The 57,671-nt window shown below is 48.2% G+C and carries 50 protein-coding genes (2 of these 50 only partly in view); 18 read left to right on the top strand and 32 right to left on the bottom strand.

Translation table 11 applies throughout. The features are described 5' to 3' along the window. Positions 1-584: the 3' portion of a DUF434 domain-containing protein gene (locus METTU_RS18675; RefSeq protein WP_040581023.1), read on the top strand. 157 nt of this gene lie to the left of the window's left edge; the window shows 584 of its 741 coding nt (coding positions 158-741); the start codon falls outside the window, past its left edge; the stop codon is at positions 582-584. Between the two features lie 130 nt (positions 585-714). Here the strand turns inward: METTU_RS18675 and METTU_RS18670 are convergent, their stop codons facing one another. Continuing rightward, positions 715-1,281 (bottom strand): putative metalloprotease CJM1_0395 family protein, encoded by a 567-nt coding sequence (locus METTU_RS18670; RefSeq protein ID WP_006893516.1) that lies wholly within the window; start codon positions 1,279-1,281, stop codon positions 715-717. A 335-nt stretch (positions 1,282-1,616) separates the two neighbouring features. Between METTU_RS18670 and hrpA the strand changes: the two genes are divergently transcribed. After that, on the top strand, positions 1,617-5,564 hold the full coding sequence (gene hrpA / locus METTU_RS18665; RefSeq protein ID WP_006893515.1) for an ATP-dependent RNA helicase HrpA: 3,948 nt from the start codon (positions 1,617-1,619) through the stop codon (positions 5,562-5,564). Positions 5,565-5,671: 107 nt separating this feature from the next. Here the strand turns inward: hrpA and METTU_RS18660 are convergent, their stop codons facing one another. The 3 genes from METTU_RS18660 to METTU_RS18650 all read right to left on the bottom strand — a co-directional run bounded on the left by METTU_RS18660 (position 5,672) and on the right by METTU_RS18650 (position 7,684). After that, on the bottom strand, positions 5,672-6,235 hold the full coding sequence (locus METTU_RS18660; protein ID WP_040581504.1) for an REP-associated tyrosine transposase: 564 nt from the start codon (positions 6,233-6,235) through the stop codon (positions 5,672-5,674). A gap of 299 nt (positions 6,236-6,534) precedes the next feature. Then, positions 6,535-7,239: a hypothetical protein gene (locus tag METTU_RS18655; RefSeq protein WP_006893513.1), complete on the bottom strand. Its 705-nt coding sequence runs from the start codon at positions 7,237-7,239 to the stop codon at positions 6,535-6,537. A 208-nt stretch (positions 7,240-7,447) separates the two neighbouring features. Then, the gene (locus tag METTU_RS18650) at positions 7,448-7,684 is read right to left on the bottom strand and encodes a hypothetical protein (RefSeq protein ID WP_006893512.1); all 237 of its coding nucleotides are present in this window, start codon (positions 7,682-7,684) and stop codon (positions 7,448-7,450) included. A 769-nt stretch (positions 7,685-8,453) separates the two neighbouring features. Between METTU_RS18650 and METTU_RS18645 the strand changes: the two genes are divergently transcribed. Together METTU_RS18645 and METTU_RS18640 are read left to right on the top strand one after the other, a co-directional pair. Then, positions 8,454-9,986 carry a hypothetical protein gene (locus METTU_RS18645; protein ID WP_006893511.1) on the top strand — a complete coding sequence of 511 codons (1,533 nt, stop codon included), beginning with the start codon at positions 8,454-8,456 and terminating at the stop codon, positions 9,984-9,986. Between the two features lie 578 nt (positions 9,987-10,564). Further along, the gene (locus tag METTU_RS18640; RefSeq protein ID WP_006893510.1) at positions 10,565-10,843 is read left to right on the top strand and encodes an Lpp/OprI family alanine-zipper lipoprotein; all 279 of its coding nucleotides are present in this window, start codon (positions 10,565-10,567) and stop codon (positions 10,841-10,843) included. Positions 10,844-10,967: 124 nt separating this feature from the next. Here the strand turns inward: METTU_RS18640 and METTU_RS18635 are convergent, their stop codons facing one another. Next, positions 10,968-11,327 (bottom strand): hypothetical protein, encoded by a 360-nt coding sequence (locus METTU_RS18635; protein WP_006893509.1) that lies wholly within the window; start codon positions 11,325-11,327, stop codon positions 10,968-10,970. A gap of 348 nt (positions 11,328-11,675) precedes the next feature. On the opposite strand from METTU_RS18635, the gene METTU_RS18630 reads away from it, so the two are divergent. Together METTU_RS18630 and METTU_RS18625 are read left to right on the top strand one after the other, a co-directional pair. After that, the gene (locus METTU_RS18630) at positions 11,676-12,248 is read left to right on the top strand and encodes a CAP domain-containing protein (protein ID WP_006893508.1); all 573 of its coding nucleotides are present in this window, start codon (positions 11,676-11,678) and stop codon (positions 12,246-12,248) included. Between the two features lie 201 nt (positions 12,249-12,449). After that, entirely contained in the window at positions 12,450-12,932 is a 483-nt protein-coding gene (locus METTU_RS18625; RefSeq protein ID WP_006893507.1) for a cupin domain-containing protein, read from the top strand. 387 nt (positions 12,933-13,319) lie between these two features. Here the strand turns inward: METTU_RS18625 and METTU_RS18620 are convergent, their stop codons facing one another. The 5 genes from METTU_RS18620 to METTU_RS18600 form a co-directional block, all read right to left on the bottom strand. Beyond that, positions 13,320-13,706 (bottom strand): hypothetical protein, encoded by a 387-nt coding sequence (locus METTU_RS18620; protein WP_006893506.1) that lies wholly within the window; start codon positions 13,704-13,706, stop codon positions 13,320-13,322. 440 nt (positions 13,707-14,146) lie between these two features. After that, complete coding sequence (trhA, locus tag METTU_RS18615) at positions 14,147-14,821, bottom strand: PAQR family membrane homeostasis protein TrhA (RefSeq protein WP_006893505.1); 675 nt, start codon at positions 14,819-14,821, stop codon at positions 14,147-14,149. Between the two features lie 125 nt (positions 14,822-14,946). Further along, a complete protein-coding gene (locus METTU_RS18610) occupies positions 14,947-16,170 on the bottom strand; it encodes an aminotransferase class I/II-fold pyridoxal phosphate-dependent enzyme (protein ID WP_006893503.1) in 1,224 nt (407 codons plus the stop codon). 15 nt (positions 16,171-16,185) lie between these two features. Further along, a complete protein-coding gene (locus METTU_RS18605; protein ID WP_006893501.1) occupies positions 16,186-17,118 on the bottom strand; it encodes an NAD-dependent epimerase/dehydratase family protein in 933 nt (310 codons plus the stop codon). Between the two features lie 697 nt (positions 17,119-17,815). After that, positions 17,816-18,643 carry a transposase gene (locus tag METTU_RS18600; RefSeq protein WP_302050605.1) on the bottom strand — a complete coding sequence of 276 codons (828 nt, stop codon included), beginning with the start codon at positions 18,641-18,643 and terminating at the stop codon, positions 17,816-17,818. 26 nt (positions 18,644-18,669) lie between these two features. On the opposite strand from METTU_RS18600, the gene METTU_RS24690 reads away from it, so the two are divergent. The 3 genes from METTU_RS24690 (at position 18,670) to METTU_RS18585 (ending at position 21,480) form a co-directional block, all read left to right on the top strand. Further along, the gene (locus tag METTU_RS24690) at positions 18,670-19,143 is read left to right on the top strand and encodes a helix-turn-helix domain-containing protein (protein ID WP_254258050.1); all 474 of its coding nucleotides are present in this window, start codon (positions 18,670-18,672) and stop codon (positions 19,141-19,143) included. Continuing rightward, a complete protein-coding gene (locus METTU_RS24685; protein ID WP_050897802.1) occupies positions 19,140-19,739 on the top strand; it encodes an IS630 family transposase in 600 nt (199 codons plus the stop codon). The genes METTU_RS24690 and METTU_RS24685 overlap by 4 nt, the downstream gene beginning before the upstream one ends. 385 nt (positions 19,740-20,124) lie before the next feature. Then, the gene (locus tag METTU_RS18585; RefSeq protein ID WP_006893499.1) at positions 20,125-21,480 is read left to right on the top strand and encodes a cytochrome P450; all 1,356 of its coding nucleotides are present in this window, start codon (positions 20,125-20,127) and stop codon (positions 21,478-21,480) included. A gap of 225 nt (positions 21,481-21,705) precedes the next feature. On the opposite strand, the gene METTU_RS18580 is transcribed toward METTU_RS18585, so the two are convergent. The 12 genes from METTU_RS18580 to METTU_RS18535 all read right to left on the bottom strand — a co-directional run bounded on the left by METTU_RS18580 (position 21,706) and on the right by METTU_RS18535 (position 38,999). Beyond that, a complete protein-coding gene (locus METTU_RS18580) occupies positions 21,706-22,026 on the bottom strand; it encodes a type II toxin-antitoxin system PemK/MazF family toxin (protein WP_006893498.1) in 321 nt (106 codons plus the stop codon). Next, a complete protein-coding gene (locus METTU_RS18575; RefSeq protein WP_006893496.1) occupies positions 22,020-22,286 on the bottom strand; it encodes an AbrB/MazE/SpoVT family DNA-binding domain-containing protein in 267 nt (88 codons plus the stop codon). The genes METTU_RS18580 and METTU_RS18575 overlap by 7 nt, the downstream gene beginning before the upstream one ends. Before the next feature lie 339 nt (positions 22,287-22,625). Then, positions 22,626-23,438, bottom strand: coding sequence for a glycogen/starch/alpha-glucan phosphorylase (locus METTU_RS24680; RefSeq protein WP_254258041.1), 813 nt, complete (start codon positions 23,436-23,438; stop codon positions 22,626-22,628). Continuing rightward, positions 23,321-25,135 (bottom strand): glycogen/starch/alpha-glucan family phosphorylase, encoded by a 1,815-nt coding sequence (gene glgP / locus METTU_RS18570; RefSeq protein WP_254258039.1) that lies wholly within the window; start codon positions 25,133-25,135, stop codon positions 23,321-23,323. Before glgP ends, METTU_RS24680 begins: the two co-directional genes overlap by 118 nt. 75 nt (positions 25,136-25,210) lie before the next feature. After that, positions 25,211-26,332, bottom strand: a complete 1,122-nt coding sequence (locus METTU_RS18565; RefSeq protein ID WP_006893493.1) for a putative bifunctional diguanylate cyclase/phosphodiesterase — start codon at positions 26,330-26,332, stop codon at positions 25,211-25,213. A gap of 2 nt (positions 26,333-26,334) precedes the next feature. Further along, positions 26,335-28,758 carry a methyl-accepting chemotaxis protein gene (locus METTU_RS21940; protein ID WP_006893492.1) on the bottom strand — a complete coding sequence of 808 codons (2,424 nt, stop codon included), beginning with the start codon at positions 28,756-28,758 and terminating at the stop codon, positions 26,335-26,337. 295 nt (positions 28,759-29,053) lie between these two features. Next, the gene (locus METTU_RS18555; protein ID WP_006893490.1) at positions 29,054-30,865 is read right to left on the bottom strand and encodes a GGDEF domain-containing protein; all 1,812 of its coding nucleotides are present in this window, start codon (positions 30,863-30,865) and stop codon (positions 29,054-29,056) included. A 417-nt stretch (positions 30,866-31,282) separates the two neighbouring features. Continuing rightward, positions 31,283-33,613 (bottom strand): methyl-accepting chemotaxis protein, encoded by a 2,331-nt coding sequence (locus METTU_RS18550; protein WP_006893488.1) that lies wholly within the window; start codon positions 33,611-33,613, stop codon positions 31,283-31,285. A 220-nt stretch (positions 33,614-33,833) separates the two neighbouring features. After that, positions 33,834-34,025, bottom strand: a complete 192-nt coding sequence (locus tag METTU_RS22760; RefSeq protein WP_006893487.1) for a (2Fe-2S)-binding protein — start codon at positions 34,023-34,025, stop codon at positions 33,834-33,836. A 713-nt stretch (positions 34,026-34,738) separates the two neighbouring features. Further along, entirely contained in the window at positions 34,739-35,371 is a 633-nt protein-coding gene (locus METTU_RS18545; protein ID WP_006893486.1) for a response regulator, read from the bottom strand. Further along, positions 35,364-37,580 (bottom strand): PAS domain S-box protein, encoded by a 2,217-nt coding sequence (locus tag METTU_RS18540; protein ID WP_006893485.1) that lies wholly within the window; start codon positions 37,578-37,580, stop codon positions 35,364-35,366. Before METTU_RS18540 ends, METTU_RS18545 begins: the two co-directional genes overlap by 8 nt. 456 nt (positions 37,581-38,036) lie before the next feature. Then, a complete protein-coding gene (locus METTU_RS18535) occupies positions 38,037-38,999 on the bottom strand; it encodes a helix-turn-helix transcriptional regulator (protein ID WP_150107892.1) in 963 nt (320 codons plus the stop codon). A 358-nt stretch (positions 39,000-39,357) separates the two neighbouring features. On the opposite strand from METTU_RS18535, the gene METTU_RS18530 reads away from it, so the two are divergent. The 3 genes from METTU_RS18530 to smbP all read left to right on the top strand — a co-directional run bounded on the left by METTU_RS18530 (position 39,358) and on the right by smbP (position 43,539). Continuing rightward, positions 39,358-41,559 carry a TonB-dependent receptor family protein gene (locus METTU_RS18530; protein WP_006893481.1) on the top strand — a complete coding sequence of 734 codons (2,202 nt, stop codon included), beginning with the start codon at positions 39,358-39,360 and terminating at the stop codon, positions 41,557-41,559. Positions 41,560-41,855: 296 nt separating this feature from the next. Next, a complete protein-coding gene (locus METTU_RS18525) occupies positions 41,856-43,079 on the top strand; it encodes an amidohydrolase family protein (RefSeq protein ID WP_217182925.1) in 1,224 nt (407 codons plus the stop codon). 115 nt (positions 43,080-43,194) lie between these two features. Then, entirely contained in the window at positions 43,195-43,539 is a 345-nt protein-coding gene (gene smbP / locus METTU_RS18520; RefSeq protein WP_006893479.1) for a small metal-binding protein SmbP, read from the top strand. Between the two features lie 116 nt (positions 43,540-43,655). Here smbP and METTU_RS18515 read toward each other — a convergent pair whose 3' ends face one another. Then, entirely contained in the window at positions 43,656-43,967 is a 312-nt protein-coding gene (locus METTU_RS18515; protein ID WP_006893478.1) for an integration host factor subunit beta, read from the bottom strand. 678 nt (positions 43,968-44,645) lie between these two features. On the opposite strand from METTU_RS18515, the gene METTU_RS18510 reads away from it, so the two are divergent. Continuing rightward, the gene (locus METTU_RS18510) at positions 44,646-45,329 is read left to right on the top strand and encodes a hypothetical protein (protein WP_006893476.1); all 684 of its coding nucleotides are present in this window, start codon (positions 44,646-44,648) and stop codon (positions 45,327-45,329) included. 233 nt (positions 45,330-45,562) lie between these two features. On the opposite strand, the gene METTU_RS18505 is transcribed toward METTU_RS18510, so the two are convergent. From METTU_RS18505 to METTU_RS18495, 3 genes are all read right to left on the bottom strand, one after another. Further along, positions 45,563-46,531, bottom strand: coding sequence for an IS1595-like element ISMetu1 family transposase (locus tag METTU_RS18505; RefSeq protein WP_040581483.1), 969 nt, complete (start codon positions 46,529-46,531; stop codon positions 45,563-45,565). 133 nt (positions 46,532-46,664) lie between these two features. Further along, positions 46,665-47,705, bottom strand: coding sequence for an MJ1255/VC2487 family glycosyltransferase (locus METTU_RS18500; protein WP_006893474.1), 1,041 nt, complete (start codon positions 47,703-47,705; stop codon positions 46,665-46,667). Next, on the bottom strand, positions 47,702-48,226 hold the full coding sequence (locus tag METTU_RS18495; RefSeq protein ID WP_006893473.1) for a phosphatase PAP2 family protein: 525 nt from the start codon (positions 48,224-48,226) through the stop codon (positions 47,702-47,704). Before METTU_RS18495 ends, METTU_RS18500 begins: the two co-directional genes overlap by 4 nt. Before the next feature lie 425 nt (positions 48,227-48,651). Here METTU_RS18495 and METTU_RS18485 point away from each other — a divergent pair. Further along, positions 48,652-49,814, top strand: a protein-coding gene (locus METTU_RS18485) for an IS3 family transposase (RefSeq protein WP_085983743.1) whose coding sequence is annotated in 2 segments (ribosomal slippage) — positions 48,652-48,928 and positions 48,928-49,814 — 1,164 coding nt in all. Because the reading frame shifts where the segments join, the coding sequence is not laid out codon by codon here. Between the two features lie 202 nt (positions 49,815-50,016). Beyond that, on the top strand, positions 50,017-50,778 hold the full coding sequence (locus METTU_RS18480; protein WP_006893469.1) for an LCIB family protein: 762 nt from the start codon (positions 50,017-50,019) through the stop codon (positions 50,776-50,778). Positions 50,779-51,001: 223 nt separating this feature from the next. Here METTU_RS18480 and METTU_RS18475 read toward each other — a convergent pair whose 3' ends face one another. The 5 genes from METTU_RS18475 to METTU_RS18455 all read right to left on the bottom strand — a co-directional run bounded on the left by METTU_RS18475 (position 51,002) and on the right by METTU_RS18455 (position 55,110). Further along, complete coding sequence (locus tag METTU_RS18475; protein WP_006893468.1) at positions 51,002-51,805, bottom strand: alpha/beta fold hydrolase; 804 nt, start codon at positions 51,803-51,805, stop codon at positions 51,002-51,004. Then, the gene (locus METTU_RS18470; RefSeq protein WP_006893467.1) at positions 51,798-52,814 is read right to left on the bottom strand and encodes a M14 family zinc carboxypeptidase; all 1,017 of its coding nucleotides are present in this window, start codon (positions 52,812-52,814) and stop codon (positions 51,798-51,800) included. The genes METTU_RS18475 and METTU_RS18470 overlap by 8 nt, the downstream gene beginning before the upstream one ends. A 101-nt stretch (positions 52,815-52,915) precedes the next feature. Further along, positions 52,916-53,428, bottom strand: coding sequence for a CDP-diacylglycerol--serine O-phosphatidyltransferase (gene pssA, locus METTU_RS18465; RefSeq protein WP_006893466.1), 513 nt, complete (start codon positions 53,426-53,428; stop codon positions 52,916-52,918). A 67-nt stretch (positions 53,429-53,495) separates the two neighbouring features. Next, complete coding sequence (locus tag METTU_RS18460; protein WP_006893465.1) at positions 53,496-54,296, bottom strand: lysophospholipid acyltransferase family protein; 801 nt, start codon at positions 54,294-54,296, stop codon at positions 53,496-53,498. Beyond that, complete coding sequence (locus METTU_RS18455; protein ID WP_006893463.1) at positions 54,268-55,110, bottom strand: GNAT family N-acetyltransferase; 843 nt, start codon at positions 55,108-55,110, stop codon at positions 54,268-54,270. The genes METTU_RS18460 and METTU_RS18455 overlap by 29 nt, the downstream gene beginning before the upstream one ends. A gap of 704 nt (positions 55,111-55,814) precedes the next feature. Here METTU_RS18455 and METTU_RS18445 point away from each other — a divergent pair. Then, positions 55,815-56,123, top strand: coding sequence for a hypothetical protein (locus METTU_RS18445; RefSeq protein WP_006893461.1), 309 nt, complete (start codon positions 55,815-55,817; stop codon positions 56,121-56,123). Between the two features lie 207 nt (positions 56,124-56,330). On the opposite strand, the gene METTU_RS18440 is transcribed toward METTU_RS18445, so the two are convergent. Continuing rightward, positions 56,331-56,537: a hypothetical protein gene (locus tag METTU_RS18440; protein ID WP_040581014.1), complete on the bottom strand. Its 207-nt coding sequence runs from the start codon at positions 56,535-56,537 to the stop codon at positions 56,331-56,333. 26 nt (positions 56,538-56,563) lie between these two features. Between METTU_RS18440 and METTU_RS18435 the strand changes: the two genes are divergently transcribed. Then, positions 56,564-57,643, top strand: coding sequence for a hydrogenase small subunit (locus METTU_RS18435; RefSeq protein ID WP_006893460.1), 1,080 nt, complete (start codon positions 56,564-56,566; stop codon positions 57,641-57,643). Beyond that, positions 57,640-57,671, top strand: partial view of a nickel-dependent hydrogenase large subunit gene (locus METTU_RS18430; RefSeq protein ID WP_006893459.1) — the start only. 1,765 nt of this gene lie beyond the right edge of the window; only the first 32 of its 1,797 coding nucleotides appear in the window; the start codon lies at positions 57,640-57,642; the stop codon falls past the right edge of the window. The genes METTU_RS18435 and METTU_RS18430 overlap by 4 nt, the downstream gene beginning before the upstream one ends.

The raw sequence follows: 57,671 nt of genomic DNA, 5'->3' as shown, positions 1-57,671 counted from the left end.
ACCACCATCAGCTTGTAAAGCGTCAACGTCTGGCGATTTCCAGGGCAGCCTGCTCGAATACTAGCCGGGAGTTAAGAAAGACAACGTGCCTCCAAATTGAGCAAATCAAAGACCGGCAATTGGTTATTGACGGGTTTAACCTGATTATTTCCGTCGAAACGGCTATGGCGGGAGGATTATTGCTGCGTTGCTGCGATGGCTGTATACGGGATATTGCCGGCATTCATGGGACTTACCGGCTGGTACATGAAACCCGGCAGGCGATTGAACTCATTGGTAATGTGCTGCAAGCCTTTTCCCCTGCAAGCGTGTTGTGGTTGTTTGACAAACCCGTTTCCAACAGCGGACGGCTGGCCGAGATGGTGCGGGATATTGCCACGGTCCATCACTGGAACTGGCAGGCGGAGCTAATTGACAACCCGGATCAGGTCATTCGGAATAGCGGTAAAGTCGCCATCACCTCCGATTCGGCGATATTGGACGGCGGAGTGCAGTGGGTCAATCTGGGGGCTTATCTGACAACAAACCATTTTCATGAGTCCTGGTTGATTGATTTTTCAGATGTTTTGAATGAGCCCGAATAAAATCCGCTACTTAAGCCGCTCGCAGAAAATAAGCAGTGGGCAGGCATTAATGATTTTCGGAGTGCAGGCTTCGCCTGCTGTGCAAGCAAAGCTTGCACTCCTGCAATTTCTTCGGTCAGAAGAATTAGGCTTATGCTGACAGGTTGATTTTCGTTCCAAGATGGTCTTTGTTGCCGTTTTGGGTGTCTTGATTTTTCTGCAATAATTCGACCTGTGCCTGCGCGGCCATTGCCGTTGCCCCTGCTGCCGCTTGCATATCCGGGCCGGAGGGTTCGGCCGGAGCCAGGGCGGCTCTCCTGATCGTGTCGGCTTTTCGTAGTGTTGCGGCCGGGTCGCCGGGAACCGGAGAGGTGTCTATATTAACCTCACCGCCAATTGCGTACTGAATCCCGTCGGGGCCTTGCTGATAATCAAAACTGGCCCCGCCTGTGGCAATGCCCCCGGCAGCAGCCAGATGCGCGGCCTCATGCGCTTTAACTTCGGCGTCTCTTTGTTTAAGTTCGCTGACGACTTTCAGGTCAGACTCGGAAAGTTCCCCGGTTTTTTTATCGCCTGTTGATGCGGAAGTATCGGTTTTTAATGCGGGATCTTGTTGAACGTCCTGATCAGGATCGGTTGTAGAGAAGGCGGCCGATTGCCGCTGGGAATAATCAGTTTGCCAGACAGCGGAGCTATTATTGGATACGGAAGAAATCATGATGCACCTTTACATCAGATGAACAATTTCAAGTCTAATAAACAATCGGTTAATAGTCTATGGATAAAGTTAATGACTGATATGGTGCATTGTCCGCGAAAACCGCAAAAAAGGTGGTAGTGAGTCGGGCGTGCCGTGCGCGCCTTGGTTTATAAGGCGCGCACGGCACGCCCTACGACGGATATTTCAGCCAATCTTTCTGGACAGTGATAAGGGAAATCAAATCCGTGCCATCTGTGGTCTATCTTTTTCGCGGCTGTAATGGACAGTGCGTAACATCCGTTAATAACAGATAAATTAACGTATAATAGGCTTATTTTATCCGGCTGTATTCGATGTCCACCCCCGATCTTATCAAGCAACTCACCCATCAGTTAGCGCATTGTCTTAATCAGGACAGGCATGTATTGAAGCGGCAGTTAGACCGCTGCCGCAGCAAAAATTCAGTAGAGGAATTAAACGCGCTGGCGAGCCGCATTGAACGATCGGTCGCCGCCAGAAACAAACGCCTCGCCAGTATTCCCGTGCTGACATTCCCCGATTTGCCTGTCACCGGCAAAAAAGACGATATCGCCAAACTGATACAGGGGAATCAGGTGGTGATTGTTTGCGGCGAAACCGGTTCCGGTAAAACCACGCAGTTGCCGAAGATTTGCCTGTCGATAGGCCGAGGCGTAGCGGGATTTATCGGCCACACCCAACCCCGGCGAATTGCCGCGCGCACCGTCGCCGACCGTATCGCCGAAGAACTCGGCGAACCGATGGGCAAATCGGTCGGGTACAAAATCCGCTTTAACGATAAGACTCACTCCGAATCGTTGGTTAAGCTGATGACCGACGGTATTTTGCTGGCCGAGTCGCAAAACGATCCTTACCTGAATCAATACGACACCATCATTATCGATGAAGCGCACGAGCGCAGCTTGAACATCGATTTCCTGATCGGTTACATGAAATGGCTGTTACCAAAACGCCCTGATCTAAAGTTGATCATCACCTCGGCCACCATCGATACGCAACGCTTCTCCACGCATTTTAACAACGCGCCGATTATCGAGGTTTCAGGGCGGACTTACCCTGTCGAAATGCGTTATCGGCCGATTGAGCAACGAGAGGAAGAAGATGACCAATCCGCCGGGAGCGGATTGGCACGCAATGCGCCCGAAGGGGCAAGGGCAGGGACAGCCCTTGATGAAACTACCGACGACCTGCAAAACGCGATACTGGATGCGGTTGACGAGCTGTACCGGGATTTGCGCGGCGACATCCTGATTTTCCTTACCGGTGAGCGGGAAATCAGGGAAACGGCCGATTCGCTAAAAAAGCATCACCCGACCCAATATGAAATCCTGCCGCTGTATTCGAAACTCAGCGTCAGCGAGCAGGAACGGGTGTTCAAACCCAAAGGCGGCAAGCTGCGCATCGTGCTGGCGACCAACGTCGCGGAAACCTCGTTGACGGTGCCGGGCATCCGCTGCGTGATCGACACCGGCCACGCCCGGATTAGCCGCTACAGCCATCGCAGCAAAATCCAGCGTCTGCCGATTGAGCGCATCTCGCAATCCAGCGCCAACCAAAGGGCAGGGCGCTGCGGCCGTGTCGCCGAAGGTATTTGCATCCGGCTGTATTCGCACGATGATTATTTAGCCAGACCGGAATTCACCGAGCCAGAAATCATGCGCACCAATTTGTCTGCGGTTATTTTGCAGATGATCTCGTTAAATCTCGGCGACATTGAAGACTTCCCATTCCTGGAGCCGCCCGAAGACAAGATGATCCGGGACGGCAAGACCGTGTTGCACGAAGTCAACGCGCTGGATAAATCCGGAAAGCTGACCGAAGTGGGCAAACAGCTGGCCAAATTCCCGACCGATCCCAAGCTTGCCAGAATGCTGATCGCCGCCGCGCATGAGCATTGCCTGACCGAGGTTGCAATTATCGTTTCCGCGTTGAGCGTCCAAGACCCGCGCGAAAAACCCGCCGATAAAATGCAGCAGGCCGACGCCAAACACGCGGCGTTTCGTCATCCCGAGTCCGATTTTTTAACTATCTTAAATATCTGGAATACCTACGAGGAAAAGAAAAAGCACCTGTCCAACAGCAAGCTGCGCAAATACTGCACCGACAATTTCCTGTCTTATATGAGGATGCGCGAGTGGTTCGACATTCACGCGCAAATCATGCAGGTGGTTAAGGGCGACTTAAAAATGCATCCGAATACCGATGATCCGGGGTATGAAAAAATCCATCGCGCCTTGTTGCCGGGCTTGCTCTCCAATATCGGCTTTCGCCATGAGCAATACGAATACCTCGGCGCGCGCGGCTTGAAGTTTTTCATCTTTCCCGGTTCCGGCCTGCATAAGCTCAAGCCCAAATGGATCATGGCCGCGGAGCAGGTCGAAACCAGCAAGGTTTACGCGCGCAATGTCGCCCGGATCGAGCCGGAATGGATAGAGCAATGCGCCGAGCATCTGGTCAAGCACAACTATTACGACCCGCATTGGGAGAAGAAAAGTGCGCGTTGCATGGTGTCTGCTCGCACCTTGCTGTACGGCTTGACGCTGCAAGCCGGGCGCAAGATTCCCTATGACCATGTAGAGCCCAAAGCCGCGCGGGAGATTTTTATCCGCTCGGCGCTGGTCGATCATGATTATCACAGCAACGCGCCGTTTTATGTCGCCAACCAGAAACTGCTCGAAGAAGTGGGCATGATCCAGCATAAAGGCCGCCGGGTCGATCTGGTCGAGGATGAACAATGGCTTTATCAGTTCTACGACAGCAAACTGCCGCCCGAGGTAGTCAGCGGCGTTACTTTAGATACCTGGCGAAAAACGGCGGAACGCGCCGACCCGAAAATCCTGTTTCTAACCAAGGAAGATTTAACGCGGGAACAGGAGGAAGACTATGTCAACGAATGGGATTTCCCGGACAGCAAGAAGATCGGCAACCTGACCATCCCGCTGCAATACCGGTTCGAGCCGGGCCATGATGAAGACGGCGTAACCGCGATTATCCCTGTGCATCAATTGAATCAAGTCTCGCAAACGGCGTTCGACTGGCTGGTGCCGGGGCTGCTGGAAGAAAAATGCATCGCCCTAATTAAAGCCCTGCCCAAGAACATCAGGAAACATTTTGTGCCGGTGCCTGAAACCGTCAAACGGTGTCTCGAAATCGAGCCGGATTTTAAAGGCTCGTTGCAGGAATGGCTGGGCAACCGCTTAAGAAAACTGACCGGCGAGGCGATTCCGTTAAATGCCTGGAATACCGAGAGCTTGACCGATCACTTGAGGATGAATTTCAGGGTTGAAGACGATCAAGGCCAGTTGCTGGATTACGGCCGAGACCTGAAAAAATTACAGCTCAAGCATACTGCCAAAGCCGAAGACAGCTTCGACCAGATTGCCGCCGACGAGCTGAACTACACCGGCTGCATCGGCTGGGCATTCGACGACCTGCCGGAGACCTACCAGTTTATCCAGAAGGGCCAATCCTTTGTCGGATTCCCTGCGATTATCGATGAAGGCGATGCGGTCGGCGTACGTATTTTCGACACCGAGCAAAAGGCCGCGTTACAGCATCAGGCCGGATTAATGCGCTTGTTCCAGCTGCAACTACGCAAGGAATGCACCTATGTGAGCAAAAACATGCCGAAGTCGGCGGCGGCAGAACTGACCTATAACTGCTTGCCGAAGCATCCGCTTATCGGCAATGAAGCGGAGGTGTCGTATAAAGACGACCTGCTTTATTTAGTCCTGTACGGCGTATTTATTGAAGGCCGAACTATTCGCACTCAGCAGGCTTTTGAACAAACTTTGCAGCAAAACAAAGCGGGGCTAATCGGCGCCGCCAATGAAGCCGGGAAAATTGCGCTGGAAATCATGGAACTGTACGGCGCTATCAAAGCTCAACTGAACCGCCTGAATGCGAATGACCCGCTGGCTAAAGATATTAACGAACAGCTGGATTTGATGATCTATGCCGGGTTCATTCGCAACACGCCTTACCAGCAGCTTAAAGCCATTCCGCGTTATTTGAAGGCTGTGCAATACCGGCTGGAGAAGCGGGATAACACGCTGCAAAAAGTCCAGGAAGCCAGTCGTTATGCGACGCGGTATTGGAAAGACGTGGAGAAGAAAGCCAAAAAAGACAAGGTTATTCCGGAGCAAGACCTGTTCCGCTGGATGCTTGAGGAATTCAGGGTGTCGTTGTTTGCCCAGCAGCTTAAAACGGCTTATCCAGTTTCGGTAAGGCGGATGGATAAGGCGTGGGATGAGAGGGGTTGATGGTTTGTTTTAATTGCGGATTCGACCGCGAAGAAATGTAGGGTACGCTGTGCGTACCTTTTTTACGTACAAACGCATTTGGTACGCACAGCGTACCCTACACATTTTTATTCCATAGCAGAAGTATCCAAATCATCGAATTCCATGATTCCATGAGCTTTACTGCCCCAATCAGCAGGGTAAACACCTTGTTTGACCCAGCGGTGAAAAGTTGAATAAGGCCAATCCTGCACAGATTCCACATGCCCATGTTTAACCGGGTTATAGTGGATATAATCGAAATGCCGGGCATAATCCTCCTCGTCTCGCAGAGCATGTTCCCAGAACCGGCGTTGCAAAACTCCGCGCCGCCTTTGCCGAATCCGTGAACCGCTACGTGCTTGTTCGTTGCCGCCAGCAGCCAGATATGCTTTGGTGAATTCCTTTTTGATCCATCCCAAACGCGCCGAGTAGCGTGTGTCACCTTCCGGCATTGTCAAAATGGCATGAAGATGATTATCGAGCAAAACCATTGCATCAATCCGAAACGGCCAACGTTGGCGGCATTCGCGAATCGCAGTGCGCAGGAAAACACGGGAGGTACCAGTGCAAAGAATCGGTGCGCGTCGTTCCGTTACCACAGTAAAGAAGAAGGAACCGCCGGGAACATAAGCGCGCCGAAAGTGCGACATAAGCAGAACACCGAAAAGTATCAAAAAATGTAGGGTACGCTGCGCGTACCGCATTGTGGACGAGATTGATTTTAACACGGCATAGGTTTTAGATCTTGATATGATGCGTTAGGCTTTAAGGTACGCGTAGCGTACCCTACATGGCTTAAAACCGCTTATCCGGTTTCTGTGAAGCGGATGGATAAGGCTTGGGATGATAGAGGGTGATTTGTTTAATGTAGGGCTCTCTGGACGTACCAAATGCATTTGTACGTGAAAAAGGTATGCTTAGTCTGCCTTACCGGACTGCTTTTTACGGCCTATCTTATAAGTCTAGACTGAACCTCCCCACTACCGCCAAGATTTGAAGGAGCTAGAATTCGGTCCAACCGAAGAGTGATTTTGCCAAGTGGACTTTTGCCAGCATAAATGGGTCTGCGTAGTGCGGGAATGGCCTTTTCTTCAAGGGTGAAGTTTTCAGTTTCAAGAATGACAGGAGGTCCATATTGTTTCTTATGGGCTACTGGATCGGTTTTTATAAACCCCTTTTGAATAAGGTCATAATTAGTTCTATGGATTTTGTGCGGCAGTAAAGTTTCGTTGTTCATTCTTTTAAGAGCTACGCCATCTGGGTGGAATAATTCGAGAAAGGCTTTTTCCTCTAGAGAGAACTCCGCAATCATATCCTTGTATCGACGCGTGATAAGTTGATCGGCGTCGTAAGCAATCATCCATCTCCTATATTTTCTTCCGAGCGAGGTAAAAAAAGATTTTACTGCTCGGTAAGCGAGTGATGATGCCCAGCAGGTTGTGTTAACCGCAAGGATGCAAACAATAACTACGAATAAAAGCAACCCCAACTCCAAGTGTACATTTGTAAATTCAGCTTCATGAAGCCCATCTTTAAGTACCAAAATACCGCCGTTGCTGACAATGATGAAGAATAAAGCAGGAGCTAATAACAATGAGGTAAGGTGCTTGTTTTTGAAGGTGAAAACTTTTAAAAAATCAGAAAGTGTCATCATTTTTTTATTACCTATCTTAAAAATATGGAAGGGCTATATTAGCCTTGGATTGTGTTTACTTTGCTTGACGGGCTCCCCGCGAAGGAGCACCGCATCAATGTGCGGTGCTTTGATAAGTGAGCCTTATCAATAATTTTGAAGTATTTTGGCATAGCGATCGATCCTAATTGTTTAACGTGAAGTATGCGACATATCGGAGTTAGCGGATTTATGACTGTGACAAAATAGATGCTGCTAATTCCTTAGTTTCTGCGGCGTATTTAACACTTTTCAATACCTTAGATGCTTCACCTTCCATCTCCGGGCCTGTTTGTTTTGAACAGCTGCTTTGGGCTAGAGCAGAGCCTGCCAAGCGCCGCTTTATTTGTGATGCATTGGCGTTTTGAAGTGTTTTTGCGGCAAGGGTGGCGACACGTTTAGATGTCCGTTTTGTGTTATTTGGCATATTGGTTTTCCTCATAAAGGTGAGTTGGTATTGCAAAGTTATTTAGAACCTAACATAACTTGAAATTCTATATATAGTTTTTAAGTTCATAGCATAGCACAATATATAGTGGTTTTAGCGAGCATACAAGATTACAGGGCCGTAGGGTGCGGTGAGGAACGAACCGCATAATTCGCGTAGATAATTCCTCGCCTTTGAAGATAAACAATGACTAATTACCGTCGCATTTATATGCCAGGAGCTACATGGTTTTTCACCGTAAACTTGGCTGAACGAAAAGGAAATCGGCTTTTGGTGGAAAATATCGATTGTCTGCGTAACTCCCAAGCGGGACGGGGTTTGCAACCCCGTCCGTCCGTACGCTTGGTTCCCAAGCTCCAGCTTCCCGTACTGAATTCCCACGCGGAGCACTCATCGTTATACACAAGTGTCTACGGAACACCGTTATTCTGGCAGGGATGACGGACCCGTTAGAGCGCGTAGCGAATCCAGGCACAGGGATGTGAAAGATCGCAGACATCCCGAGAGCAATATGCGTGGCTCGAAAATTACCCTCCATGGCGCTAGATACCTACATCCCTGCCGGTAGACGAGTCTTGGGCTGAGTTGTGTATAACGATGAGCGCGGAGCGTGGGAACGATGAGTCCAAGTTTCGGAAAGTTATTACCGACCATACCCTAAGCGCGCTTATCACTTATAATCAGGCAGAACTTGAATATTTTCCCTAAATTCGAAACCTTGTGAAAAGTACGTAGGAGCAAACGCACCATGACTGTCGAACTCTTGATTAACTTTGCGGTACAGTTTCTTGGAACTGGCGCGGCATTCTTTCTCGCCTATCGATCCTTCCAAAAACGCCGGATTCAGTTAGGCGCTGAACCGACGCTCCCCCAATACTTTAGCCGCAGAAGCGCCTACTGGATAGGGATCGCATCGTACTGCTTGCTTATGGCCGCGCTTTATTGGCTGCTTACCTGGCAGTGGCTGCCCTTGGAGCCGCTGGTGACGCTCATTGTGGAGAACCTCCGTTCAGGGGAATGGGTAAATCTTCTGAATGGCTTGGACGGAAACACGATCATCCCTTTGATTGGCGCCGGGTTGTTTCTGTTTTTTATCGCCTGGGAAAGCAGATTCAATCCCTTGCTTATATTGAGGGACAGCATCCATGACGCTTTCGCAATTCCGACCAAGGCGGTAGAAGTTTATAACGCTCTCATTACATCGAGATTGTCGGCAGTCGATGATACATTAAAAGCACAAATCGCCAATCGCCTGCTGGTGTCGAGTATCGATCCCGGCGATTTCGAAAAATCCAGCGCCACAGTCGAGTATAAATGGGCTCATAATTGCCTTCTTTTTGACCAGATACACGACTACGCCAACCAATCGTCTTTTCGTCGGTTGTTCAACGAACCGTCTCTGAAATGGGGGGAAATCTGTATCTCCTACAATGCGATGTCGGAAAAAGTGGCCGTCTGGAAGGAAGCGGAACCGCACTATACCAAGACGGTCAAATTGCTAAAGGAACTGGACCACCTGACCGGTTTACTCTGTCGCTTACTTGCCTCACTGGTCGTGTTCGGGAGCGCAAGCGAGAATGAAATATGGGCAACCGTGAAGCAACTCGGCGGCAACGTCCACGAGGCCCGCCTCAAACACACCTATAAATATATCCTGTTATTCACTGCTGCCACCGCTATCGGGATCATGTTGGGCCGGGAGATTTCGGTCTCGTTACACAATGCTTTTCTGTTTCCCGATCAACCGCTGGCGCACTTTGATTACACGACGCTCCGCTGGGTCGCCTATGCCATCCTGATCTATGTCCTTCCGATAGCGCTGGTCTTTGTTTCCCGGACGCTCGCCTTCAGGCACCAACGGGAGCAATCCGATCGATACTACGGCTTCTATATGGCGATGATGATAATGGGGTTTATTGTCAGCACCTCCGCATCAGCGCTTATACTTGAGTTAACTTACTACAAAGATCACTTCAGGTTTCTGGAAAGCTTCATAGAACATATGCGCTGGGGTATTCTGCCAGCGCTGATGTGCGGTTTTGTCGCTTACCGAATGGACACGCCGGTCAGCGAATCGGAAGCGCTAGGTAAACTCATTATGGCCGCTGTGTTGCGTTTTATTGGCTGGGGATTGGTCGCCGTCATTATCATGCTTTATGCGACCGGCGACATGACCATCCAGGAGGCGAATCTGCGTTTCACTCTTGTCGGTACGGCTTTCTTCGTGGTCGGTCTGTTGGGGGCGTCTGCCAGTTTCAAAACGGCGAGGCTGGAGGATTAGCTATTCCATCTCGTGTCATTAAATTCGGAAAATAAATTCGCCGGTAGGCCCGTAGGATAATGGTATGGACTCCCATTTGAAAGCCATGTAGCCATGTAGCCATGTAGCCATGTAGGTCGGGTTAGGTGCTAGCCGTAACCCGACACATTCGCGCAAAATGTCGGGTTACGCTACGCTAACCCGACCTACGGGCCTACAAAATACAATGGTGGACAACCAATTTTTGGCTTTCGATTGCGGCGACCTGATGCTGGAATTAAACCACTCTGTGCGGCTGCGTCCGGAAAGGTGTTGATACATCAGTTGAATGATAAGAGCCGAGAGTATCATGTCCGGTTCTGTGTGAGCCTCAAGGGGCGGTTCCTTGTGCCATTCGATTTTTATTTCTGCCACAAACAGGCAACCCGTTTGTTTTTCCCTGTTCCTTAGGTTCGGATATGCAACATCCTAAAATCCATTGTATTAAGCTCGCGTTAAGTTATCGAGATGCAAAATATATTTGAATAGCTCCGATTAAACATAGAGTTATTTGATATGTGAAACTTTTATAGTCATCATCTTAAGTAAGGAAAAATAATATGAAAAAAGTAATAAAGCTATCAATGATTGTTCTAGCTTTTAGCCTGGTTACGGCTTGCGCAACTAATTCAGATGTTGAAGATTTACAGTCGCAAGTTAATGGCTTGGATGGTTCTGTTAAGCAAGCATCGGCCGACGCTGCCAGTGCGCAAACTACAGCTGCTGATGCGGCTGCAAAGGCGGGAGCCGCAGAAGTTGCAGCTAACCGGGCCGCTCAATTATCTCAAGATGCCAATAACAAATTGGATAGAAAATTCAAAAGATCAATGAGGAAATAAAGCATTGTTTCTTTAAACGCTATAAGGCGGATCATTTGTAGTGTGGATTCGCCATTAGCAAGCCACCGCAACTGCGATCCGCTGTCATCGGCATTATGTGCTGATTGGCGGTTTGCTTACAGGGCTACTCTGATTTAAGCGACTTATATAGCTCCAGCGTCTTATTCAACTCGTCCGTAGCACCTTTTATATCAAACTGGTTTGCTTTGATTTGCGCCTGAATGATGCTCGCGTTGGCATTTTTGACGATGTCCGGATTTCCCGTTACTTTCTCGGAGGCCGTACGCGCCGCTTTTAAATGCTCGCTGGGCGGCATGAAATCGCGATGGCTGATTTCGACTATAGCTTTTTCGATATGCATGATAGTTTCGTTTGGGCTGTTAACGGAACTTTTGTCGGCTCCTTCCGCATAAGCGATAACGCAGGTTGAACCTAAAGAGAAAGCCAGTAATAAACTTAGCGCTGTGTTTTTGGTAATATTCATAAAAAATAGCCTTTGTTGTGGTTATTGGATAACGTTGGTGAAAAATGATTGAATATCAATATCTTTCTATCTACATGATAATTAATGAACTCAGTTTAAAATGTATGCAATTTTTAGTTAGACTATCAGGTCGTAAACTAAGCACACAATACGTATAAACACTTGGTATGCACCAATCCTGCACCTGTGTATTGTCTCGGTCTCACGCGCCGCGCTCAGCGTTATTCTGGCAGGGGGCTGGAATCGAGGCACTTGAATGTGAAAGTTCGGCAACCCGATGCTTTTTTGCTTTTTTCCGAATATCCCGCTATTTTTTCTTTATCGACTCGCTATTCCTGAATCAAGATTATGAAACGAATTTTATCCATGCTCATTGTTTACCTCGGCCTTGCTCATTATCCGGTAGCAGCCGATATTGGCGCGCCGCCGGATATAAGGGCTGCTGAACTTGAACGCCAAATTCATCAACAGATAAACCGGGTGCGGCAAAATCACGGATTATCCCAATTGGATAGGGATGAGTTACTTGCCGCCATCGCCCGCAAGCATAGCAGCGACATGGCGAGCTTTCATTTTTTTAATCACACGAATTTGCAGGGGGAAGGTCCCGTCGAGCGAGCTAAAAATCTGGGATGGAACAAGAAAAAGCAACACGATTCTAATACCTGGATAATCGGTCCGGGTGAAAATATCTTTATGAATAATCTTTACGACAAGGTCGTTACGATTAAAGAAAACGGTGTCGCGGTAAAAAAAGAATACGTCTGGAAAACGCAGCAAGAAATTGCGCAATCGACCGTGCAAGGGTGGATGGACAGTCCGCCGCATCGAAAAAACATCCTGTCTCCGAACTACGACCAACAAGGCATTGGGGTGGCTATTTCAGGACACGAAATTTATGTTACGGAGGATATGTTTTAACTTTATCGCTGGACGCTTTAATCCGGCAAGGCGTAATCCGTAACGCTGTAAGGGGATTCGCCGCAACTGCAACCGGCTGTGTTACCGGGGAGGCTAGCGCTAAACTGCCCTACAGATTTAAGAGGAATATACGACGAATTAGATTTTTATATGATAATTGATGTTGTATATATCACGTTACCCTTCATCTGCGAGGTTTGCATGTCAGAAAAATCGAAGCCAATCGCCGTTACCGCAGCCGAGGTGCCGGTACGCATTAAGCCATCCGTCTATCCTGAGCCTTTCGCATCGCGCATGGCGGGCAGGGACAAACACCCCCTTGGCGATCTTTTTGGCCTCACAAACTTTGGCGTAAACCTAACCCGTCTGGCACCTAACGCAGTTTCGGCTCTTCGTCATGCTCACACCAAACAAGACGAGTTTGTCTATATCCTCCAAGGTCGGCCAACACTACACACCGACGAAGGCCGAACCCAGCTCTCTCCTGGAATGTGCGCAGGTTTCAAGGCGGACACTGGTAATGGACACCGCTTGGTCAATGAAACCACAGAGGAAGTTGTGTACCTCGAAGTCGGCGACAGAACGCCGGGAGACGAAGGCAGCTATCCCGATGACGACCTCAAAGCCTTGCTCGTTGAGGGGAAGTGGACGTTCGTCCACAGAGATGGCACGCCGTATGTGTGAGGTTAGGCGCTAAACATCAAATGAAGGCTCGCGGCGCCGGGAAGCGGGTCGACTGCATGGACAGATATTCGCTCCTCGGCAATTGCTCCTGCATTGCTCTACTACAGGCCATCCATGGCCTTATGCAATATCTGCATTCACCACATCCCTGTGGATTATGCAGGAGGCAGAGCACCAACAGTAGGCGCTTTTAGGCGACGCAGGAGCAGTTGCCGAATCCGGTGCCATGGATGGCGAGCTTAAATACGTCCATGTAATCCGGTCAAGATTCTGGCGGTTCATAAGCGGCGGTATTTTGCACCGGAGGATTTGTCGTGAGCTCTACATGACTGACAACTACGAATTGTGACGAAGGGATAATCCCTCGCCACTTTAAATTCGCTAAGACTACTTTTTAACAAAGTAATAATAGCCGCCGAATTTTCCTTTTAGGGTCATGCTCTTGTCGTCTTTTTCAACTAAAGAAAACACGTCAAACCTGTTACTGCCCACCAGCGCGACTTTTAATTTACCGTCTTCTATTTCGTAATTTACCGGCGGTTGATCATAGAATTTGCCTTCGCGCGGAATATGCAAGATCGTTACTTTGCCGCCTTTAAATATCCAGGTATCTTCCCTAGGGATGGCTTCTTTATCGGTTAAAGAGTTTTTGGTGGATTGCAGCTTCCAAGTACCCTCTACTTCTTCTTTGGATTGCAGGGTAATATCGGCATAAACAGCGCTGGTAAATACGGATAAAATCAATAATATTGCCGCTAGATTTATTCTTTTCATGTTCACTTTCCTATTTTAATTTAAGTAATCCTGGAAAATCGGTTGGTGTTGTACGAGTGTCTATAGGATAGGAAGTTCAACTTTTTCGATCAATAAGCGCGATTACCTATATCAGGTGAATCCGCTATTGAGCTGAATGCCTTACATTACCAAAGCTCCAAGTATTTTTTAATGCCAAATGATTTTTGAGGATAGGGGGCGGCTCGCGCGCTGTGAGGAACTAAAGCTTTTATATCGCGTATCAGAACTTGAAGGCGATCCAATCACTTCGGGGACGCGCCAAACGTGAAAGCGCTGTTCGATACTTCTGTATCGGAGTCAAGTATGCGCCGGAAATGGCTGAACCTACAGCGGTTTGTTATGTAGTGCTGGAAAAGGTTGTTTTTAATGGTCGTTATTCAGGCTGTCCGTGCCGGTATGGAGCTGATTTACTCATCACGTTATTCAAAAATCGGGACCCGATCCAGTGCCTTGACAATAAACCACCACTGAAAACCTATCCCCAAAAGCACGGCGATATGCAAAATCTCATGAGGGCCGATTATGCCGGGAAGTATTGTCAATCTTTGGTGGTATTCAATAATTGCCCCTACCGTATAGAAAATGCCGCCAAGCACCAGCGGCCGGATAAAAGCAAAGCCATATCTTCGCCAAAGATGAAACCCCATTAAGAGTCCCATCCAGCCAAGCCCCAAAAAGAAAGACAAACCTAACCACTCCGGTATTGATGTAAAAAAAATTGTTTTTACGATAAGACCGCTGACGGCCAGAACCCAAACGATAGCGAGAAATCCCCACCTTAAAAATCCGGTAAAAAGAATACAGTGTATGGGCGTAAATGTGCCTGCGATGACTAGAAAAATAGCCGCATGGTCGAGTCGTTGAAAAACCGTATGCGGTGCTCCGGTTGTCGTCAACAGATGATAAACACCACTGACCAGCAATAAAAAAATACAGGAACCGGAAAATACAGCCAGTGAGATGAGGCGAATGCTCGACCCTTTTCCCCTTCGAATCATGGGGATGGCCTGATAAGTAAAAAATATTGCGCCTAACAGGTGAGTTATTGAACTCAAGGGGTGAGTAAAACCAAGTAAGGGATAAATAGCTGACATAGTAAAAAAATACCTCCAACCTTATCTTGTAGCATTCATAAAATAATATTCTCAAATAGGATGATTTTGCAAGATCATGAATTACCTGGCGCATTGAGGTCAATCAACAGGTCGAGAGAGTTTGGCTATTGCCTGAAATCAGCCAGTTTTGCCAATAAACAGTCTAAATCTTTTTCGGTATGCTCGGCCGATACCTGTAACCTGATTTCCTGTTCGCCTTGAGGGACAACCGGGTAATTCAGGCCGGTAACCAGGATATTATTCGCCAGTAAATGCGCGACCAACGCGGTTGTTTTTTCGGTATTCCTGATCAGGATGGGGATGATAGGATGTTCGCCCGGTAAGGTTTCAAAGCCCAGATCTTCAAGTCCCGATCTAAGACGGAGGCTAAATACCCGCAGTTTATCCAGCAAGCGCAAGCCATCATTACTGGACACGACGTCTAAAGCAGCGCCGGCCGCAGCCGCCTCGGCAGGCGTAATCGGATTCGAATAAATATAAAACGGCGAGGTTTCCCGTAAATAAGCTATCACTGTCGAACTGGAAACGACATAGCCGCCATTTACGCCAAAGGTTTTACCGAGCGTAGCAATTAAAATATCCGCTTTGCCCTGGGTATATTCTTCGGTACCGCGGCCGGTTTGGCCAAAGGCGCCAACGCCGTGAGAATCATCGACAATGCTAATAATCCCTTGTTCATACGCATCTTCGTGCCGTTTACAGCAGGCGCTTATTTTGCCGAGATGGGCGTAATCGCCGCGCATACTGAAAATCCCGTCAGTAACCAAGCAAACGCGTTTGACCCGGCCTTTGTAGGCTTCAAGGATTTTGTCCAGGGCATCAATGTCGGCATGAGCATAAATTTCTTTACTTGCGGGATGGGATAACCGTATCGCATTGATAATGCAGTTGTGATTCAGCGCATCGCTGACAACTAAAGTGTCGGCGGAAATAAACTGAGGCAAGACGCCCGTCATCGTCGTATAAGCGGAACTGAACAGCATTGCCGATTCGCGTCCATGAAATTCCGCCAGCTGTTGTTCCAGTTCAATATGCGGCCGGTAAGTGCCGCTGATAAAACGAACCGCTCCGGGGCCGGTGCCGAATTTTTCAGCGGCTGCGGCTTCCGCTTTGATAACCAGCGGATGCATCGCCAGTCCGAGATAGGAATTGGAATTCATGCGCAAGAAAGCCTTGTCCCCGAATCCTTCAAGAAAATAGCGGGGGCCGAAACCATCAGCGGCGGCTTTCATGCCGGTAACGACTTTTTCATTACCCTTGCATAGACCCTGTTGCTGTAATTCGGCTAATTTGTCGGTTAACAGCGGTTCCAGTTTTTTCAGTGACATAAACGCCTCCGGTTATTAGTTGAGCGCAATTTTTTCCAGCATGTTCTTGACCATTGCCTGTAAACCGAATTGAGCCCGCCAACCCCATTCGGCTTTGGCGGCGCTATCGTTCATGTGTCTGGGCCAGGAATCGGCAATCGCCTGTCGTAATGGATCGACGCGGTAAGTGATGGTGAATTCAGGAATGTGTTCTTGTATTTCCGCCGCTAACTGCTGCGGGGTAAAACTCATGGCCGTCACATTAAACGCGTTTCTGTGCTTTAGCTGCGTACTGTCCGCGGTCATCAAGGTAATAGCGGCATCAATAGCGTCAGGCATATACATCATATCCAGTTGCGTATCGGCCCGAAGGAAACACTCATAATGTTGCGATTTAATCGCCGCATAAAAAATATCCACCGCATAATCGGTCGTGCCTCCGCCCGGCTTGGTTTTGCTGGAAATCAGCCCCGGATACCTTAAACCGCGGGCATCGACGCCAAAGTGACGATGATAATAATCGCACAGCAGCTCACCTGAAACTTTGGTGATGCCGTAAATGGTCGTCGGTCGTTGGATGGTATCCTGCGGCGTGTCCATAGACGGGGTTTCTGTGCCGAAGGCGGCTATGGAACTGGGGAAGAACAGCGCACAGTGGTGCATTCTGGAAATTTCCAGTACATTGATTAGACCGTTCATATTGATGTCCCAGGCCTGCTGCGGCTTTTGTTCCGCAACAGCGGAAAGCAATGCGGCGAGATGGAAGATCGTATCAATGTTATTGGATTCTACGACTTGATTGAGTGTCGACATATCGCGCACATCCAGACAGTAAAACGGTCCCGGTTCGCTCAAGGCCGGTTTTTTATCGGTGGCCAACACATTTTCGGCGCCGTATCGATTGCGCAAGGTTATCGTTAACTCCGAGCCGAGTTGCCCGGTTGCACCCGTTACCAGTATCTTTTTCATCTGTACCTTTGCTGTTTTACTAAGGGTGGATTGCTAAACCGGGTCTCCTTGCGTTAGCTCTCATCTTTATACGCAAGTATACAAATAACTCGTCATAGCCGCCGGGAAGCGGGTATCCAGTGCCATGGATGGTGAGTTGCGTACGTCCATGTAGTCTGGATTCGCTTCGCGCTCTAACGGGCCCGGCAATCCCTGCCGGAATGACGGTGTCTCTCAGGCACTTATTGACCAAGGTGTACAGTGTTTGGATTGGCAACCATGCAGACTGCGATAAATTGCTCGCTTAACATTTCATTCAATTAAGCCAAGGCCTAAACTTACGTCTTACAATGCCTGATCTTAATGACAACGCTAATCAACGCAAAACCTTTCGAACGGGGAAGCATAGCCGGTTCGGCTCTAAGTGTTTGTGTAGCAGCTTAAACCGCTTATCCGGTTGCTGTAAAGCGGATAGATAAAGTTCGGGATGAAAGAGGGGCGATACAACGTACCCTATCCTATAGGGCTAAAAAAAGGGAGCCTAATAGACGATTAAGCTCCCCCTTACCGAGTTTGAAGGTAAGTATGAGCGCATGTCGATATGCTATCAACGCGCCGGAAAAATGATAATGCGACATATTGTCACATATAATTGGTATGGTTTTTTTAGTACCGTAGATACTCTGTTTAAAGTCAAACTGATTTCATTGGTTTTTAGCTATCCGACAGATGCCGGAATTGCATAAAAACGGGTATTATCGAAAGGCACATCATGCTTCAACATACCGTGGATAGCATGGAGTAATTTACGCATGACCGCGCAGAGAGCCTGCATTTTTTCTTTGCCGTTAGTCACCACCAGATGCTGGAAATAAGCACTGACATGCGGATCATGCTGTTTAGCACTTAAGGCAGGCATATAAAGGGCTGCGCGAATATAACGGTTACCGGCTTTGGATACACGCGTCTTCTTGTGGACACTTTTCCCGGAGTCGAAAGCCTTGGGATCGAGTCCTGCAAACTTCACCCACTCCCGATGGGAAAGGTCTGGCGGCAACAATAACAGTTCGCCCATGAGCGCAATGGCGCTGGTATTGGCAATGCCTGTGATGCCGGTCAGTAACTCCAGCACCCGTTCGAGTTCGGGATATTTGCCGATCAAAACCAGCGCCTCAGCCGTTAAGCGGTCGATTCGTTTTTGCAATTGAATGATAGCCAGTTTAGCGTCGCGCAATACGGCTTTTGGGGTTTCCTGAGTCGCTGTTAGGGCATGCAAATGATTCTTGGCTGCCGCTTTTTGGCCGGTTAACGAATTAATTCTGCGGGAGAAACAGCGAAGAGCTATCGTCTCATTGGTTGGGCGAGTCCAAGCCACGAAGTCCATTCTCGCGGCGTATTCGGCCAAGGTGTTGGCATCGACAGCATCCGTTTTGCTATTTCTCATCAACACCTTAGCAAAATTATGAGAAGCTTTTGGGTTAACCACCATCAGCAACACGCCTGCATCATGCAGAGCGACTGCCAAATCAAAGTGGTAAGTAGTAATGCGAAAGTTATTAGGAAGTAAATTTATTGTGTCAAACTGGAAACGATTGCAATAACAGACAAAAATTAGGAGTCCACCTGAAATTCATCGCCAAACTGACCCCGGAAGAGGAAGTAACGTTAACCGAAGCCTATCGTAACCACTCATTATTCCGGGTTAGACAACGGGCACATGCTATCTTATTGAATAATAGAAGGTATGTAATTGCACGGCTGAGCGAATTGTTTGAGTCCCAGCATGAGACTGTCAGCTCATGGTTAGACAAATGGGAAACAGAGGGATTAATAGGGCTTTACGATTGTCCACGAAGCGGTAGGCCTGTGCGCTTCACGGTTGAGGAACAAGCCGATTTTCTGGGCTATATTGACAAAAACCCACACCAGCCCAAGGCCGCCGCAGCACGATTGCTGGAGGAGACGGGCAAGGAAGCCAGCCTTGACACCTTTAAACGAATTTTAAAAAAAGTGCCTATGCCTGGAAACGTTGTCGGCAATCAGTGAAGGGAAAGCGTAATGAAGCAGATTTCCAACGTGATAAGGCATATCTGAAGGCCTTGAAACAGCAAGAGGATGATGGGGAATTGAAGCTTTACTACTTTGACGAATCCGGATTTAGCACGACACCCTGTGTACCCTATGGATGGCAACGGATTGGCGAGACCCGACAAATACCCTGCTATCGTAGCAAGCGCATGAATGTGTTAGGTTTTTTGAGTCGCAGCAATGATCTGTTTTTCCACAGCTCCGAACAATCGGTGACAACGGATACGGTTGTCAATGCCTTTGATGCGTTTGTCGAAACGTATGCAGGCAAGTACGAAGAAACTAAAGTGCCGTGCTGTGTGGTGTTGGATAATGCTTCCATTCATCGTAGCGGCGTATTCAAAGAAAAGCTGGCGGGCTGGCAACAACGTGGTGTGTACTTACATTTTCTTCCGCCTTACAGCCCGGAGCTGAACCTGATCGAAATACTCTGGCGTAAAGTTAAGTACGAATGGTTGCCGCTTGATGCCTATCAAAGTTACGGACACTTGAAAAAGTGGGTGTTGGAAATCCTGAGTGACATCGGTAAAAAATTCCAAATAACTTTTGCGTAACTACTTAGATCCCCGTGGCTTCCAGGCAGACGATGATGCCCGGCAACTTGACCAGCTTCTTAACCAATCGGGCGCGGTCAGCTAGGCTGTTGGTGAATTTTTGTGGGTCGAATGGCTTATTATTCTTGCGGATAACCAGAACCAATTCTTCAGAACCGACATCAATGCCCGCTTGGAGCGATAGCTTTGACTCATGATCATTTTTTTAATTTTACTGATTGTCATATGGGTTTGTCTGAATGAGTTAAAGAAAGTAGACTATTTATCGGTTCCCGACCCTGCACATGCACCTACCTTCCTTGTGTATGCAGGCTCTAAGCCTCAGATACTCCACGGTATGGGTGAATAGGGCGGGGGCCAATCTACGAAACTAACCGCGTTGATCATGTCTCAAAACAAAACAATCCCAAAAATCAAAGGCGAATTCCTATTAGGCAATCTACGCCAGATGAAGGCTGATCCATTTCAAGCGCTTTGTGACTGGCAGCGTGATTATGGCGATTTAGTGAGTTTTAGATTGGCAACTCGTCATTTTTACTTAATCAGCCACCCAAAGCTGATCGAACAGGCTTTAATCAAACAAAGCGATACCTTTGTCAAAATGTATGATCCTAAAAAACCAACCGGTCTCGCATTGGTGTTGGGGCAAGGGTTAGTGACCAGTCAGGGCGGGCTATGGCAAAGACAGCGGCGGTTAATGCAGCCGGTTTTCCAGAGGAGTAATTTGGCATCTTTACTCCCGAAAATTGTCACTGCCGGCAATAACTTATTAGCCAGATGGCGGCTATTAGGCGACGGGGCGCAAGTTAATCTCGCTGATGAAATGATGCAGGTAACGCTTGAAGTAATTACTCAAACCATGTTCAGCACCAGCGTCCTCGATAAGATCGAACACATTGCGCCTGCTTTAGACACGCTGCTCCGGTATGCGGCCAAATCGGTCATGAATCCTTTACGCATGCCGTTATTTATACCCACTACAGCCAATCGGGAATTTAATGCGGCAAGCGCGGTAGTAGATGATGTTATTTACGGGATAACCGAGCAACGCCGCGCCCAACCAGCAGCACACCACGATTTATTGGATATGTTGCTGAACGCGAGCGATGACAATGGCGAACTTATGTCCGACAAACAGATTCGAGATGAAGTCATTACCATTTTTACCGCCGGTCATGAAACCACTGCCAATTTGCTATCCTGGACGTTGTATTTACTGGCCCGGCATCCGGAGGTACTGGCTAAATTGCGTCAAGAACTCGATACCTTAGTGCAAGGCAAAATCCTAACGGCAGAAGACTTGCAGCAGCTTGTCTATACCAGAGCTGTGCTGAATGAATCGATGCGTCTGCGTCCGCCGGTCGGCATTATGATGCGCCGGATCAGCAGAGATACCGAGCTTGACGGCCATTTATTAAAACAAGGCAGGCTGGCGATGTTCAGTATTTACAATATTCACCATCACCCGGATTTCTGGCAACAGCCTGAACAGTTCGATCCCGACCGCTTTTTAAACGCTGAAAATCGCAGGTTTTCATTCATGCCATTTGGAACGGGCGAGCGCATCTGTATCGGCAATCATTTTGCGTTACTGGAAAGCCAGCTTTTGTTAAGCATGATCATTCAGCATTTTGATTGGCAGTTGCTTGGTACGGATGAAGCCGAAATTGAAATGGCGGTAACTTTGAAGCCGAAGGGTGGGATTCCGGCGAAGTTAGCCGTTCGAGACGGACATTATTAATCCTGGAAAAATCACTTGAGCACTCCAAACTCCGTTTGCCTTGAATCTAGTCGAAGCCTGTCCTGAGTCCTTCGGCTGTACTCAGGAGAGCCTTGTCGACTGGGGTGAGCGGGGTTTGGAATGCTCCCAGGTGTGGAATCCGCTCATGCTTCGACAAGCTCGGCACGAACAGACTCCGCACGTTCCAACTGATTTTTTTAGGTTAATTGCACTGACGAGTTGAATCTAAAACTCAAACATATCAACTAAAGTTGATGAAATCATTTTTTGTGTTTTGGCATTTATAATCCCCAGCTTTTTAACCAGCCTGGACTTATCGACCGACCGCAATTGATCCAGCAAAACCAGCCCGGTCTTATCTTGAAACTGAAGCTTAACCCTTGAGGGCGCATGAAACCCTTGGGTAGTCATGGGGGCGATTAAAACGGTTTTCAGGCAATTCATTTCATTGGGTGAAACTATGACGCAGGGTCTGGTTTTTTTAATTTCACTGCCAATAGTTGGGTCAAGTTCGATTAGGTAAACATCAAATCGATTAACTACCATTCCCACGCCTCGCCGGTGGCAAGCTCTGCGCTATGATCAAGATTACTATGGGTTTCATTAAAATCTTGCTTAATTTGAGCGGCTGAAATGCTTTTAAATTGCTCTTCCCAGCCTTGTCTGGTTTTCTTTATCGGGGTGATTAATAAGCCGTCATCGACAACGTGAATTTCAAACTCCTGATCTTGAAGGTTAGCTTGTTTAATAAGCGGTTGCGGAATTCTGATGCCTTGTGAATTTCCGATTTTGATTAAATGGGCCATAGTTGCCTCCTCTTCGCCGTTTAAATTATATGGCTACATTGTAATTACTTTTAAGATTGGCGGTCAAATAGTCTCGCTTACACTGGCTGCGAGGGAATGCTGTGTCGGCGCGTTGCGCCGCATAGAGCTAGGGGAAAACTTGGTTTTACGACGGTTGTGGTCTTAGGGGGCGCAACGCGTCATTGCCATTAAGTTAAGAAATACGCTGGTTCCCAAGCTCCAGCTTCGTGAGACGGGAAGCTGGAGCTTGGGAACTAGCGCACTAGCGCTTATTAAGCTGCTTGACTTAATGGCAGTGACGCAACGGGTGGGAACGAGAGACGGCTGCGATGGTTAATATTATTCGCCCTTTACCGGCTGCGGTTCTAATTTCCATATATCCCGGTTATATTCGCCAATCGTCCTGTCGGTAGAAAACTTGCCGCTGTTCGCGCAATTTAAGATGCTCATTTTGGTCCAATGGTCTTTATCCCGATAGGCATCTTCAACGCGTTTTTGGGCATCGACAAAACTTCTAAAATCGGCAATCGTCATCCAGGGGTCGTGCGGGCTTTTGATCGAGTTGATCAGGTCGTCGAATATGCCCGGCTCGAACTGGTTGAAATAGCCGGATTCCAGCAGATGCATGACCCGTTGCAAGTCTTCATCCTGGTCGATCATTTCGAGCGGGTCGTAGTGGGCTCGTCTGGCTTCGATTTGCTCTTCGGTCAAGCCGAACAGGAAGAAGTTTTCATCGCCCACTTCTTCGCGTATTTCAATGTTCGCTCCATCCAGTGTGCCGATGGTGATTGCGCCGTTCATCATCAGCTTCATGTTGCCGGTACCTGACGCTTCCTTGCCAGCGGTGGATATTTGTTCGGACAAATCGGCGCCGGGACAGATTTTTTCCATTGCCGAAACGCGGTAATCCGGCAAAAACAGCAAGGTCAATTTATCGCCTACCTCGGGATCCGAATTAATAACCTGGGCGACATTGTTGATCAGTTTGATGGTTTTTTTCGCCATGCGATAGCCGGGAGCCGCTTTGCCGCCGATTAACACGCAGCGTGGCACTCGGTCAGCGTCGCCTTTTTTAATGCAGTTATAAAGATGAATAACATGCAATACATTGAGCAGTTGGCGCTTGTATTCATGAATGCGCTTAACCTGCACATCGAATAAGGCATCGACGCTAAAACGCAGTTCCGTACCGTGTTTGATTTTTTTTGTAGTCGATCAAACGCTGTTTTTGCGGCCTGTTTGATGGCATGCCAGCGTTGCCTGAATTGGGCATTCTCGGCATAGGGTTCCAGTCTTTTCAGTTGCGATAAATCGGTAATCCAGCGGTCGCCTATGGTTTCCGTTATCAGGCTTGCCAACTCGGGATTGCAGGCGGCTAACCAGCGCCGTGGCGTCACCCCATTGGTTTTGTTGTTGAATTTATGCGGCCACAAGGCGTAAAAGTCTTTGAACAAGTCTTGTTGCAATAACTGGGAATGCAACTGGGCAACGCCGTTCACGGAAAAACTGCCGACGATAGCCAGATGGGCCATTCTTACCCACTGCTGATCGCCTTCTTCGATGATGGACATTCTGCTTAAGCGTTCGCCGTCGGCGGGCCAATGCATCGCAACTTCAGCCATAAAGCGGGCATTGATTTCAAAAATGATTTCCATCAGGCGCGGCAATAACCGTTGCATCAGGCTGACCGGCCATTTTTCCAGCGCCTCGGGCAACAAGGTGTGGTTGGTATAGGCCATGGTGTTTTTGGTGATGGCCCAGGCTTGATCCCAGCTCAAGCCGTGCATGTCCATCAGCAGGCGCATCAATTCGGCAATCGCAATACTCGGATGGGTGTCGTTTAGCTGGAAGCAGCTTTTTTCAACAAAACGTTCGAAATTATCGCCGTGCATACCGGTCCAGTGGGCAATAACATCCTGCAAGCTGGCGGAAGCCAGGAAATATTGTTGCCGTAATCTCAACTCTTTGCCGTTTTCATTGGCATCATTGGGATACAGCACCATGGTGATATTTTCAGCGGTATTTTTTGCCGCGACGGCTTCGGCATAATCGCCGGCATTAAACTCGTCCAGGTTGAATTCTTCGGTAGCTACGGCCTTCCAGAGTCGCAATGAGTTCACGGTCCCATTTTGATAACCGGGTATCGGCGTATCGAAAGGTACGGCCAATACATTACTGGTGGACATCCAGCAATGCCGTTGCTTGCCGCTTTCATCGGTTTGGATTTCGGTATGGCCGCCGAATTTAATGGAATGCGAATATTCCAGCCGCTCGATTTCCCAGACGTTGCCGTGACGCAGCCAATGATCGGGCTTTTCGACCTGTTCGCCATTGACAATAGTCTGGGTAAACATGCCGTACTCGTAACGTAAACCGTAACCTATGACCGGCAGTTGCAAGGTCGCGCAACTGTCTATAAAGCAAGCGGCGAGGCGGCCGAGACCGCCATTGCCTAGCCCTGCATCCTGCTCGCTGCTGATCAACTCTTCGATGGCAATGCCGAGATCGTACATGGCTTGGGTAACGGGTTCGGTGACGCCCAGATTAAGCAGGGCATTGCTCAATGTCCGACCCATCAGAAATTCCATCGACAGATAATACCCGCGCCGGCAGTCATTGCTTTTATAGGTTTGATGGGTGGCCTTCCAGCGCTCCATCAAACGGTCGCGAATCGCCTGTGATAAGGCCTCCCCGGCATAATAGGGCGACCGGCAGTTTTCGTCCCGGCCCAGTAAATGGACATAATATTGTTTGAAGTCGTCAATGAAATCCGTTTTTTTTCGACCCTGTTCGGGGAGCTTGGTGATTGATGGCTTGGGTTTGCTGATTACAAATTTGTTGGTGGGCATTATTGGGTCCTGAAATTTATGCGGGTTCCCAAGCTCCAGCTTGGGAATTCGGTGTGGGAAGTTCTGTAGGTCGGGTTAGCTAATCATTTTTTCAAACTCATTTAACGGCATCGGCTTGCCAAACAGGTAGCCTTGATAGGCGGAGCAACCCAGCTGTTTTAGGCAAGCAAATTGTTGTTCGGATTCCACGCCTTCGGCAATCACGTCGATCCCCAGTTTACGGGTCATGTCTATGATGGTTTTTACGATGATCGCATCGCAACCGTCGATGGCGATGTCGCGCATCAGAAATTGATCGATCTTTAACTGGTCGAGAGGCAATTTCTTAAGATGACTTAATGACGAATAACCGGTACCGAAGTTATCCATTGAAAACCGGACGCCCAGCAGGTTCAGCGCCTTTATTTTTTTGATGGTGTTGGCGATGTCGTGCAACATCAGGCTTTCGGTCAGTTCCAGTCTAAGCCGTGTCGCGTCGATACCGGTTTCCTCCAGTATCCGGCGCAATTGTTCAACGAATTTGGGCTGGCAAAATTGACGTGGGCTGATGTTGACGGAAAGCAGTAAATCCCGTTTAAGCGGGTCGCTCTGCCACTGTTTGAGTTGTGCGCAGGCGGTTTGCAGCACCCAGGTATCGATGAGCAGGATCAGGTCCGATTGTTCCGCGATGGGGATGAATTGATCCGAGGCAATCAGCCCGTATTGCGGGTGCTCCCAGCGCAGCAGGGCTTCTACACCGAGCACTTGGCGCGTGCTGTTTACCTGCGTTTGGTAGTAAAGCATGAGCTGGCGTTTTTCTAACGCAAGGCGTAGCTCGGCTTTCAGCGACATCCTGGAATCGGTTCGTATCTTTTTGGGTGCCAAGGAAGGCGTTATATCCGCCTTGCCGTACCAATCAAGGTCGAGTTGTTTAAAGAGACTTTGGGTCAGCTGATGAGTGATCAATTTACGTCCTTCTCTATTCTTGAACAGGATAGCATCAGGAATCGTATTGATCAGTTGAGTCAGTTGGGTACTAAAAATATGTTGCTTGCCCTCGTTCTTATGCAAGGCTCCCATTGCGTTGATTTGTTTTTTAATTAAGGCATATTGATCCTGCCTTGCGCTTGATAGTTTCTTTTTCAGTTTTTTGGTCATAATTTTCTCGCGAGGACTCGGGTTGTCATCGGTAGTCAGGGCAGCATAAGCCGTTTTCATGATTAAAATTCCTCCCAATCGACATTAGCAAAAGCCAGCTGTTGAGGCTTCGATTTGGCCGCTGCTGCGTTTTCAAGATTGTGTAGGGCATTACTACCGGTAGATCTTATGGTGTTCCAGATAACATGTTCTTTATGTTCCCGATGAGGGTGCGACGGATGAATTTCCGATGTTATAACGGGGGCGTCAACAGCATAAAAAGCGTTGCGGTCGGCCGGATTATTATCGATTTTAAAACCGCTTATCGTGATGGCCAGATTTTGCGCTTGCTCTTCCAGCGATTCAGCCGCGGCGGCGGCTTGCTCCACCAAGGCGGCATTCTGTTGGGTCACATAATCCATTTGGTTGATGGCTAGATTCACTTGTTCGATACCGGCGCTTTGTTCAACTGAGGCGGCGGTTATTTCCGACATCATGCCGGTGACGCCACGGATGGAGTTGAGAACCTCTTTCATGGTCTTACCGGCCTGGGCGGCCAGTCCGCTGCCGTCATCGATCTTTTTTACCGCGTCTTCAATCAGGATTTTGATTTCCCCGGCGGATGCGGCGGCGCGTTGCGCAAGGTTACGCACTTCACCGGCTACGACGGAAAAACCTTGGCCGTGCGTGCCGGCGCGGGCGGCTTCTATGGCGGCGTTGATAGCGAGAATGTTGGTCTGGAAGGCGATGTCGTCTATTACCGAGATGATCTCTTCAATCTTCAGCGAAGATTCCTTTATATCGTTCATGGTGGCGACGACCTGACCGACCACCGCACCGCCTTGATCGGCTATTTCGGCCGCGCCGATGGCAAGCAGGTTGGTTTGTTTGGCGTTTTCGGTGTTATGTTGCACGCTGGAGGTGAGTTCTTCCATGCTGGCGGCGGTTTGTTCCAGACTGGCTGCTTGCTCTTCGGTGCGGTGCGACAGGTCACTGTTGCCGGAAGCAATGTCTTTTGCTCCGGTGTTGATGCAATCGGTAGCCTCTTTTATTTGATGAATAATGCTTTTGAGTTTTTCTACCGTGGCATTGGTGTTGTCCTTAAGTTGTCCGAAAGTACCTTGATGGTCATTGGTGATAGTTTCCGTCAGGTCGCCACAGGATAGGGCGCCGAGTACGCGCACCACTTCCTTGAGGCCGGTCTCGCTGGTGTACAGCATCTGGTTGAGGCCTTCGCCCAGTTCGCGCAGAAAGCCTACCTTGTCATGCAAGTCAAAACGCTTGGAAAAATCGCCCATGCCCGCGGCAACCACGATGGCGGACACTTCTTTTTCCACGGCGACCTCGGCGGTGCGGTCATGCCATTCGGTAACGGTGCCGATGCGCTGGTCTTGATGGCTGATGACCGGATTGGCAACGACCATGATGGTGCGGTCGCCCAGCTGGATGTCTTCGCTGTGGGTGCCGCTTAAGGCGGCGAGCACTGTCGCTTGCTGCGACGGATTTTGGTAAAAACTGTCCATGCTGGTTCCGATCAGGGCATCGGCTGAGAAGGCGGGTATCTGCTTGCGGATCTCCGCCTCTATTTTACCGAGCGCGTTAACCACCGATTTGTTGGCGTAAATGATGTTACGTTCATTGTCCGCGATCATTATGCCGATGCTGGTGTTGTCCAGCGCTATTTTGATGCGCAGGATTTCTTCAGCCGCTTTATGTTCCGCCGTTCTGCTGGCGAGCAATTTTTGTTGCATGTTTTTGATGGCATGTAACAGGCTGTCCTTGTCGTCCGCTTCCAGTTGGATGGATCGGGACAAATCACCTTTGGCAATTTCTTTGGCGATTCCTTTGGCATACAAGGGATCGATGCCGATTTGCTTGCTGAGATGGCGGGTTAAAAACAAAGCAATGCCCAGCGCCAGGGTGATGATTGCCAGAGACATGGTCCACAACACCGTCGATACCTGATGCGTGGTTTCGGTAATGTTATTGACATGATACTTGGCGGCGTTGACCTCGGTATTCCTGAGCTTGATCATTTGCGAGGACAACTTGTACGACTCGTGATCGAAGTCTTGCATGACTGCACTGCCGGCTTCCGGGCCTTCGTTGGTATAAGCCAAGGCCATGCGTTTGCCGTCCTGATAAAACAGGTCGAAGTTCGCCTCAAGTATATCCACTTCCTTTAGTTTCCCGAAATTGCCCATGATATGCTCGCGGAACTGCAGCAATCCCTGTTTAAAATCCTGGGCGGATTTTTCCGCATCGCCATAGCCCGCAGGAGAATGGGAGGCCGAAACGTCGGATAAGAATTGATGCACCAGCACGATGTCTCGCGCCATCTGTCCCATCAGCAGGGCATTGGGCAGCAGGTTGTTGTTTATTTCGGTCAGGTCGCGTTCTGTGTTGGATAAATTAATTAAACTCGATGCAGAAATAACTGTCATCAAACTGATGATGGCAAGAAAACCGAGCAGTATGCGGGCTTTGAAGCTGATATATTTAAGCATTTTGAACCTCTTTAGGGTGCGGTTTAGTTAACGTGATGCTTAATTAACGGCATGCAGTTTGAGCGCTAGTTCCCAAGCTGGAGCTTGGGAACTAGCGTAAATTTTCCTCGTTCCCACGCGCTGCGCCGCGTGTGGGCAAGAACAGCCGCACCGGTCGGCTGTGGTGTTACAGGACGCAGCGCGTCCCTGATGCATTCCCACGCAGCGCGTGGGAACGAGAGCGCACCTAAGCAGTATGAGGGCTTTGAAGCTAGCATTTTGAACCTCTGTAGAGTGGGTTAATTTAAAGCCAGGCTTAATTAACGGCATGCAGTTTGGCTGTTGATTTATGTACTACGGATTGAGATTTTTCTGGGCTTTTTGCACTCATTCGCTGGTTAATGAATAAACTGTTGCCGGTGGTTTTTTTGGCCATTTTTTTCGCCTCGGATGCCAAGTCGGCTATATCGACATGAGACTGGCACCGACCGGTTGATACGGGGTCTACCAGTCCGATGGACAGGCTGACCAAGGGGAAAAAGCATTTCTCTCCGGCCCTGTTTTCAGTATGAATGCCGCCGGACTTTATATCGTTGTCGCTGTAATAAGCCGGGACGGTGTTTTTAAAGGCCTCCAGTATGTTTTCGCAGCGCACTAACCAGTCATTGCAGGTAAAAATCACAATAAAATCATCGCCGCCTATATGTCCGACCACACCGCTCTCTGCCGGAATATACTTGGTCAGCGTGTTGGCAACGACTTTGATAATGTCATCGCCGGCATCGTAGCTGTAAACATCATTAAAGGGCTTGAAGTTGTCAAGATCGAAGTAGCCGAAACTGAACGGTATTTTGTTGGCCAGTAATTGATTGATCCGGGTATTGATCGGAACGCTGCCCGGCAATAGCGTCAGGGGGTTGGCGTGTTTGGCGTTATCGATTTGCTGGCGGGTAAATTCGGCGAGTAAATCCAGCAAGGTGCCTACGCCCAGATACGCCTCGTTATGAGTAATGATAAAAGCCGGGTCATTGGTCATTAACGAGGTCAGTTGCTTACTGACTAAATCGATCGGCATGTTTTCATCGATACATAACGGTGTATTTTCGATAAAGGTTTTTATCGGGTTTTTTCCATGCAGGTCGATGCCGTATCGGCTGGAGAACAGTTTGGTCAGGAACTTGTCGCGAAAAATAATGCCGGACGCTATATTGTCGTCAACCAACGGCAGCATGGTGAGTTCGCCGTTGTGATGAAACAGATTCATCACGTCGCTGATGAGGGTTTTTGCCGAAATAGGCGTGATGTCCCTGATAATATCAATCGCCGTTGTGGCGTTATTAAATGGAACCGTTTTGTAATCCTTAGTGTGCTCGGTAGTAAATATTGAATTGTCGATTTTCTCTGCGGGAATAGTCGTCGGCCTGGCAAAAAAATAGCCTTGGGCATGCGTAATGCCGAGTTTTTCTATGGCCTTGAATTCTTCTTCCGTTTCGATGCCTTCCGCGATGACGTTGCAATTGAGAGAGGCCGCCATGCTTTGAATTGAGCGAACAAAATTAAGATTGACCGGGTCGTTATGGAGGCCGTGGATAAAGTGTTTGTCAACTTTTACGTATTCCGGCAGCAATTCCGCCCAAAGTCTTAACCCTGAATAACCGGCTCCCAAATCGTCGAGGGCAATCTCAAAACCCATGCCGCGGTAGTGTTTGGCCGAGGCGCGCATAATCTCGTAGTTATCGCCCGGCTTGTGCTCGGTTAATTCAATGATGACAGAACGGGGATTAACGCCGTAGTGGTCGAGTAGCCTGAGGGTTTCGCCCTTTTTAAATTCCGGTTGCAGCAGCACCAAAGGGCTGGCGTTAATAAACAGTTTTTCTTTGATGTCCAGATCGGCGTAGCGTTGTATGGTTATCTCCCGGCAAAGGAATTCCAGTCTCGTGCTTAAATCAAATCGTTCGGCGGTAGTGAATAAATTAAACGGACTATGCAGCGGACTATCGGATGGGCCGCGAATTAGCGCTTCGTAGCCCATGATCTTCTTTTGAGCCAAGGAAACGATAGGTTGGAAATGCGGCGTTAATAGTTTGCCGTCAAGGATATTAATTATTTCTTTGCGTAGATCCGGCATCTGATAGAGCCCCTATGCATGTTAAGGTTAACAGCAGAATAAAGGGCTTTTGTTACGAGGATATTTCTTCATGATGACATGAATATTTCCGCTCATGATTAAAAAAAGAGAAGTGCTTCACACTTTATTGATAAATATATGAAAAATATATTTTCGGCAGCGACTTGGAATTAACAATACACGTTGGTTGAATAGGCTATAGCGGCCGGTTATCCTTTGATATTTATATCGCCGGGGAGGGAGAATGTTGCAAGTCAGGGCGTCGATATATCTGGAGAATGGCCTCAGCCTTTTGGCGAGTGCTGTTGGGGCAGGGGAGCTGTGGCGGAGGACTTACGGCGCTGAAACAATCATCGGCGCCATCCAATGCCAATGGACAGCGCCGGAACTCATTTGATAAGGGGCTTATGCCTCAGATCAAAACTCTTCCCACTCGGTATCATCGTTTTTGGGCTTGCTATACGAAGCGGTTTTCATAGGCTTTGGCGCGACTTTGGGCGTTGCAGGCGCTTTACTTCGCACGCTTGTTTTAACGGGGGCGGAATTACCCTTCGAACTCACTTTAAAGAAATTGAGTAGCTTGGACATACTTGTAGACTGCTCACTCATAGCAATGCTGCCCGCTGCCGCCTGTTCCGCCAAGGCTGCATTTTGTTGAGTAATATCATCCATTTGAGAAACCGCCTGATTGACCTGGTCAATGCCCGCCGTTTGCTCGGCGCTGGCGCTTGCAATTTGGGAAACAATTTCTCCTACTTGGGCGACACTATTCACAATTTCAGTTAGCGCCGCGCCTGTTTCATTGACAAACGCTGTTCCCGCACGCACTTTTTGTACGCTGTTCTGAATCAGGTCATTACTTTGTTTAGCGGCATTGGCGCTTCGCTGAGCCAGGTTACGTACTTCGGTTGCAACAACAGAGAAGCCGCGACCTTGGTCTCCCGCCCTGGCCGCTTCTACGGACGCATTCAACGCCAGCAGATTGGTTTGGAAGGCAATTTCATCAATCACGCCAATAATCTCGGCAATTTTATTACTGCTGTCATTAATTTCCTGCATTGCAGTGATGGCCGATTTCACGACATCGCCGCCTTTTTGCGCTAAGCGACTTGCCGAATTAACAACTTGATTGGCTTGTTGGGTATGCTCTGCATTATTTCTTACGGTGCTGGCAAGCTGTTCCATACTCGCCGCGGTTTCTTCCAGGCTGGCCGCTTGCTGTTCGGCACGACTGGAAAGGTTGTTGTTGCCGCTGGCCATTTCCTGCGATGAACTGTCTATAAAATCAGCCGCATCCCGGATTTGAATAATAAATTCGCTCAACTTCGCCATGGTGCCGTTGATATTGTTCTTGCACTCGGCGTAGACGCCTTGATAGTCATTAGTAATGGTGCTGGTTAAATCGCCTTGGGACATGTTTTCCATAACCCTGTTAATATCATTAAAGGCGCTTTCTATGACATCGGTTAATTCATTGATGCCGGACGACAACATCTTGGCAAATCCTTGTTTGTCGCCCATGTTAATGCGGCTGCCCAGATCTCCCGCTTTAACATCCTGCACTAATTGCCCAATCTCTTGTTCAATTAAAATGTCCTGGGTTCGATTTCTCCATTCCGCAACAAAACCGATGCGCTCGCCTTCATCATTAATAACAGGGCTGGCAATAACATTAACATGTTGGCCTCCAATAACCAGCTCTGAACTATAAGCCTCCTTTAAGTTTTCCAACAAGCGACGTTGATGCGCGGGATCTTTGTGATAACTGTCGATATTTGCGCCCATCAATTTATTGACGTCGAAATTCGGTAAGTGTTGACGAAAATCATTTTCCGCAGCCTTGAACATGCGTTCAAGGCTATCGTTGGTATAGATAATTTCAAGATTAGTATTGGCCACCATGACACCGGACTGGACATTATCCAGCGCCTGATTAATCCGCATGGCTTTTGCAGCATCTTCCCTGGCTTGCGACAAATCCAGGCTCAAATTGACTTCCATCGAGTACAAGGCGCGCTGGAAATCACCGATCAGGTCATTCCGGGTTAAATCCTGTACATTGCCGAACCTTTTCTCGGCCAGACGATAAAAAGTGCCGATGGTTTTATTTAAAAGCGTGGTGAAACTCTTGATGACGTTGAAACCTATCAGCGACGCAATCATCACTGACGCCGCAACACCGGCCAGCAACAGATAATCCTGCGATAGAAACAACTGGTACATCAAGTAGAAAACGGGTGCCAACAGCACGGCCAGCGCCACTGCCATTTTTTTCCAGACATCCATTTCCTTGATTGATTTAACCATTGCCGCCAAACCGGTCGGTCTGATTGTGGCCGTCTTGGCATTAAGCTGCTGGTATAACTGTTCTGCCTTTTCAATCTTTTCCCGGCTTGGCGCGCGACGGACAGAAAGATACTCATGAACCTTGCCGTTTTTAAAGACCGGCATTGCATTCGCATCCACCCAGTAATGATCGCCGGATTTGGTTCTGTTTTTTACCACGCCGTTCCAGGGCCTGAGTGATTTTAATGTCATCCATAAGTCTTCAAAAGCGGCTGGAGGCATGTCGGGATGGCGGACAATATTATGTTCCGCACCTAACAATTCATCGCGGCTATAACCGCTGATATTGACAAACTCGTCATTGACGTAAGTAATAACGCCCTTTAAATCGGTTCGTGTAACCAACAACCCCCCTTTTTTCATTGGGATTTCTTGATTAGTTACCGGCATATTTACTTTCATTTAAACGTCACCTCACGAACTGATACGTTCGTTATATTATTATTGTTATCTCTCATTTTGATCCAAATCTTCTGATTTTAAGCGATTTGTCGCTATCGATCGGCATCGCTGTACCTGAATTAACAGACATCGCGGCAAGTAACCGATATGACAATATTTTTACGGGCGCAACAGCCTGTAAAACATTAGTTGGAGATTTTTCAACGTTGCCTGGCGCCGATTACATTGTTTGTAATGGCCACAAGAAACTACGGTTTTTCTTCTCTAAAATTTCCTCGACATGCCCAATACAGCCCCCGCAATGACTGCCAACCTGTATATGCTCAGACAGCTTTTCTATTGAATCGTGACCTTCTCTAATGGCCTTTTTTAATTCTGACTTGGAAACATCAAAACACAGACAAATACACATAATGATTTTATTGGTTGTCGATTATTAATTTCCGGATTTAGCGACTTATTAAGTAACTGGCCGAAATAATTGCTACCGCTGATTCTTGAAAGCAGGCGATTCCGGGGAGACAGTCGATTAATGCGCATGCGCGGTGCCTCTAATAAAAAGTATGTCCCGAACCGAAAATTATAAGACTGGCGTTATTAATTAATTTATCATTTATAATCAATGTATTAAGGTTAATCATTATCAGGGGTAAAGCTGGTTTTGAATATGCCCGTAAATTAGAACAGGGTGGGATTTGATGTCACTGGGGGATACGACACATTTAAAGCAGGTCATATATACCCCATTTTGCTCGTCTTGTTAAAAAAGCAGTGCTGAAAAGCGTTTATTCACGATGTAATCATCTGATAACACTGCCTGCTAACTTAGTCAAGTTTCAACAGTGTAAGCTATAAATTACTCGTCTCATATTAAAAATGGGCATTATGGGCTAAATAGAGGCCGTTAGGAATCAGCCAACCGCTTCCAAATTCATAAGACTTACAAGAGCTATTGTGTAGGATTATTCCTACGTATCTGGCCGATTAAATTTGTCGCAATTCAATAGATGGAACTTAAATACTGATGTTACGAATTGTCCATGAAAGCCACAAAAAGCTGGTTTGATAATAGAACGCGGATGCCATGCTCTACGGCTGATTTTCGTTGGATGTGTGTAACATCAATTATTTAAGTAAATCATTCTTAAATGCGTAATGGATAATTTCGGCGTTTTTGGACATGTTCATTTTTTTCATGAGGCGGGTTCGGTAGGTACTGATGGTCTTGATGCTGAGCGTCATCTGTTGGGCAAGGTCGGTAATGCTTTTACCGGCGCAAATGCCGCAAAAAACCTGGAACTCGCGATCGGTCAGCGTGTTATGCAACGGTATTTCCTGGTTCGGATTCAATTCCGCGATCAGTTTTTCGGTCATCGCCGGGCTGATGTATTTTCCTCCCTTGGCGACTTTCCGAATCGCCTCCACCAATTGCTCGGGCGCACTTTCTTTGGTGAGATAGCCGTCAGCACCGGCGCGCAGCATCCTGATCGCATACTGATCTTCCGGATACATGCTCAGGATCAGGATAGGGAGGTGCGGAGATTGATGCTTCGCCAGCTTAATCAATTCCATCACATTTTTACCCGGCATGGCGATGTCGAGCAGCATGATATTCCAGCCCTGGTCGCGGATAAACCTTAAAGCTTCATCGCCCGAAGCGGCTTCACCGAACACCTCCATATCGGGAATGTCGGCGAGGATTTGCTTCAGTCCCCGTCTGACGATGGCATGATCGTCAACAATTAATACTTTAATCATGGCAACCGTCGCTTTCGGATGACTTTAAATGCATGTTCAATACCAGTGAGGTGCCTTTGTCCGGATTACTGACGATGATGACTTCGCCGCCGAAATGACGGGCGCGCTCATGCATGCCCAGAATGCCGTATTTACCGGATTTGTGCATCTGCGCTTTAGTCATGCCGCGGCCGTTGTCGGTTATTTTCATCATCAGGGTGTTTGCACCTGTTTCAACATCAAGCGTTACGTGGCTTGCTCCGGAATGTTGAGCAATATTGGTTAATGCTTCCTGCATAATTCGGAACACTGCGATGTCCCGGCCTTCGTCCATGACGACATCATTTTCCTGCACCGTCAAAGCGCATTGAATGCCGTTTTGCCGTCTAAACTCGTCAAGCTTCCAGTCGATGGCCGCTAACAAGCCGAGATGATCCAGAATACTCGGTCTAAGGTCGGCAATGATTTTTCTGACCGAACCAATGCCATCGTTTAAATGCAGATTCATCACCGCAATTTTTTCATGGCATAAGGACAAGTCTGCCGGTATCTGTTTCTGCAACCAGCTTAAATCCATTTTCTGCGCGGTTAGGAGACTGCCCAATTCATCATGAATTTCCCGTGCGATCCGGGTTCTCTCATCTTCCCTGGCCGCCTCCAGGTGACCGGATAAATCCCGTAGCGCTGCTTCGGCCTTCTTGCGTTCGGTTATGTCATGCACCGTGCCGATAAAAAAATGATGCTGATCAACGTAGAACCGACTAACACCCAATTCCATCGGAAAAATGGAGCCGTCTTTTCTGAGTCCGCTCACCTCGCGGCGGGTGTCGAGTATTTTAGCTTTGCCGCTACCCAGATAGTTGTTTAAATAGGAATCGTGCCGACTCCGGTCAGGCTCAGGCATCAGCTTGTTAATATTATGATCTATCAATTCCTCGGCAGCATAACCGAACAGCTTTTCGGCAGACGGGTTAAGTTTCTCGATGATTCCATGTTCATCAATAATGATAATGCCGTCGGATACATTATTGAAAACAGAGCGTATCCTTGCCTCGCTTTTACCTAGCGCGTCTTCCATTTCGACACGATGAGTCACGTCGTTCAGCACGCCGACGTAGTGGGTAATCCGGCCTTGTTGATCCTGTATAGGCGAAATATAGATCTCGTTCCAGAACAGACTGCCGTCTTTGCGATAGTTACGTAAAATGGCATGGGCATCGCGCTTACTTTGCAATGCGGCGCGTAATTCATGAATATCTTCTTGATCGCTATCGTTATTTTGCATAATGCGGCAATTATGGCCTAACAGTTCCTGCAGCGAATATCCCGTCATGCGCAAGAAGGCTTTATTGGCATAAATAATGGCATAGTCCGCGTCCCCCAGATCGGTAATGACAATGCCGTTGCTGCTGGAATCAATGGCGTGCTGCATCAAATACAATTTTTCTTCAACTTTGCGGCGGGCGGTGATGTCTTGCATGACGCCGTATATTTGTGTGACTTTGTCATTGATGAGATCACGAACCGGCAATGAATGATCGCTAAAATAGCGAACTTCACTGCCATTAATAATGCCCCGGTACTCGCTGGTATCTTCGCGCCCCGTCAGTAGTTTGTTAAATCGATCCTTAATAATCGGTATATCGTCAGGATGGATCGGTAATACCCAATCGCGAGCCGGGTTTGACTCGCCCTGAAATGCGGCATCACCGATAAGCCGTTTTAAAGGTTCCGTGACCCATTCGAATACCGGTTTTCCCTCCGGGGAAATGCGTATGAAATAAGCGAAATCCCGTGTGAATCGGGAAATGAAAGGGTCCCTTCTTTCATGTAACTGGAATTTGTTGTCGTTTTTGCAATACTCTTTTTTTGTTTTAAACAGGCTTTGTTTTATTGCGTCGGGTAAAGAATGACGATTGCGCTTGACGACATAATCGGCCATGCCGATCTTGATCGCAGTGGCTGCTATGTCCTCGTTTCCGGAGTCGGTCAACATGATGACGGGCAGGCAGGCATAGCGAGATTGGATGTCCTTAAATAAAGTCAATCCGTCTGTCCAATCGAGCTGATATTCGGTAATCGCCAGATCAAAACCGGCTTCGGTAATTTTTTCATCAAACGCCTCGCGACTGCTAGCCTCAACGATATTCGCCTCGGAAAATGCACTGCGCAATGTTTCTAGGGTTAGGGAGCGCTCAGCGGCATCATTGTCGATAATCAGGAATTTCATGCTTTCTCAGGTACATCTGTTGTGTTGGGTTAGGCCATTGTAACTTTAATTACGCTGCATCGGTGTGTCGCGGGAAGGATAGATAACGAAGTTGACCTGATTAGCAAGATGCTTCAGCCAACCAACCGTAGAGACGCGATTTATCGCGTCTCCAATCGTTGCGCCTTTTCCGGATTTTGGGTCAAACTGGAGAGCAGACGCGATAAATCGCGTCTCTACAGGTCGCATTTTTTGGAACTAGCTGTTGGTATATCGAATATTTTGTCTCTGACTGAAGCGTCTTGCCAATCAGGAAAGTTTTTAACAAAATGAAAAAAACATTTGTTCCTGATTTACCACGGAGAAAAAACATAAAACTCCGTGTTCTCGGCAACTGCTCCTGCGTTGCTCTACCTCCTGCATCCATGCAGTCGTTCGTGCCTTCGTGGTGAATAATGCTGTTTGCTGCGGGCTATCTTAGTGCTTTTTTGAAATGGCCTTGGGTGAAACCCCAAAATGTTTAATAAACGCAGTGCTGAAATTGCTGGCATGACTGTAGCCAACCCGATCTGCGGCAATACCCACCTGACACTGTCCCGATTCCAGCAATTGATAGGCATTATTCATCCTGATTTCCAACAGCAAACCGTAAGGCGTGTTGTTAAAAAAGTAATGAAATAACTTTTTTAATTTGAACTGATTGGTTCCCGCCCGTTTTGACAGTTCTTCTACTGACGGAGGGTTCTTGAATTCACGGAATAAAATATCCCGCGCCGACTTTGCGATAGCGGCATCTTTTTGATTGAATTCCGCTGAATTTCGACGCTTGTCTTCGCACAGGTGGCTTAATTCGAAAGCGAGCAGCGACATGACTTGCCCATGCATGAATATCCGGTTGGTTTCCCTGGATTCGTTGCAGTTCAATAACTGTTGCGCAGCGCATATCGCCTGTGGAGAGATAGGCCGATAACTTAATAATTGAATGCCGCTTTTGTTAAACAACGGGTTGGTCTTATGTTCGCCAAAATATCTGTTCAGCCAATTTTTGTTCAGTGCGAAACGAAGCTGCATCGTCGGCTTATGGGCTTGGTATTGTCGTTCGCCCATGCTTGACCGGGTGGTTGTTATAGACGTGTAGCCCTCGTTAAAAACAAGTTCATCGCCGTTTTTTTCCGCAAATCGGGATTGCCCTTTTAAGCCTAGCGTAACCACCAGCCTCGGCTCCTGATAGTCTATCCGGCTCAAAACGGCCAGGTCTTTTGACGGCGTGTAGCGGGTTTCTATATAGCTTAAGTCTTGATCAAGCTGAAATATGGCTGAACGCCCCACGCCTAAATCTTCCGGTAAGGATTGATGCAGGCAGTTTTTTTGCTGGTGAAATTGCAGTTCGTCGCTGCTGATGCGCCACCGTCTTGCCGTTGCTTGCTTGGTTTCCATCATGACTCGTTTGGTTTTGTGACTATAAGATATCCAGATTATTAAGCACAAACCGCGCCTTGACTCGTTAGCGCATTATTTTCATGGCGTTAACGGCTATTATCGGAGGTGATGAAAAACATTCCGGCGTAAAAGTGCGGCATATCACACACTCAATTGAAGAAACCGGGTCATATCGCGCAATCCTACTTTTGGCATAAGAAATACTCCTTTTGCCATACGAATGCGCGAGGAAATCGCTGTCGGTATTGGGTAGTATCTCCGCACCGTATTCGAGTCAAAGCCAAGTGTTGCTTTGACTGTCGAATAAAAAAATCTCAGCCAATACTGAGGCGTGTTTCCTTACTACGTTGGAATTATCATGAAATTCATACGCTCCAATCGGCCTGTTACGCTTTTACAGCTCAGCAGCCCCCTGTTTATTTCCTTTTTACTGGTTAATGCCGGCAGTGCAGCGATGGCGCAAGAGCAGCCGAAAACGGTTAAAGCAGGGAAAAAAACGACCGAAGCGGTATCCCCCGTCGAACTTAAAACAATGGAAGTGACGGAAAAAAGCGACCGGAAACTTGAAACGGCAAGCGCAGAAGTCGCTCTTTCGCCGGGCGGCGTCAGCTTGGTTAATATCAATGAGTTGCATGACCGTAACGTATCCAGCGTAGCGGATTTTTTCCGCTACGTGCCCGGCGTTTGGGCGACCAGCCAAAGCGGCAACGATGAAGTGTTTATTACCGGTCGAGGTTCGAATCTGGACGCCAATAATTTTGCCGGGAGCGGCGTTAAGTTTCTGCAAGACGGCATGCCGGTCACAGCCGCTGACGGCAACAACCACAACCGCATGATCGATCCGCTGGCCTCCAGTTTCGCAACGGTTGCCCGCGGCGGCAATGCGTTCAAGTACGGCGCCAGCGCCTTGGGCGGCGCCATCGATTTTACCTCGCCCACCGCCCATGACAGTCCTACCGCGCGGCTCTCACTCAGCGGCGGCAGTTTCGGCCAATTTCTCGGTCGCGGAACGGTCAGCAAGGTTTTCAATGACAGCTTCGACGGCTTATTGACTCTCGAAGGCAAAGAATGGGACGGCTATCGCGACCACAACAAGCAGGATCGCTTTGGTCTTTACAGCAACTTCGGCTGGCAAATCTCCGATTCCGTCGTTAACCGTACCTTTGTCAGCTACATTAAAAATAACCAACAGTTGCCGGGGCAGTTGACTCGGGCGCAATTCGACGCCAACCCCTATCAGGCCAGCACTCAGGCTATCGGCGGCAATTATCAGCTGAATACCGAGACCGAGCGCGTTGCCAACAAAACAACCTGGACGATTGACGACAAAAGTTCGTTCGATGTCGGTTTTTCTTTCGAAAACCAGCATCTTTATCATCCGATCGTAGATACGGTACATTTTTTTCCCGGCGATACGGCAGACAGGTTTAGTCTGCTGGTCGATTCGGTCCAACAGGACTGGGGCACCTCCGCCCGCTACAACCTGCGCTTGGACAGCCATGAATTATTGCTGGGCGTGAATTACGGCACCAACTCGGATAAAGGCGGCAACTACACGAATGTCGGCGGCATGCGTGGGCCTATGACCAATCAAATCACCAAGGAAGCCGATAATGTCGAAATTTTTGCCCAGGATCACTGGCATATTACCGATAAATGGACGCTGACACCCGCGTTGCAAGGCGTGTTTGCACACCGTGAAGTCAATAATGCAAGGTTGCCGATTCCTCAGGACGCCAACTTCAATGTGTATTCTCAAGGCGGCAACCCCAGCAATGACTATAGCGGCATTAATCCCAGTTTAGGCTTGATGTATAACCTGACCAAGAGCTCCAGCCTGTACGGCAATGTCAGCCGTTTGTACGCGCCGCCGACTAACTACAACATATCGGATAACATCACCGCCGGTTTAAACACCACTAATCTGAAGGCGATGGAAGGCACCTCTGTCGAAATAGGCACGCGCGGCACTCAAAAACTCGGCAACTTAAACACGGTGAACTGGGATTTGTCGCTGTATTATTCATGGCTTAATAACGAGATTCTATCTACTACGCCTCCCGGCGGTTCTGCCAAGGCGGCGAATTTTGACAATACCATTCACGCAGGCATTGAGGGTTTAATCGGCGGCAGTTTTGCCCTGGATGGCAAGGGTACGCATACCATCAAACCCATGCTGACCTACACCATCAATCATTTCAATTTTGATAATGACCGCAATTACGCTAACAATGCGTTACCGGCAGCGCCCAAGTATTTCTTAAAAGGCGAGGCGATCTATCACCATGCGAGCGGCTTTTTTATGGGGCCTACTTTCGATGTGGTCGGTAAGCGTTGGGGAGACTACGCGAATACCTATAAGATTGATGCTTACGGCCTGCTGGGTATGCGTACCGGCTGGTCCAATGATCATTACAAGGTGTTTCTCGAAGGCCGGAACCTGCTCGACACCAAATACGTTGCCAATACCAATATTATGAACGCCGCAACAGCAACCGATGCGATGTTAAACGCAGGCGCACCGCTGTCTTTCTATGGCGGCATAGAAATCACGTATTAACTTGGTCGTTGTTTCTCGTTCCCACGCGCCGCGTGGGAATGCAGTCAAGGCGCGCTGCGCCGCGAGTCATGGGCAACGTCTGCGTATACGGGACGTAGCGCGTCCAGCACTGCGTTCCCACGTAGCACGTGGGAACGAGGTGTACTTGAGCATTTGTGTATAAAGATGAGCGCGCTGCGCCGCAAACGGGAATAAAGCAAAACAAACTTTATTCATCCAAAGCCGAATATTACTAACACTTGATTGAATAACGCAGGCTCCGTTTAAAAGGACATGAAATGCAAAACCGCGTGATAATGAAAACACACTCCCTCATCAAACTTTTATTGTTTTTAACCTTAACAGCCTTTGCCTCATTCCCGATTATCGCCCAGGAAACCGGGCAAACACCTGTCCTTATTCATGCCGCGCGCGTTTTCGACGGCAATAATATGAGGACCAATACGTCGGTATTGGTGATCGGCGGGCTTATTGCCCAAATCGACGCCCGCGAAGCATTCAAGTCCGGTGCGGCAAAAGTCATTGATTTGGGCGATGCAACCTTGCTGCCGGGTTTCATCGAATTACATGCCCATCTGGCCTTTCAACATATTCCGGCCGATACCGTTCTAAAGCACGGCATCACTACGATTCGGGATGTAGGCGGGCCATTGCACCCGCCTTATGGCGGCGACGGCAGCTTGCGTGTACTGACCTCCGGGCCGATTATTACCGCGCCCGGCGGTTACCCGATTCCGGAATTAGGGGCTGAAAATATCGCCATAGCCGTTGCCACCGAACAGCAAGCGCGGAAGGCTGTCCGCACGCTTATTAACGGCGGCGCGGTCGTGATTAAGGTCGCGTTGGAGCCGGGCGGCGAAGCGGGCGCGCCGTGGTCGAGTCATCATCATGCTGATAGCGGTCCCCATCGCAAGACTTCCCACTCAAAAAAGCCATGGCCGCTATTGTCCGAACATATCGTCAAGGCGATAGTCGATGAAGCCCATCAACAGGGACGCAAAGTGACGGCGCATATCGGCGAGGCAAAAGGCGCAAAGATCGCCATTGATGCAGGCATTGATGAATGGGCGCATGTGCCTTGCGACATGATTCCCGAGGCGTTGCTGAAAAAAGCGGTATCGCAACAGGTAAAAACAATCACCACGCTGGATACCTTATCCAAGTGTACCGGGGCCGCTCGCAATGCCCGCGCTTTTGCGGCATTGGGCGGGGAGTTGTTATACGGTGCTGAAATTGCGCACCCCGACATTCCCTGGGGCATTGATGCGCAGGAGCTTATGGCTATGATGCACCTGGCGAACATGCAGCCGATTGAGGCTTTGCGTAGCGCGACATCGAAATCAGGCCGGTATTTAAATAGTCCGCTGCTGGGTACCCTGCAACCCGGCGCACCGGCCGATATGATTGCGGTGCAAGGCGACCCTGTTCATTCTTTCAAAATACTGGAATATCCCGATCTTGTGATGTCGGGCGGCAAAGTCGTTATAAACAATTTCGAAAGGAGTGTGGATATGCCTTAACTTACGCAACAGCCGGAATGCGCTATACTAACGCCAGCCATGATGCCAACACGTCTTCTACGACGATAGGCGCTATGACGATGCAACATTGACTAATCATTTAAGGAAAATTCTCATGAAATTAAAATCTATTGCTGTATTAATGGGGGCCGTCGTTCTTGGCTTAAGCTCACAGGCTAACGCTACCGAGCATCATACAGCGCAAGCGCTGGAGCATTCGGCTATGGCTACGGCTCATGGACAAGACGGTCATGCCGACCAGTTGCTCAAGCATGCTGAAGAAGGTTTAAAACATGCCGAAGCGGCTGAAAAAGAACATGCTGAGGCGCATGTGCATATGACGGAAGCGGTTAAGCATTTAAAAGAAGCCATAGAGCACGCTAAAAAAGGACATGCCGATGTCGGTACCCAGCATACCGAAGAAGCAATGACTCATATGCGTCAATCCATCGGCCAATAAAAAAGCCGGTAAGATGAACGGTGGTTGAGAGCTTTCTTGACCACCGCTTGGTGTTGTAATCGTCCCTGATATAAAGATCGAATTATTGGAATTCGTTCAAGCCGTTTTAGTAAAAACTAGGCTTTCTGTTTAATCTCGCAGCTTGTTTTTAACAAATCCACTCGCTGCCGTAGCTCTCTGCCCGGTTTGAAATAGGGTGAATACCGGGCCTGCAATTTTAATTCCGCTCCGGTTCTGGGATTTCGGCCTGTAAAAGGCGGGTGGTAATGCAAAGAAAAACTGCCAAAGCCACGGATTTCTATTCTATCGTTAGCCATCAATGCCTTACTCATCTGCTCTATCATGCAGCCAACGGCCAATTCCACTTCTTTTCGCTCTAAATGCGGCCATTTTTTAGCCAATAGGTCAATAAGTTTTGATTTAGTCATGTTAGATCCTGTGTTGAGTTGAAAGTCAGAGAAGGTTGTATGGCATATGGCCTATTTTTCTGTGTTAAATGCCTTGGGAACTCGGGTAGTGATTTGTTTAAGTCCAGTATTTATGCGGCTTTGAAGCATTTTCATAACGCAAACTTAAATATTAAGCATGTATCGTGCCAATTTGCGCGGCTTATTGTCGCGCGTCAATCGGTCACATTTTCAAGGCGGGGTTTAGTCATTAGAATATTTGCAACTCTTGTGATTACTTCCTTATTCAAGGAATTAGAGTTTATTAGTTACTGATGTTACGCAGTTAGTCGAATTTCGACCGCTTTAACATTAAGGAGTCGCCAGCGCGACACTTGATTGAATCGGGTTGTCGCACCCGAAGGCGAGTTACTTTCTTTTGCTTCGCCAAAAGAAAGTAACCAAAGAAAAGGCGACCCGGTTACCGCTTACTTCCTGCGCTCCTCGCTTTTATCGAGCGTCAGCAGAAGGGGCTCCTGCCCCTCTGCTGACGCGCGGCATCCCTGCCGCGCCCCTAACGGGCTGTTCTCGATAAAAGCTCCGGTGCTCGGCGCGGCAAACGGGAGAAATACCATCCGTGCGTAACATCAGTTAGTTATCCTTCCCCTTTAAATGCGGTCGGCAGCCCTGGCCGCATCTTTTTAGCTTACGGGTGAAATCATGAAACGGAATTACCAAACTGATACATCCTATACCATTAACGATCACGATCTGATCAGACAAATAGCCTTCCATGAGGCAGGCCACGCTGCCGCCATTTATCTTTACAATAAACAAAAGCAACTGCCGCCGGTGTATTTTCAAATCACTATTAAGGCATTGGATTGTCAAAAAGACAGTTCTTTGGATAGCCGCTTGGCTTATGATCATTTTGCCGCAGTCGTGGAAGGAGGCCGCCTGATTCAAAGCCTGCCGGTTGCGCTGATTGAAAGCACCCATTATTTCTCAGCTGCTGAGCAAGATGCCTATCAGACTGCTTTTGAAGCGGATATGATCAATTTACTGGCAGGGCCTCTGGCGGAAGCAAAACATGTGGCGCTTCGTGATGATGAGCAGTTTAATGCCCGATTGGTTAACATCGATGCCTTGCATTATTACGGCGGCACATCGGATCTTGAAAAGGTTTATGAGTATCTGGATATTTTTATCGCGGCCAGAAGTCGGCACGAAGAAAAGCTGGTTGAGCTGTTTAACAAGGCCTTTCAGTTCATAAGCTCAGCGACTCACTGGCAGGCTATTGGCCGCCTGGCCGATTATATTCTCAGCAATAAGGAAAATATAATCAGCTGCGAGGAAGCGATTGTTGTGCTGGATGAAAGCGGGACACCACGGACGAAGTGTTAGTGTTCTCGTCCGGGAATGTCGGCGTAGCGCGGGACCTTGTTAGAAAAAGACAAAGGATTCAAGCGGTATTTACATGCGCTTGCGGCTTACAGTGCTTTCAATGACTAAAAGAGCCATCAGGACGTAACGGGAGTGCAAGCTTTGCTTGCCGGCGCAGGCGAAGCTTCCGCTCCTGCTCACGCCCCTTACCTACATCCATGTAGGTAAAGCCTGCACTCCAGCGACAATTAAGGCTATGTCACCGTTAAATATTGAAAATTCCCCAGAGCAGCATTGAGTAGCGTTTCTGGTGCGAGCTGGCGGTGTTGTTCAAAGGACCGTCTCCAGCCCAGGTAGTTTGGTAAGTATTTAGTCGCCACACCGTGAAAATGCTCCAGCCACTGTTTAAACCGACTGTGATATGCGTTGACATTTTGCACATGATAAGCGCCATTGACCCGCTGGCCTTGACTGAGGTTAACGACTTCATGACTGATGCCTTCTGCATGACAGAATGCCATATAGGTGGGATTGGCATCGCTAACCAAAAGGGCAGCCACATCCAGTACTGGCTTTAGGGAGGTGGTAAGAAGGGGCTTGGTTAACGGTCCTTTGCCGGTAACGAAATCCAGCGTTTGCCCGGAACGGTCACGAGCAACCAGCACACAGACCTGTTCGTCAGAGATTCCTCGTTTGGTGGCGTTACCGCCACGCTTGCGAGCCTTGCGTTCAAGGTTCCGCTTGCCTTTGTCCGATTCCAACAAATACGTTTCATCGGCTTCGGTAATACCGTGAAGAGTTGAGGGGCGATCTTGGGTAATCCAGCTCAAGAAACGATGTCGCCAGCGGAAACTGGTATTGCGATGAACACCGCTATCGGAAGCGGACTGACGTACGGTCAGCGATTGTGTCATCGCAGCGAGGTAATTCAGCCATTTTGGCTTCTCTCGGAGACGAGCCAGCGGCGTGCCGGTGAGGGCATTGAAAGTTTTGTGGCAGCTTTTACAATAATAACGTTGCAACCCGCTGACCAATCCGTGACGGTATAACTCGACACTGGCACAATGCGGGCACGCACTTCTAGCATCAAAGCAGACCTCAATCAATTCGAGGACTTTGGATTCGTCGGATAGTTCGTTTAATGCAGCGCTCAACAATTTGCGCTGATGATGATCTAATTCATGGACTGCAGTAATTAATTGCATAAATTCGACGCTTTTCATGATGATCTCCAATTGAAAATCCACAAAAACCATTTTATGAAGAAGAAATAAAAAATTCCATAATTAACGATGACATAGCCACAATTAATGATATAGCCTTTTTTATGGTTAGTAACTAATGTAAAGGGGGATGTTATTGTTTAATCTGTAAAACTTCCACCGTACTCCAGACCGCTTCAATAAAATCAGCATCCATTTCAGGCATACCGTCCTGTATCCATTGCACCAGCACTTTAGCGATATTGGGATAGGTAATATGGACGGCATGGTTGTCATGCAGCCAGTGTTCGATCACTGAACTGTCCATATCATGCATAACATGTCCGTAGCCCAATTGCTGTAAGGCGGCGGCATTGGAAATCTGTTCCATTTGCGCATGCAATGGTTTAGCCAGAATTTTTTTGCCCATCTGTAACGATTCGCTGGCCAGTTCAAATCCGGCATTGCTGATAATACCGGAACAATTGTATAAATCTTTCTGGAAGCCGTCGCGCGACAGCGGATTGCAGGTGATGTGGCCGAATTTGGATGGCACCGGTTCCGGCGAATAAAGATGAAAGTCGAAATTCTCGAAAGGCGATAAAAGCCGGATGACTTCATTCTGGTCTTCGAAAGGAAGGTAGACAACGATCTTGTTTTTGATAATGCTTTTTGGCGTTTCAGGCGTATCGATGATGGGCGGTAAAATGGGTTGGCCGAAATGATGCCAATGCAAACCGACACCGACATCGGCAGGGGCAAAATACTTCATGACCTGATCGGCGATAGGGTCCGATCCCTCTCTGGGGATTTTATGATTAAACGCGTATTGATGTCCGATGCCTAAAACCGGCTTTTTCTGGCTTTTGGCCGCCCAGGCGGTGACCGGTTCAAAATCGCTGATTACCAAGTCATAGCCGCTTAAATCCAGCGACTTCATGTCTTTGATGAAGGTAATGGGTTTGGCGTCAAGCGCTGTTTTCAAATAACTGACTTGCCCTTTCTCGGTGTGAAAGGTCAGGCCAGGGCACGACTGGTAGCCGTTAAAGATTTCCATATCGAAATATTTATCCGCAGGGCGACCGGTAAATTGAAAATGAACATCAATGCCTGCAGCATGAAGTTCTTTCGCCATAACCCGTGCGCGAGTGATGTGGCCGTTACCGGTGCCCTGTACGCCATAAAAAATTCTCATATTACGATTTGTCCCAAACTAAAGAGTGCTGTGCCGATACCCAAAATGACGCCTACCAACGTATCGGTCGGGAAATGCACGCCCAATACCACACGGGAGAAGCCGACCAATGCCGCCCAACAATAAAGAAGGATCATTAAGGGGGGTAAGTAATAGCCGAGCAGCGTCGCCATCATGAAAGCGGCAGACGTATGACCGGATGGAAAACTGAATTTATCCGAGGGTGTAATAGTGCTGCGGAAGTTTTGTAAAGCGGCTTGCGGCCGATTGCGCTTCAGGCCGTTTTTCAGTACAAAATAGATCGGTCTTTCGATTAAAAAAGCCAACAGGACAGCGTGTAGAAAGGGGCTTTCAAAGCCTTCGCTCCAATATAACAGGCCTATGATGACCAGATACAGCTGGCCGTCGCCGGTTTTCGAGATATAACGGCTAGCCTTGGTCAAGGTGGAATGCATTCTGGCATTGATCAGCCAGGTGAACATGAAAACGTCGTATTTATGAATGGAATAGAGCAGTTTCATATCTTTATCCTCCAGAGGAAAACTCTGCAAAAATCGGTGACGATCTTTTGCAGGGATGAAAAGCATTAACCTTCAGGACGAAGAATAAAACTCTTCTGTGACAAAGACATGAACGTTTGTTTAAGATTTCGTGACAGCGGGGAGGTGGTAGGGCGTGCCGCGCGCCAGAGTGCCGCAGATTCCAGTGTGGCGGAGGATAAAAGTTAGGACAAAACCTAGCGGCGAAAGTATCATGTCCGCCAGAACATCAATGCGTTTATTATCAATAAAGCCCGCACAGCGGCTGAACAGGATACACATGAGCGCAGCTTTTTATTTCAATATTTATTTACCCCTTTTAAGGTTTGTAATTGATTGTATTGAAGTGGCTACACTAAACCGGACACACAATCTAAAATAATCTGAAAATAGAGAGTGTGTCGAAAATGGATCAAGAAAAACAAAAAGTAAAAATATATAGCGCCGAATTTAGAGAATCCTCGGTGAAGCTGGCGATAGGTTCTGATAAGCCGATTACCCAAACAGCCAGGGATTTAGGAGTCAATGCCAATACGCTCCATACCTGGATCAACAAATATAGCCAGCCGAAGGAGTACAGCAAAACCGTGCGAACCGATGAGCATCTATACGAAGAATTGAAGCGGCTGAAGAAGGAAAACGCCCGATTAATAGAGGAACGTGACCTGTTAAAAAAAGCAGCGGCGTACTTTGCCAAGGAGCAACGGTGAAGTACGCCTGGGTCAAACAACATGAGAGCGAATTTTCGGTTAAATCGATGTGCCGGTTCATGAGCGTTTCTCGTAGCGCTTACTATGCTTGGCAGGAGCGCCCTCAGACAGCCATTGAAAAAGACGATGCCGAGCTGGTTGAGGTCATAAAGACCCTGTTCCAGAAGAGTCGGAAAAACTACGGTACGCGTCGCCTCAAGGAGGCCTTAATCAACCGGGATCGGCAGGTCAGTCGACGTCGTATCGGCCGGTTAATGGCTGCTGCGGGTTTAGCCTGTAAAACCAAGCGCAAATTCAAAGCGACCACGAATTCCAAGCATAATTTGCCCATTGCCCCCAATCACTTGGATCGGCAATTCACGGTGGCGCAACCGAATCAAACCTATGTCGGCGACATCACCTATATTCATACACTGGAAGGTTGGCTGTATTTGGCTGTCGTGATTGACCTGTACTCGCGGCAAGTGGTCGGCTGGTCAATGGCTGAGCACATGCGAGCCAAACGGGTGAACGATGCGTTATTGATGGCCGTTTGGCAGCGTAAACCCGGTAAAGGCTTGATATGGCATACCGATAGAGGCAGTCAGTACGCCTCTGACAGTCATCGAACGCTATTGCAGGAGCATGGCATTATCCAAAGCATGAGTCGCAAAGGCAACTGCTGGGATAATGCCGTCTCAGAAAGCTTCTTTCATACCTTGAAAACAGAACTGGTTCATCATCAGCGTTATCAAACCAGAGCTGAGGCTAAGCAGGATATATTTGAATATATCGAGGTGTTTTACAACCGTGAGCGACTTCATTCCGCAAATCACTATGTGTCGCCAGTGGACTACGAAATGCAGCTAAAATCTGCTTAACTTTGTGTCCGGAAAAGTGTTGACACATCAGTATCTATTTCGTAAACACAAATAAGTTTAGAAAAAAGAAACGATGGTTAAACTACGGACCGATCATGACTTTTATAGAAAAATAAGGTTTAAAAAAGTGGAGACCAGAACCCACTTAAATAAACGGGGCGGAAACCGAAAAGCCTAATGAGTAAGTAAGGAAATAATAATTATGAAAAACTCATACCTTGAAACAATCCGAGAATATTACCCCAACGCAAATTATTCTGAAATACTTGAAAAAGAAGTTATCGCATATCTAGAACATATAGGTTTCAATCCAGATAAAGTAATGACTGCCAACAGTATTTGTAGCGATGATATAAACGCCATGCAATTTCCAATATCAGATAGTGGTTTACTAGGCCCATTCTATTTGGGAGGGTTGGATGGATTTCCATTTACCGGACTAACCGGTGTACAGGCATTTGCACATCACATGCCGGAGGAGGGAGCATTGCTCATTTATTACGGTCCGCATATCGGCATAACTGAAGAGGGGGAAATCGGGAAAGTGGTTCGCGATGGCCAAGATCATGAATCAAATTGCTGTGGAGCCGCACAAGCGGCATTAGCTAAAATAAATGACCAACCACAAGAGCTCAGTTTACTCGATTACCAAGAAGATACTATTGTGCAGTTGTTTCAAAAAAACAAAATACGAATCGAAGATGAACCATATCCAATACAAGAAGCAACAGAGGTCATGTTTGAAGCTATACAAGAAAGAATTCATCTTTTGATAACGAAATCAAAAGATGAATTCGTAGGAAAATACCTGATTTTAATAGGATCCATTTTTATAAACGTAGACGAAGGGGCGGCTTCCTGTATTGCTTACAAAGAATTCCAAACAACGAACTTATATACCAATGAAGTAACAGACCATTTAGAAGGTTTTGTTACTTATTTAGCTAAAAATAATTTAGGTTAAAAAACTATATAACTTATTAAAACATCATTACTCCCTTTGCACTCAAAAAACGTCTAAGTTTCAAAGTTGTTAAATTTGACGCAACACATTGAGTATAAAAGCTTTCTTGTGGCTAAAAAGTAGACGCTTTCTCAATCAGATGGGAGTAAATCAGAATCAATGGGGCTGATTAGATTGATTTTCAATCGAGTCATAGCCCCATTAAAACTTCCTGCCAGTGCAGTTAAGTTAAGCCTCGTAGGAGCTGGCCATGCCCGCGATTGATTGGAGTCAGCCACTCTTTCAGTTGCAACACCACCCACGCGCCGTCATCCAGAGTCAGGTCGTGGCCTGCCCAGAGATGGCGGCGAAGTTCAAGATCCCATTTTTTGTGTATTTCCTCTGAGCAGGTCGGCGACACCAAACGATCGCCTAGTCCGTTTAATAATAAAACCGGCTGCTTCGGTTTTATGTCGCCGGGCCGATAGCTTGCCGCCGCTATAATCTGGCGGAAGCTGTTTTTAAGGCTTATCGGGCGTTTATTTTGTATCTTTTCCCAGGCTTGAATTATCTGTTCATCCTGATTTCGGCGGTTGCTGGTCAACCGCAAAATGCCCGATTCCCGGTTATGCACGTCACGCATTATCGCCAATGCGACAAAGTCGCTATAACTTTGCCGGCGTAGTCGTTGATAAAAGGGACTTACATCGGCAAAGCTGGTGTTCATCAGGGCTGCGCCGCAGATGTCTTCGGGATAGCGGCGCATCCACTCCCAGGCAACCATCGCTCCCAGCGAAAGCGCCAGAATCGTTGCCGGTTGTTGTATGACGCCCTTGTTGAGTGCATCGCGACGTACGCTGTCGGTTATCGCTTTGATTGTGCATGGACTGGTTTCCCGATGAAAACAACCGGTGCCGGGCAAATCCAGCAGCGTTATTTGAGCATCCGGAAATGCCGACTGAAAAAGCGGAACAAAATCGCCCCAATGCCCCGACTCGCGCGCCAGACCTCTCAGCAGTATCCAGTTTTTTCCTGGCGCTTTATTCATACCAAAGACCTGAGGCCTTTTTTTCATAGGCTGCCTTTTGTCGCGGCTTCAGCTGTGTCCATTGTTCCGGATACAAAAGGCTGCGGAATAAGAAATCAAACAGCATGAAATGCCGCCGAAAAATCCGTTGCTGGCGATGCGGCAGCAGCGGATGGAACAAGCCGTGCCGCGAGAACAGATGCATCGGGCTTTTGCGCAGCCAAAGCCATGAGCCCATTTCCAGTGTCAGCGGCAGGAACAAGCGTTCGGCCTCAAAGCGTTGTACAAAATCATCGAACAGGTAATCCCACAGGTCGCCGTTAATCATATATTCCTGACAGGTCGGTTCAATCCTGTAGATATGGTGTTGATAGCAACGATCGAACAGTTCTTTTAAGGCCAAGGTTTCGGCAATAAAGGCAAACGGGGTCTTGCGCGATGCGTAGGGGAACCATAATCGATCCTGAATGCCGAATCCCGAGTGCAAATCCAGGGCGATCGACAACGGAGAATTGAACATGTGTTGTTGCACAACGCGGCATAAGGCTTGAGCTTCTTTTTCCATTTTGGATTCATCGCCGCGATACCACGGCAGGCGCGGCGTGATGCGGTGGCCGCTGAAAATACGGGTTGCGCCTATGCCTTCCACAGGCGAGTTGCGCATCAGGTCGACGCCGTTGCCATTGCAACGCGTGCCAAGATAAACGCCCACCGGATTGACGAGGGGGACAAAAACCAGTCGGGATCTTTCCAGACGGGCCAGGAATTCCTGATCCCAGTCCAATAGCTGACTGATGGTCTGCATATAGGACAGGATCACTTCGGAACCGATCTTCTCCAGTCCATGCACGCCGCCGAAAAAGGCCAATACAGGTACATCGGGCTGAGTCGATCCCAGGGTAATGCAATGAATGGGGAATTCATGATCCTGGTATTGGATCTTTTCTACGACCTCGGTTTGGGCTCGGTCTCCTAATTGCTCAATAATGCGTTCAAGTTGTTCGAGTTCAGGGAATTTAATGGCAGTCATAAAACCGAATCAGTATTTATAGTCAAATACAGCACTATTTCCCAAAAAATCGGTTGCGACAATAATTCTTTTTTCATACTGGATTCGTGCAATGGAGGTGATCAGAATATCCGCGCTATTTTAAAAGTAGAAATCATCAGGAAGCCCTGAATTAAAAAGACTATCGGCCAATAATTCAGGCTTTGAGGGAAGCTGCCAAAAAGCAGGAAAAGGACCGGAAACAGGACACCGTTCACGGTAATAGGCACGCCTTCGAAGCCCGTTCCTTCTGAAATATTATAGCGAGCGAGCCGAAGCATGCCGCAGGCGACAAAAAACAAAGCCACTGCGATGCCTAAAATACCGGGGGAGCTCAGTGAGTAAAATAACAAGGCGGGAGCAACGCCAAAGGATACCAGGTCAGACATGGAATCGATTTGTTTGCCGAAAAGATTCTTTTGATGCAGTAGGCTGGCTATTTTTCCATCAAGCACGTCAAACACCACCGCCAAAAACAGCAGCAATGCGCTTAAGTAAAAAGAACCGTCGATGGCGAACAAAATCGAAAGGACGCCGCAGCACAGATTTCCAACGGTAAAAATATCAGCAATTTTCATTAAACTTAAAATTTTCATAGCGCATCCTGTGGTTAACGTTATAACGGTTGCAAGCTTATAGCAGGCTCATGACAGGGTGATGAATTTAACCTTGAGATGATTTTAAACGCTGTTGATCCGAATTATCCGCCGGTACACCTTCTGAAATTTTTTCCCATATCCTCTCTCTTGTCTCAAGGCTGACGGTATGACGGTCTTTCCCCGAGCTGGTAATAACAGGAAGAAAACTAAGCCGCACCTCGATTTTATCCAGAGTCAGCATTTTGATTAAATGCGGAACAAAGTCGTCGTCGCCGACAAACGGCGCGTGTTCTTTGGCTGTACCTTGATATTGAAGGGCTACCGGTTGAATAGCCGACTTGGTTAACAGCGCAGGCTGAAATAAGGACGAATGAAAGTGCAAGACCTCATCGCCCCTGGTCGTGGTGCCTTCGGGAAAAGCAATAATGTTGCTGTTTTGTTTTAACAGCCAGACCATTTTCTCGGCAGTAGTTTTTATATGCTGTTTATCGCCGCGACGGATAAAAATGGTGCCGCCCTGTCTGGCCAGATAACCGATCACCGGCCAGTTTGAAATATCGCTCTTGGCAACAAAATAGGCCGGTAAATATTGGCCGATAACGATGATGTCCAGCCAGGAAATGTGATTGCTGATTAAGATAGCGCCTTGTTCCGGCAGTTCGCCGTCCTTGGTTATATGCAGGTTAACAATAACGCTGAACCATTGCAGCCACAGGGTCTTGAGCGCATCCCGTTTGGTTTTGGCATGACCTGCCGAATATAAAAAACTCAGTGCGGGAAAAATGCCTGCGGCGATAATGAGCCCGTTGACGAACAGGATAATGATCAGGAAAAGTTTATAGTACAGCCGTATTTTCGATTTCATTGCCCGCTTGGTATCCTCTCATATAGTGTTTGCTGTAGCGCTCTTGCAGTTGGTCGAGCGGTAATAGCATGAATAAATCCATGCAGTTAAAATCCTCATCCCAGCAAGGCTCGCCGCAGACCACCGCACCGAAACGAAAATAAGCCTTGAGCAAAGGAGGAATGCCCGATTCATCCCGTTCGCATCTTAATCCGCTGGGCACCGGGATGCTGGGTGTGACTTGAAGAGAGGAGGGCGCAATATTTTTGGCGTCGATATTCCGGTAAACCGCATCAATGGCAAAACCGCTGGGCCCCGGAGTAATGCTGGCACAGCCGAGCAAATAATTAAACGGTCCTTCAAGCGCGTATTGAACCAATGCCGACCAAAGCGTTGTTAATACCGCGCTGCCGCGATAATCAGGGTCGACGCAAGTTCGGCCTATTTCCAGAAAACGGCCGGGTAATGTTAATACCTGATCCAGATTGAATTCGCTTTGAGAATAAAAACGGCCAAGGCGCTCCGCCTGGTCTTGGTTAAGCAAACGTGTGTAGCCGACTATTTTTTTATTGACGTTGTCATAGACAATCAAATGGTCGCAATAACTATCCACCTCATCGTAATCCAGACCTTCCGATTCGGTCTTGAGCTTGGCGCCCATTTCTTTGGCAAACACCCGGAAACGCAATGCCTGGGCTTCCTTGATCAGCGCTTCCGAGTCTGCCGCCGCGCCCGCTCCCGGCTGGCCTGCGGCATGCACACCATCCCCGGCGATAACAAAACATTCCAATCGTTTGGAAGGTTTGAGCTGTATTGCTGCGTCTGTTTTTTTCATGGGTATCCACTTGGCTAAATAGAGATGCGGATACCTTAATGAATGAAGGTGTCAGTTTCGTGTCGAACTCATGAACATCAAATGACAGAACGGTTAAGTTTTGATGACAGGCTATTTATGTGATTGGGTTGAATGTAAGTGTGGGATTGTCAAGCTGGGGCTTCACGGCCCTTAAGTGAAACCGAAAATAGTGTCGTGGGCGCGAATTTATTCGCGCCCACAATAGATCAAATCCTTAACTTAATGGCAGTGAAGTTGGAGCTGGGCGAAAAGACGACCAAGCTGGCGGAGCGGGTATTGTGTTGTTGGAAGCGCTTATCGCCAGAATAGATCGGTAAACGGTATTCAAGGACGCAGATGAACGTATTCCTCTGCATGGCCATTGCCACCAACGGTCTTTCCTGACGGCAACAGACCCATAACGACGGTTTCGGCAAGCCAAAACATATCGCTGAAATTTTCTACGCAGCCGTTACAAGCGAGCAGGAGTTTCTATGAAACTGCGCCACATTGTTGCTGGATTGCTGACAAATTGTTCAAAAAACATCAGGCTGTGCATTTTGAAAAAATAATTAGCATTAATAATCAGTCTGTTAGCTATGATGGCGGGCTGGCATTTTAATTGCTAGATTTAGAGCAGCCGGGATACCTACATCCATCTGATGTGTGTACTTGGCGTTTTTCAATAATAGTGAGGTATTAATATGTTTGAAGTCACTCTGTTGTTTCTCGTCATGCTTGTAATTGCAGTATGCGCTTTTTTACCAGTGGGTTGCAGCGTGCGGCCTTCCGCCAAATCTTATCAACAATCCGCCGCCGGTGATTCCTGTTCGGATTCAGAATTGATAGTTCCCGTGGATTCGACATCCAAGCAGAGTTTTCTCACCCATCTGCAAAGCGAAATCGAATCTGCTCTTTTTCCACGTCCTACCGATTCTATCCTGCAGCGCCATTACGATGCCTTGGTCAACGCCGAGCTGGAGAACCGTTTGGCCGCAATGCCGGATTCATAATAAGTATCAAGTTAAATCGCTAATGTAAGCTTTCTTGTAACAGTCCGTTCATTTTTATCGCATTCCCATGCGCTGCGTGGGAATGCGGGCAGTTAAAGCCCTAATGTAAGTTTTCTTGCAACCGTCCGTTCATTTTGTCGCATTTGTTGCATAGCGCACATTAGCTGGTTTTTTCCTTGGCTCTTTTTGTAATTATTTCTCTTACAATTACAAAGGTTTCTTGATCGACGCTAATCCGGCATAGATGTTGCTCCAGCTATGCGGAGCAGCGTCGGTTAGAGAACTACCGATCACTGCGTTAGATTTAAGCATAATAACAATAAGCGCTTCCAAGCTGATAAAGCGGTCGTTGGCAAGACTGTGCGTTTTGGAAACGCGGTACTGAAGATTGCCTGTAGGCCGTGCATTCTTCAAGTCACCATAACGCCAGGAGTTCCTGAATGATTGAAACCTTTTACGATGTCATGCGCAGGCAGGGCATCACGCGCCGCAGTTTTCTCAAGTTTTGCAGCCTGACCGCTGCCTCGTTAGGGCTTTCCCCCGCTTTCGCTCCCAAAATCGCCCATGCGATGGAGACCAAGCCGCGCATTCCGGTGCTGTGGCTGCATGGCCTGGAATGCACCTGCTGCTCTGAATCCTTTATCCGCTCAGGCCATCCTTTAGCCAAGGATGTGATTTTGTCGATGCTGTCTCTGGATTACGACGACACCATCATGGCGGCGGCAGGCCACAATGCCGAAGCCATCGTTGACGAAATCGTCGAAAAATACAAAGGCAACTATATTCTGGCCGTGGAAGGCAACGCGCCGTTGGCCGAAGACGGCATGTATTGCATCATCGGCGGCAAACCGTTCGTGGAACAACTCAAATACGCCGCCGAAAGCTGTAAGGCGATTATTTCCTGGGGCTCCTGCGCATCCTGGGGTTGCGTTCAGGCCGCTAAACCCAATCCGACCCGTGCGACGCCGGTGCATAAAATACCCGGTCTGGCCGACAAACCGATTATCAAAGTGCCCGGTTGCCCGCCGATTGCCGAAGTGATGACCGCTGTGGTGGCTTATCTGCTGACTTTCGAAAAACTGCCGACGCTGGACCGCCAGGGCCGTCCGCAGATGTTTTACAGCCAGCGCATCCACGATAAATGTTACCGTCGTCCGCATTTCGATGCGGGGCAATTCGTCGAGCATTGGGACGACGAAGCCGCGCGGCAAGGACATTGTCTGTACAAAATGGGCTGCAAAGGCCCGACCACTTATAACGCCTGCTCGACGGTGCGCTGGAATGAAGGCGTATCGTTCCCGATCCAATCTGGTCACGGTTGTATCGGCTGTTCCGAGGACGGTTTCTGGGATAAAGGCGGCTTTTACGAACGCCTGACCGATATTAACGATTTCGGTATCGAAGCCAACGCCGATGCGGTCGGCGGTACCGCAGCAACCGTAGTCGGCGTCGGCATTGCCGCGCATGCCGGATTGACTGCGCTGAAGCGCGCCAAACAACCAGGAGCAGAACAACAATGACAGTCACCCACACCCCCAACGGCTTTAA

It is taken from the genome of Methylobacter tundripaludum SV96, assembly GCF_000190755.2.
In the GTDB taxonomy this organism is placed as follows: Bacteria; Pseudomonadota; Gammaproteobacteria; order Methylococcales; family Methylomonadaceae; genus Methylobacter_A; species Methylobacter_A tundripaludum.
Note: the sequence above shows the minus strand (reverse complement) of the source record. Positions and strands in the feature narration are given on the sequence as shown.

Excerpts from the sequence above, each read along its gene's own strand:
- METTU_RS18620 (WP_006893506.1), bottom strand. The coding sequence starts at position 13,706 with ATGAAAAGAATAAATCTAGCGGCAATATTATTGATTTTATCCGTATTT.
- METTU_RS18550 (WP_006893488.1), bottom strand. The coding sequence starts at position 33,613 with ATGAAAGTAAATATGCCGGTAACTAATCAAGAAATCCCAATGAAAAAA.
- smbP (WP_006893479.1), top strand. The coding sequence starts at position 43,195 with ATGAAATTAAAATCTATTGCTGTATTAATGGGGGCCGTCGTTCTTGGC.
- METTU_RS18540 (WP_006893485.1), bottom strand. The coding sequence starts at position 37,580 with ATGAAATTCCTGATTATCGACAATGATGCCGCTGAGCGCTCCCTAACC.
- METTU_RS18460 (WP_006893465.1), bottom strand. The coding sequence starts at position 54,296 with ATGAAATCGAAAATACGGCTGTACTATAAACTTTTCCTGATCATTATC.
- METTU_RS18605 (WP_006893501.1), bottom strand. The coding sequence starts at position 17,118 with ATGAAAAAGATACTGGTAACGGGTGCAACCGGGCAACTCGGCTCGGAG.
- METTU_RS18640 (WP_006893510.1), top strand. The coding sequence starts at position 10,565 with ATGAAAAAAGTAATAAAGCTATCAATGATTGTTCTAGCTTTTAGCCTG.
- METTU_RS18495 (WP_006893473.1), bottom strand. The coding sequence starts at position 48,226 with ATGAAACTGCTCTATTCCATTCATAAATACGACGTTTTCATGTTCACC.
- METTU_RS18625 (WP_006893507.1), top strand. The coding sequence starts at position 12,450 with ATGTCAGAAAAATCGAAGCCAATCGCCGTTACCGCAGCCGAGGTGCCG.
- METTU_RS18480 (WP_006893469.1), top strand. The coding sequence starts at position 50,017 with ATGAAAAACTCATACCTTGAAACAATCCGAGAATATTACCCCAACGCA.
- METTU_RS18660 (WP_040581504.1), bottom strand. The coding sequence starts at position 6,235 with ATGTCGCACTTTCGGCGCGCTTATGTTCCCGGCGGTTCCTTCTTCTTT.
- METTU_RS18455 (WP_006893463.1), bottom strand. The coding sequence starts at position 55,110 with ATGAAAAAAACAGACGCAGCAATACAGCTCAAACCTTCCAAACGATTG.
- METTU_RS18645 (WP_006893511.1), top strand. The coding sequence starts at position 8,454 with ATGACTGTCGAACTCTTGATTAACTTTGCGGTACAGTTTCTTGGAACT.
- METTU_RS18555 (WP_006893490.1), bottom strand. The coding sequence starts at position 30,865 with ATGCCGGATCTACGCAAAGAAATAATTAATATCCTTGACGGCAAACTA.
- METTU_RS18470 (WP_006893467.1), bottom strand. The coding sequence starts at position 52,814 with ATGACTGCCATTAAATTCCCTGAACTCGAACAACTTGAACGCATTATT.
- pssA (WP_006893466.1), bottom strand. The coding sequence starts at position 53,428 with ATGAAAATTTTAAGTTTAATGAAAATTGCTGATATTTTTACCGTTGGA.
- METTU_RS18545 (WP_006893486.1), bottom strand. The coding sequence starts at position 35,371 with ATGATTAAAGTATTAATTGTTGACGATCATGCCATCGTCAGACGGGGA.
- METTU_RS18630 (WP_006893508.1), top strand. The coding sequence starts at position 11,676 with ATGAAACGAATTTTATCCATGCTCATTGTTTACCTCGGCCTTGCTCAT.
- METTU_RS18525 (WP_217182925.1), top strand. The coding sequence starts at position 41,856 with ATGAAAACACACTCCCTCATCAAACTTTTATTGTTTTTAACCTTAACA.
- METTU_RS18585 (WP_006893499.1), top strand. The coding sequence starts at position 20,125 with ATGTCTCAAAACAAAACAATCCCAAAAATCAAAGGCGAATTCCTATTA.
- trhA (WP_006893505.1), bottom strand. The coding sequence starts at position 14,821 with ATGTCAGCTATTTATCCCTTACTTGGTTTTACTCACCCCTTGAGTTCA.
- METTU_RS18515 (WP_006893478.1), bottom strand. The coding sequence starts at position 43,967 with ATGACTAAATCAAAACTTATTGACCTATTGGCTAAAAAATGGCCGCAT.
- METTU_RS18565 (WP_006893493.1), bottom strand. The coding sequence starts at position 26,332 with ATGAAAACGGCTTATGCTGCCCTGACTACCGATGACAACCCGAGTCCT.
- METTU_RS18475 (WP_006893468.1), bottom strand. The coding sequence starts at position 51,805 with ATGAATAAAGCGCCAGGAAAAAACTGGATACTGCTGAGAGGTCTGGCG.
- glgP (WP_254258039.1), bottom strand. The coding sequence starts at position 25,135 with ATGCCCACCAACAAATTTGTAATCAGCAAACCCAAGCCATCAATCACC.
- hrpA (WP_006893515.1), top strand. The coding sequence starts at position 1,617 with ATGTCCACCCCCGATCTTATCAAGCAACTCACCCATCAGTTAGCGCAT.
- METTU_RS18445 (WP_006893461.1), top strand. The coding sequence starts at position 55,815 with ATGTTTGAAGTCACTCTGTTGTTTCTCGTCATGCTTGTAATTGCAGTA.
- METTU_RS21940 (WP_006893492.1), bottom strand. The coding sequence starts at position 28,758 with ATGCTTAAATATATCAGCTTCAAAGCCCGCATACTGCTCGGTTTTCTT.
- METTU_RS18530 (WP_006893481.1), top strand. The coding sequence starts at position 39,358 with ATGAAATTCATACGCTCCAATCGGCCTGTTACGCTTTTACAGCTCAGC.
- METTU_RS18670 (WP_006893516.1), bottom strand. The coding sequence starts at position 1,281 with ATGATTTCTTCCGTATCCAATAATAGCTCCGCTGTCTGGCAAACTGAT.
- METTU_RS18505 (WP_040581483.1), bottom strand. The coding sequence starts at position 46,531 with ATGAAAAGCGTCGAATTTATGCAATTAATTACTGCAGTCCATGAATTA.
- METTU_RS22760 (WP_006893487.1), bottom strand. The coding sequence starts at position 34,025 with ATGTGTATTTGTCTGTGTTTTGATGTTTCCAAGTCAGAATTAAAAAAG.
- METTU_RS18650 (WP_006893512.1), bottom strand. The coding sequence starts at position 7,684 with ATGCCAAATAACACAAAACGGACATCTAAACGTGTCGCCACCCTTGCC.
- METTU_RS18435 (WP_006893460.1), top strand. The coding sequence starts at position 56,564 with ATGATTGAAACCTTTTACGATGTCATGCGCAGGCAGGGCATCACGCGC.
- METTU_RS18655 (WP_006893513.1), bottom strand. The coding sequence starts at position 7,239 with ATGATGACACTTTCTGATTTTTTAAAAGTTTTCACCTTCAAAAACAAG.
- METTU_RS18575 (WP_006893496.1), bottom strand. The coding sequence starts at position 22,286 with ATGGCCCATTTAATCAAAATCGGAAATTCACAAGGCATCAGAATTCCG.
- METTU_RS18610 (WP_006893503.1), bottom strand. The coding sequence starts at position 16,170 with ATGTCACTGAAAAAACTGGAACCGCTGTTAACCGACAAATTAGCCGAA.
- METTU_RS18510 (WP_006893476.1), top strand. The coding sequence starts at position 44,646 with ATGAAACGGAATTACCAAACTGATACATCCTATACCATTAACGATCAC.
- METTU_RS18580 (WP_006893498.1), bottom strand. The coding sequence starts at position 22,026 with ATGGTAGTTAATCGATTTGATGTTTACCTAATCGAACTTGACCCAACT.
- METTU_RS18535 (WP_150107892.1), bottom strand. The coding sequence starts at position 38,999 with ATGATGGAAACCAAGCAAGCAACGGCAAGACGGTGGCGCATCAGCAGC.
- METTU_RS18500 (WP_006893474.1), bottom strand. The coding sequence starts at position 47,705 with ATGAGAATTTTTTATGGCGTACAGGGCACCGGTAACGGCCACATCACT.
- METTU_RS18635 (WP_006893509.1), bottom strand. The coding sequence starts at position 11,327 with ATGAATATTACCAAAAACACAGCGCTAAGTTTATTACTGGCTTTCTCT.